The organism is Eubacterium ruminantium (assembly GCF_900167085.1).
GTDB lineage: Bacteria > Bacillota > Clostridia > Lachnospirales > Lachnospiraceae > Eubacterium_Q > Eubacterium_Q ruminantium.
Genome location: NZ_FUXA01000005.1, coordinates 173,015 through 230,685, shown reverse-complemented (window position 1 = coordinate 230,685; position 57,671 = coordinate 173,015). Strand labels below are relative to the sequence as shown.

Genomic DNA, 57,671 nt, shown 5'->3' with positions numbered 1-57,671 from the left:
ATCTTTCCAACACCATCAGTATATTCTGCTATACCTTCATAAAGCTTATCTACGCCACCCTTATACTCATTAAGCAGACTTCCCACATTTTTCTCAAGACCGGCAAGATCGATACCTTCCGCATCATCATATAAAAGTCCTGTAGCTGCGATTGTAAGTGTCATATCAAGCTTAAAGTCTGTTGTATCTGCAGTAACCTCAAAATAATTGCCTATTGATACCCCATATTTAGATATATCCGTATTAAGGCTCTTATCAAGCCCCGGCATACCATATCCTATAACAACGCTCTTATTTCCGTCAGATACGTACTTACCGTTCGTCACAGACACATTGCTGAATCTGGTATTATCAAGATAAAATCCCGTACCCATGATAAATGGTGTATATACATCTCCCTGCTTAGAGTTATTAATATAATCAAATCTGATCTTAACAGAGCCTTTCTTACCTGCTATCTCTTCAGGACTTACTTCTTTTCCGTCAAGATAGTATGTAATCTTCACGCCTAAAGGAAGCTCTTTATCTGTCTTTCCACGGTAATATATAGGATTGCCTTTTGCATTCCAGGTAATACTGTTTCCGTCCTTTGTAAATGTTTCATCACCCTTGACATTCTCTATATCTTCAAGATCACTGACATCTTCGAGAACATCCTTTTTCTCATTATTCTTAAGCCACTCGCTTACTATAACTTCCTGCTTATTTCCTGCAGCATCAGCTACTACATAAACAGTTTCATCTTTATCTATAACCTTCTCTGTTCCGATAACCTTTGACTTATCTGTATTTTTCAAAGCCTTTTCGAGGGCACCTTCAGTTTCTGTATTTTTCCCTGCAGCTTCAGTTGTTGCTTCAGTACCGTCATCATCTGCTTCAATATCATTTACAGCTTCTGTCTCTTCAACATTTACTGCATTAGGATTATTAACATCTACTTTTTTACTGTCTTTATATCCGCAGCTTGTCATGCTGAATGCCATTGCAACACATAAAGTCATAGCTATGAATCTTTTCTTTCTCATAATTATTTCGCTCCCTTCACAAAATCTTACTGATAACTGTATCTATCTTTATTCTCATCATAATCGCTTGTTTCGTATTTATTTTCAGCTACATTTCCTTCCTTAAAACTAAGGGAAGTTGCTGTAATTACCTTACTGAAAAGTCTGAGGAATGCAGGAAGGATAAATATTACAACGATCATACTTATAACAGCGCCTCGTGCCATAAGAACACATAATGAACTGATCATGTCGATATCCGAATAAATTCCTACACCGAATGTTGCAGCAAAGAATGTAAGAGCACTGACGATAACCGAATTGATCGATCCGGAAAGCGCCTCAGCTGCGGCATCGCTGCCTGAAAGTCCTTTTAACTTTGCCTCTTTAAATTTGTTAGTCATAAGGATTCCATAATCAACAGTTGAACCCAGCTGAATAGTTCCTATAACTATCGATGCAACGAACGGAAGTACCGTGTCTGTGTAATAAGGAATACCAAGATTTATAAATATCGCAAATTCAATAACACATACTAAAACCATAGGTACCGACAAAGACTTAAATACCAAAAGTACGATGATGGCAACAAGGAATATGGAAGCTCCGTTAACTCTGTTAAAATCTTTATCCGTAATCTCTATAAGATCCTTAGTACATGGTGCCTCTCCTATAAGCATTGCCTTATTATCATATTTTTTGATGATAGTATTAATCTCATCACACTGCCTATTTACTTCATCTGAAGCAAGCTTATATTCAGACATAACAAGGAGCATTTCATACTCACCATTGTTAAATACGCTCTTTATATTCTCAGGAATCATTTCTCTAGGCACCATCGGACCTATGACGGATTCCATACCGAGAACTTTTTTTACTCCGGCAACCTGATCCAGCTCTAATATCATTTCGTTGATATCTTTTGTATCCATCTCTCCATTTACAAGAAGAAGATGAGTCGAGTTCATATCAAATTTTTCTTTGAGCTTTTTGTTGGCTACTATACTATCCAGCTTCTGCGGAAGTGAAGTATCCAGATCATAATAAACCTTTGTATTCTTGTAACCGATATATGCAGGCGCAAGCACTATGATAAATATCAAAATGAAAAGCCAGCTTCTCTTAACAACAAACTTTGATAATTTATCAAAATTCGGAATAAGCGGTTTGTGCGATGTTTTTTCTATAGCTTTGTCAAATACAAGAATAAGTGCCGGAAGGATTGTTACACAACTTATAACTCCGATGATAACGCCCTTAGCCATTACGATACCAAGGTCAAGACCAAGTGTGAAACTCATAAAACATAAAGCCACAAATCCGGCTACGGTTGTTATCGAACTTCCGACAACCGATGATAAAGTCTTTTCAATAGCATCAGCCATTGCTTCATTTTTATCACTGTTTATCTGTCTCTCATCTGAATAGCTGTGCCACAGGAAGATCGAATAGTCCATGGTTACAGCAAGCTGAAGTACCGCCGCAAGAGCCTGAGTGATATATGATATCTCACCCTTAAATACATTGGTTCCGAGATTATAGATAATAGCCATTCCTATACTTATCATGAAGAATACAGGAACAAGAAATGAATCCATGGTAAATCCCAGAACTATAAGGGATAAGATAACAGCAATAACAACATATTTCGGAACCTGCTCATCAGAGAGAAGCTTTGTGTCGGTTACCAATGCCGACATTCCGCTTATATATGCATCACCGTGTGTGACATCTCTTATCTCTTCAATCGCTCCCATGGTTTCATCCGATGACATTGTCGTATTAAAAAGCACTGCCATGAGAGTTGCATCACCATTTCTGAAAGCCTTATATACTTCGTCCGGAACCATTTCCTCCGGAATTGATATATCCATAAACGAGTCGTACCATAATACTGCCTTTACGTGATCGACATTCTCGATCTTTTTCTTCATTTCAACAACTTCTTTGTCTTTCTTCCCTTCGATAACAACCAGGGAAAAGGCTCCGGTACCAAAATCATTTGCAAGGATTTTCTGCCCTTTCATTGTCTCGATATTCTTCGGAAGATAAGTCAGAACATCGTAATTGATCCTGGTCTTGAAGTATCCTATAGTTGCCGGAACAAGAAGAAGCACTGCCATGATTAAGATAGTCACTCTTAATCTGACCACGGTTTTTCCAAACCTGTTCATATCTTTTACCTCCAATTTAAAATATGTTAACTGTAATTTCATATGCTAGAATAAAGCCGAAGGTAAAATTTGTAATCATACATTTTTAGACATTTGTCTAATTTTTTGACACGCAATAAAAAATGTACCGACCACTTGTTGATATAAATCAACAAATGTCGATACATTCAAAAAATTCTTTATTAAATATTAGTATGGACTTGTATATCCAAGCGGATCTACTCGCTCATCACCGATTATTACTTCATAATGAAGATGTGCGCCTGAACAATATCCCGTCTCACCGGAATATGCTATAACCTGTCCTCTGGAAACCGTCTCGCCTGAACCAACTGCAAAACTTGAAAGATGCTGATATAAAGTACTGAGGTTATTTCCATGATATACAATAATATAGTAACCTCTGGCAACATTATATCCTGTCTCTACTACTGTTCCTGCTTCAGATGAAACTACTGACGATCCAACATCACAACCGATATCGATTGCCTGATGATATGTAGATGCCCCGGCTGTAGGTGCCGAACGTCCGCCAAAATATGATGAAATATAATCACTCGATGGACACGGCCACTGAAGAGTTCCACCTGTATAATATGAAGGCGCTGATGAAACATCTTCACTTGAGGAAGCATATCTTTGTAATTCTTCCTGTCTTCTTGCTTCCTCAGCTGCGGCTGCGGCCTGAGTAAGTTCAAGAATCTGTGCGTCGAAAGCATCCGTCTGAGCCTGAAGCTCTGAGATCTCACCTTCGGTAACATTGATTGACTCCTCATATTCTCCAAGGAGTTCCTTCTTACCGTCAAGCATTACTTCAAGTGCTTGTTCTTCGCTTTCTGTCTCTGTCTTAATTCTCTCTATCTCTTTCTTCTTGTCTTGAAGAAGATCCTGATATTTATTGATACTTTCTCTGATCTGTCCAAGTTTGTTTAACTGTTCCTGGTCATATGATGAAACCTGTGAAGAATATTCTGAGTTATTAAGCATATTCTTGTAGTTATCAATATTCATGATGGCATCCAAGTAAGCTTTGTCATCATTTTCATAAGCATACTGAATACGACTCATCATTCCATCATACTGAACCTGCTCATCATATAAAGCATTCTGTATCTTAATCTCTGTTAATGAAATCTCTGTTTCGAGAGTGTTTTTCTCAGTATTAAGTTCGTCTATCTTTCCTCTGTAATCTGATATCTCAGAATCAAGATCACTAATAAGTGCTGTAACGTCTTCCTTCTCTTTCTCAAGAGATCCGAGCTTTGTTTTAGCTTCTTCAATCTTCTCTTCAGCTTCTTTTTTCTGCTGCTCAACTTCTTCTATTGTAGGTTCATCCGCATATACCTTATCACCACTGACAAGTACTCCGGAAAAGGTCATAACACCCGCAATAGTCAACGCAAGAAATCTGTTTAAACCTCTTTTAAACATAACTCCTCCAAATAATAGTACAAATTATGTTAATCACATTATGTAATCACACAATTGTCAGTATATATCAATGTGTTACAACTGTCAATATTCCTTTAATATTTTATTACATTTTGTTACATAAATGTTACATACCGTTTTTGTGCACTTATTCCAAAAGAAAATAAAAACTGCCGCATACATGATTTTACTCACAAATATGCGACAGCAGTTATTCATTATTAAATATTCAGTATATTATCTAAGATATAAAAGAGGATCAACTCTTTCATCTCCTACTATTACCTCAAAATGAAGATGTGGGCCTGAACAATATCCCGTCTCACCGGAATATGCTATAACCTGACCTCTTGAAACATATTCACCATTTCCTACAGCATAACCTGAAAGGTGCTGATATAGAGTACTGAGATTATTTCCGTGATAAACAACAATATAATATCCTCTGGCTTCATTATAACCTACTGAAGTAACGGTTCCGGCCTCAGCAGATACAACTGCCGATCCTGAATCACATCCTATATCAATTGCCTGATGATATGTAGATGCTCCGGCTGTAGGTGCCGAACGTCCACCGAAATATGATGAAATATAATCACTTGATGGCATAGGCCACTGAAGAGCTCCACCTGTATAATATGTAGGTTCAGGTTCATCATAATAACTATCATCCGAATCTGAATCCGCATCACCCGGTGACGCATCCTCAACTTCTCTTCTTGCTTCTTCTTCTCGACGCTGTCTCTCTTCTTCACGCCTCTGAGCCTCAGCCTGACGTCTTGCTTCTTCTGCAGCTGCAGCAGCTTGTGTCATCTCAAGTATCTGCGCATCAAATGCTTCTGTCTGAGCTTCAAGTTCAGCTATCTCATCTGCAGTAAGATTTATATGCGCGTCGTATTCTCCAAGCAATTCTCTTTTGCCATCAAGCATTACCTGAAGAGCATCCTGCTCATTTGTTGCTTCCTGCTTAATGGATTCAACCTCTTTAAGTTTTCCCTCAAGAAAAACCTGATGAGTATTGACTGTATCTCTTATCTGACTAAGCCTGTTAAGCTGAATCTGATCATATGTGGAAATCTGAGAAGTATACTCAGCATTATTAAGCATATTCTTGTAATCTTCAATATGCATAAGAGCATCTATATATGCCACATCATCATTTTCATATGCATACTGGATACGTGTCTTCATGTTATCATACTGAAGCTGCTCTTCATATAAAGCATTTTGAATTTTGATCTCTGCAAGAGAAATCTCTGTCTGAAGTTCATTCTTCCTTATATTCAGATCGGATATCTTTTCCTGGTATCCTGTGATTTCCGTATCAAGATCTTTGATCAGAGAAGAAACATTATCCTTCTCTTTCTCGAGATCCTTAAGCTTTCCCTTGGCTTCATTTATCTTGGCTTCATTTTCTTTTTTCTTCTGTTCAACATCTTCTATACTTTCGCCGTCGTCTGCATGTACATTACTTGTATTCAATACAACAGGTGTAAACGCTAGGATTCCGGCCATAGAAAATGTGAAAATCCTCATTTTACTTTTCTTAAACATTCTACATCTCCAATCCTCACTCAAAACGACTCCATTACTTATCACATACATAACTGTATATAATATAAATATATCCCATATAGAATATTATGTAAAGCAAACGATCAACTAAAAATGTGATTTTTCCTTGAATTTTCTACTCTTGATTCTGTCTTTCAACATAAGTAAATAAATTCTTTGGCAACTTATGTCTCCTATGAGCAACTATAGTCATAGGGAATTTTGAAATAGTGTTGTTATAAAAACTTACGCTCTTATTATGAGCAACCGATTCAGCGATCACATCTATCTTAAGCTGATCCAGTTCCTTCTGATACTGAGCAATGGAAGCTTTATCGTCCTCATCTGTAATTGATCTTTTGCTGATTTCTTCTAACTTCTTGATCTTTTCAGAATACTGTGAAAATTTCAGAACCTGAAAACTTGTCGGCATTCCGAGTCCGAGAGAATCTCCGTCACGGATTTCCGATGCATCAATTTCATATTTTTCTAAAATATCCCCTGACTTCTTAAGTCTATGCTGTATATCCCAAAGAAATGTATCAATAGTCGACGATTCTTTTCTGAAATCATTTTCTGCACGGTCAACCTTACTGACCGCTCTTATATATACTACCATCGCAACGATCATCACCACGATAACAATAAGTACAATTGTTGCCATTCTAAACCTCCCACTAATCAACAATAACTACCCCAACATTTTATCACGAAGACACTATATTTTAAATACCTTTTTTACCATATTACGTAATTTGTGGATTATATTAATATTTTCTTTATGATACGATAAAACATGTAAATCTTTCACAATAAAGGAGCATGTAAATGGCCGAATCAATCCTTACAAAGCAGGCAATAGCCGGAAGTCTAAAAGAATTATGTTCAGTTAAAGCATTCGACAAGATCTCCATCGGAGAATTAACAAAAAAATGCGGTATAAACAGACAGACATTTTATTATCATTTTACTGATAAATATGCCCTTCTCAACTGGATATACGCCAGTGATCTGCTTGAACCGCACATGAAAGATCTGAATTTTAATAACTGGGATGAACGCCTTAGAAGTCTAATGGAAGTAATGTATAAAGATAAACTTTTCTACATAAATACCATTAAACATGCAGGTTCCTATATCATACAATACATGCTGAATGATACCGAAATGATCATCACAAAAGCCATCGACACAATAGATCAAAACAGTATTGTATGCAACACGGAACGCCATTTTCTATCACGATTTTTATCATATGGAATATGTGGAATACTCACAGAGTGGGTTACAGAAGGTATGCAGACCGACCCGAAGGAAATGTCCGCATACATGCTGAAAATGCTTAAACACTGTGAAAATGCCGCATATGATTTTAAAACCGGTAAGCTGGATATTTAGAAATATTTCTTCATATCCTTCACATAGTCCTTAAGCTTATCCGGAGCATTTGTGCCTTCTGCAGCAACTATCTTTACAAGAGCAGAACCTACGATAACGCCGTCAGCTATCTCTGACATCTTCTTAGCCTGTTCAGGAGTGCTGATTCCGAATCCGATAGCTGCAGGAACATCTGTTACTTCCTTGATGGCTGCAAGCATTGTTGAAAGATCTGTCTTGATCTCACTTCTTACACCTGTAACACCGAGAGAAGAAACAACATAGATAAATCCCTTTGCTTCAGAGGCAATAGTTTTTATTCTCTCTTCAGATGTTGGTGCTATCATTGAAATAAAATCCATTCCGTACTTTTCAGCTGTATCAGAGAATTCTTTTCTCTCTTCGAATGGGCAGTCAGGAATGATTATACCGTCTGCACCTGCTTCAGAAGCATTCTTAAAGAATCTGTCGCTTCCATAATGGAATACAGGATTTGCATATGTCATGAAAACGATCGGAATATCAACTTCTTTTCTAAGTTCTTTAACAAGATCGAATACCTTGTCAGTTGTCATTCCGGAAGCAAGCGCTCTTATGTCAGCTTCCTGAATAACAGGGCCCTCTGCTATAGGATCTGAAAATGGAATACCGATCTCGATAAGGTCAGCTCCACCTTCTATAATAGCCTTATAATTCTTGATGCTTGAAGCAAAATCAGGATCTCCGGCTGTAAGGAAAGCTATGAATGCCTTCTTATTCTCAAATGCTTTACAAATTCTACTCATGTTATTCCTTCTTTCTACTATCAGATATAGTCTTTAATATTATCCATCAGATCATTTATCTTCTTTTGTGACTTAATGCCAAATGATTCTTCAACCCCCGTCATTATATCTATAAGTTCAGGACTGAGTCTGTCTATAATATCTTTCACATTTGAAGGATTTATCCCTCCGGCTGCCATGACCGGAATATCAACAGATGCCCTTACATTTTTATAAAATTCTTCATTCAGACTGCATCCGGATGATGCTGCATTTTCAGCGTTTCTTGCATCCACAAGAAGAATATCCGCCCCGGCTTTTTCAAATGCCTTCGCGTCATCACAGCCTTCCGGAACAGTTTTTATTATCTTTATGCTGTGCAGCTTCTTCAGCCCGATTATCGTATCCTCGTCCTCTTTATAATGCAGCTGAATATAATCAGGTTTAAGGACACTTATAAGATTTGATAACTTTTCTATGTTGCCGCCCGAAACTATACAGCATTCACATTTTATGCCTGTTTCTTCAATCTTTTTTCTGAAGTGATCTATAAGTTCGCCGGCTCTTTTTATATCTAAATTCCACGGAACCGCCACAGGATAATCAACCACAAATCCCACTATATCAGCTCCTGAATTTATGCAGTGATCCACATCTTCCTCGCGCATCAGACCACAGATCTTAACAAGTAACTTCTTCATATATTTGTAAGCTCTCTATAAAATTCTATAGGATATGACGCTTTCCAGATAGCCGTTCCGATAAGCACCGCGTCAGCCCCGCATGATACAGCTTTCTTTGCATCATCAGCACTGAGTATTCCACTCTCACTTACAAGGAAAACATCTTTTCCGAATAAATCTTCCTTACGATTGTCTCCATTTCCGGAATCAAGCAAACTCGCTGTTGTATCGACTGTTCCGCCATCTTTTTCAAGCTTCAGTATATTTCTGTTATTGATCCCAACAAGTTTTGCACCGAGATTTTTTGCAAGAGCAATCTCTTCTAAGTTATGAGTTTCCACAAAAGGTTCTATACCTTTTTCAACAGCATACTCATAACAGATTTTCATCTCTTCTTCACTCATAACCGAACACATGAGAAGCACCGAATCCGCTCCCGCATCTATTGATCTATCAATCTCCTTTGTATCTCTTATGAAATCTTTCCTGAGAATCGGAATATCCACAAGTCTTCTGATATCCTTCAGAAGCCTGATAGAACCGCCAAAATCATTTGGCTCGGTAACAACCGAAATAGCCGGAGCACCTGCATCTTCGATCATCTGTGCAAGATAATGCGCATCATGCTCATCTATAAGCCTTCCTACTCCCGGCGAAACACATTTAAAATCAACTATAATCGGAAGTCTTCCCTCATTTTTTCTGTTTTTCAAGCTTTCACTGAATTTATTCATATCTTTTACCCATTTCCTACAATCCGACTCTGTGAAACCATAGATACAAATTATACGCAGATATTATTCAGCTCATTTTATTCAGCAAATATTATTCAGCGTATTTATTTGATTCTGTAATAAGCTCCTGAAGTTTCTTCTCTGCTGAACCATTTTCTATAAGTTCTTTTGCAAGTTCAACGCCTTCAGCAAAATCCTTAGCCTTTCCGCCAACCACAAGCGCACCTGCAGCATTTAAGACTATAGCATCTTTTCTAGGTCCGCTTATCTTTCCTGAAAATACTCCTCTTATTGTATCTGCATTTTCAGTAGGAGTACCTGTCTTAATATCATCAAGAGAGCATCTCTTAAGTCCGAAATCTTCAGGTTCGATAGTATACTTAATGATCTTTCCGTCTTTAAGTTCATTGATCCTTGTCTTGCCAAGAAGTGAAATCTCATCGAGACCATCTTCTCCATATACAAACATAGCCTTTGTATAACCAATATTCTTTGCAACTTCCGAAACTGTATCAAGGAGTTCAGCCTTGTAAACACCCAGAAGATGTCTTGGTGCAAATGAAGGATTGATGAGCGGTCCGATTATTGTATAGAAAATAGTCTTGATTCCCAGCTCACTTTCCGGAGGAAGAACCTTTCCCATAACAGGATGGAAAAGAGGTGCATAGATAAATGCGATTCCTATATCCTCGATAAGTTTTGCTGCCTGTTCATTATTGAGATTTATATTTACTCCCAAAGCTTCAAGAACATCCGCACTTCCCGAAAGTGATGAAATAGATCTGCTTCCGTGTTTTGCAATCGGAATTCCCGCTGCTGCCGCAACAAGTGCTGTAGCTGTGGAAATATTGAATGTACTGAGTCCTCCGCCTGTTCCGCAGGTATCCATCATTTCATCCTTAACATTTGCTCTTATAGGTACACAGTTAGCTCTCATTGCATTTGCAAATGCTGCAAGCTCATCTGTATTGGTTCCCTTCATCAATAAACCAACCTGAAATCCTGCTATCTGAACATCTGTTACTTCATCAGCTGCAACTGCATTTATAAATTCCGAGATTTCCTCAGGTGTAAGCGTCTCTTTATTTGTTACCTTAGCCAAAATATCCTTATACATAGCTTAACCTCTCCTTTTGTTCAAATATCTTTTCCCCGCCGGTTTCTATTCGTAAATCTCAACGCCTCTGTATCTCGCGATAGCAGCTACGTCCTTATCTCCTCTTCCTGAGATAGTACAAACAATAATGCTGTCCTTTGGCATATTCGGAGCGATTTTTAATACCTGTGCTACAGCATGACTGCTTTCGATTGCAGGTATGATACCTTCTGTTCTTGAAAGATATTCAAAAGCTCTTACTGCCTCTTCGTCTGTGATCGGAACATATTCAGCTCTGTTAATAGAAGCAAGATAAGCATGTTCCGGTCCGATTCCCGGATAATCAAGTCCTGCTGAAATAGAATAAACAGGAGCGATCTGTCCATATTCATCCTGGCAGAAAAGTGATTTCATACCATGGAAGATTCCTACCGATCCATTTGCCATAGTCGCTGCATTCTTTGGATTATCAACTCCAAGACCCGCTGCCTCACATCCGATAAGTTTAACGCCTTCATCTTTTATATATTCATAAAATGAACCGATAGCATTGCTTCCGCCGCCAACACATGCGATAACAACATCAGGAAGCTTTCCTTCAGCTTCAAGGATCTGCGCTCTGCTTTCCTTACTTATAACTGACTGAAAATCTCTTACTATAGTAGGGAATGGATGAGGTCCCATAACCGAACCCAAAACATAAAGTGTATCATCCACTCTGCTTGTCCACTCTCTCATCGCCTCATTTACGGCATCCTTAAGAACTCTTGTACCTGTCTTAACTGCATGAACCTTAGCTCCCAAAAGTTCCATTCTGTAAACGTTAAGTGCCTGTCTCTTTGTATCTTCCTCTCCCATGAATATCTCACATTCCATATCCATAAGAGCTGCCGCTGTAGCTGTTGCAACACCGTGCTGACCTGCACCTGTCTCAGCTATAACTCTTGTCTTGCCCATTTTCTTGGCAAGTAAGCACTGTCCGAGAACATTATTTATCTTATGTGATCCTGTATGATTAAGATCTTCTCTCTTAAGATAAATCTTTGCTCCTCCAAGATCTTTGGTCATCTTCTCTGCATAATAAAGAAGTGACGGTCTACCTGCATATTCACGATTAAGCTTATCAAGCTCAGCTATGAATTCAGGATCATTTTTATAATGCTCATATGCTGCTTCAAGCTTATGAATTTCATTCATCAATGTTTCCGGAATGTACTGTCCTCCAAAATCTCCAAATCTTCCTGTCTTATCCATTTCCAAACTCCTTTCAGTACAAGAACATAAAGTAATTTCCTGTAAAGTAAAAAAATCCTTAGTCAGACAAACTCTTGTCAGACTAAGGACGAATTATCTTTCGCGGTGCCACCTTACTTCAGCATTATAACCCTTTAAGTATCCAGCAAATCTAAGGATCAAATGCCACACTCTGTCGGAATACCATCATATTCCCAGCGATTAACGCTCGCACACGTAACATGATACTAACCAAATCTTATCAAAATGGCTTTCACTGTTCCCTCGGTGGTCCATTTGATGAACTGTTACAACGAACCTTACAGCCTCGCGATAAATCCTACGATCATCGCACCGGGTCCGATCTCTGGATGCACATCTTTCACCGTTATCTCCACGTCATCGGTTTAATGTTATTATGATTTGAAAAATATCATATTTCATCAAACATGTCAACTGTTTGTTGCGAATCAGCTAAATATGCTGATAAACAATTGTGTCTCCTTCTTCGATCACAACATTATCTTCAGGAAGTACAAGAATATCATTACGTATTATAACTGCAACCGATATTTTATAATCATCCTCAACTTTTCTTATGGTGTCGCCGATATATGGCGAATCACTCTCTACGATAACATTTTCGGTACTTCTTCGCCTTCCCTCAATCTTCTTTTTCTTAGCCTGGTTCTGCGCCTTTGTATACTGCTCAACGAAACCTGCGGAAATGATACCTGTTGGAATAGCCACAACGCCTACACCAAGAAATGTTATCACAACTGCAAGAAATCTTCCCAGTCCCGTTATCGGCGTTATATCTCCGTAACCAACAGTAAATATAGTCGACATACTCCAGTACAGTCCTGAAAGCGCATTTTTAAATGCCTCTGGCTGAACAGCAGATTCTACACTGTACATACATAATGACGATGCCAGCATGAGAACAAGGATTATGAATACAGACGAAAATATCTGATTCTTCTTATCCAGAAGTACTCTCGTAATGATACTGAATGAATCATCTTTTGCATTAATTCTGAAAAGGTGGAATATTCTCACAACTCTTAACAATCTGAATGCCGCAAATCCTGACAGGAAAAAGAATGGAAGAATTGTAAGAAAATCAACTATACCATCATATGAAACCAAAAACCTGAGCCTCGCCCTTGCCTTGGTCTTTTTAGTATAAAGATATTCCGCGGTCCAAATACGAAGAATATATTCTATGCAGAATATGATCATTGTAACCATTTCAACAGCTTTAAAAATATGCTGATATTTCTCAAGTTCTGTAAATGTCTCAAGAATAAGAGTCATGATATTGAGTATGATGACTATAACTATAAAAATATCAAAACTCCGGCTTGGAAGGTCTCCTCTTTTACCAATCTGGATAATATCAAAGATTCTTTTCTTGTAGAATGATTTATCTTTATCCTCTTTATTTTCTATATCGGTCTTTATCTCGTCCTTATCCATCCTACTCCTCATAATCCGGTATACAACTCCGAAAATACAAATACAAGGAGAAGTGGTTTTATCCACTCTCCCTGTAAAAACTTCTTATATCATGTTAGACTAGCAGCCAAACTTTTCCATTACTTCTTTGTTTGCTTTATCAGCTGCCTCTTCCATTTCTTTTCTATCATTCCATAATCTGTCTCTGAGTTCCTTGTTGCTTACAGCCATTATCTGTAATGCAAGATGAGCTGCATTCTTGCCGCCATTTATTGCAACTGTTGCAACAGGTATTCCAGGTGGCATCTGAACGATTGAAAGAAGTGCATCCATACCCTCAAGATTTGATCCTGAAAGAGGAACACCAATAACCGGCAGAACTGTCTGTGATGCAACTACGCCCGGAAGAGCCGCTGCCATTCCTGCTGCTGCGATAACAACTTCTGTACCGTCATTATTAATCTCATTCATGAATTCAGAGAGAGCCGCATGCGCTCTATGTGCTGAAAGACATCTGACTTTAACATCAACACCGTACTTTTTCAAAATTTCCACTGCAGGTTCAACCTTTGCAAGATCGCTTGTAGAACCCATTATTATAGCTGCTTTCATTTTTTGTTCCTTCCTAAAATGGTCTTATATTTCACAACCGAAGCACTCTTTATGTTTTGCTTAAGGCTGTTATTCGCATTTTATTAGAATGTATCGTCGTCGAAATCAACATCAACATCGCCATCACCATCAGTATCAAATGGGCTGTCGACCATCTCGTTGACACGCATTCTCTTCTTATTCTTCATTTCCTCAACCTTTTTATGAAGAAGCTCCTTAACTTCCATAGTGTTCTTGATATTCTTGAGCTCAAGATATGGATTAGACTTATCAGAAGATGTAACTACAATACTTCCGACACCAAATATCTTCTGCCAAAGAGTTCTTCTAAGAGACAGATCCCTAACTCTGTAGAGAAGTGTTTCTTCATATCTTGTTGTAAAGAAACCTCTCTGTAAAAAAAGTCTGTCATCCTTAAGTTTATAAATTGTAAATGAGATAGGGAGTCCAAGATGTCTCATCCTATCTTTCCAAAGAACCCCTTCTTCCTGTTTCTTATCGGCCATACTTAACCTCCTTCAATTTAAATGAATCCTTAAAGGCAGACTCTTCAACCTACCAAACCTTTATATCATTCATTTCAATATAGTAAATGTACCATAAATCACTGATAATTACTATATTTTTATTATAGTTTCGTACTATGAAATATGTGCTTTATTTCATTTCAACAATTTTCAATATCAAAATGAAAACCACCGATTCGTATTCTGTCTCAAAATAAAAACTGCCGCTTCATATTTTCATACAAAACGGCAGCATATAAAAAATTATATTTTTAATTAGTTGTTGATGAGCTTATCTTCATCACTCCAGCTGTAAAGCTTTCTGATCTCAGCACCGATCTTCTCTGCCGGATGCTCAGCTGCCTTCTGACGAAGTGCCTTGAAGTGAGCCTGTCCACCTGCTGATGACATATCAAGAAGGAAGTCTTTAGCAAATGTACCATCCTGGATATCTGAAAGAACCTTCTTCATAGCCTTCTTTGTATCTTCTGTGATAACCTTAGGACCTGTGATGTAATCACCATACTCAGCTGTGTTAGATACTGAATATCTCATTCCTGCGAAACCACTCTGGTAAATAAGATCAACGATGAGCTTCATCTCATGGATACACTCAAAGTATGCATTTCTTGGATCATATCCTGCTTCTGTAAGAGTTTCGAAACCAGCCTGCATAAGTGCAACTACACCACCGCAAAGAACTGCCTGCTCACCGAAGAGGTCTGTCTCTGTCTCTGTTCTGAATGTTGTCTCAAGGATACCTGCTCTTGATCCACCGATACCAGCACCATAAGCAAGTGCCATATCAAGTGCCTTACCTGTTGCATCCTGATATACAGCAACAAGACAAGGTGTACCCTTTCCTGCCTGATACTCTGAACGTACTGTATGTCCAGGAGCCTTTGGAGCGATCATTGTTACATCTACGTCTGCAGGTGGAACGATCTGTCCGAAATGAATATTGAAACCATGAGCGAACATAAGCATGTTACCTGCTTCAAGGTTTGGTTCGATATCTGCTTTATACATAGCAGCCTGCTTCTCATCATTGATAAGGATCATGATGATATCAGCCTTCTTAGCTGCTTCAGCTGTTGTGAATACTTCGAAGCCCTGCTCCTCAGCTCTCTTCCAGCTCTTTGATCCTTCATAAAGACCGATGATTACCTTTGCTCCTGACTCCTTAAGGTTAAGTGCATGAGCATGTCCCTGGCTACCATAACCGATGATAGCGATTGTCTTTCCTTCAAGAAGTGATAAATTACAATCATCACTGTAGAAAATTCTTGCCTGATCTGCCATTTTAAATTTTCCTCCTAAATAATTAAAAATATATTTTTGTGTTTAGGCTGTATGTTGCGTTGTCTGACAACCTAAATCATATGTCTGACATATATGATACCCAATATAGTTTTTATTGTCAATACTTATTTGTCTTACGCGCCTTTTTCCAGTCTCTTTGCTTCCTTGGCGTAGAAAAATCCGAAACATGCTCCGCAAACACCGCCTACAATATGTGTAAGATGTGAAATATTATCATGCGTTGCAAACTGCGCCCAAACTTCTTTACCCAGATAAATGATAATAACAAGTATCATGGTAAGCGGAATTCCGCCGTCTTTAAGATTAACCGCAGAAGCAAGTATTATCATCATAAATACAACTCCGCTGGCACCGAGAAGTGCTGTATGACTGAAAAATGTCATCTGTACAATGCTTTCAACAAATGAACAGATAAGTATCATTTCCAGAAGATTCTTCGAGCCGTATTTCTCTTCAAGTATAGGTCCAAGCAGAAGAAATACAGTCATATTTCCAAAAAGATGATCAAAATTAATATGTCCCAACGAATGTCCGAAAAGTCGTATAAACCACGTGAAACTCATCTTTGATCTATATACTTCAAAGAAAGTTCTTGTGATATTATTGCCCGAAAGATTTCCAAGCCCCAAAACCAAAAGACATATAAATGCAAATGTCAGTGTAACCGGAGCATTGTATTTGATTCTGAATTTCGCTTTCTCCATACCAACCTCACTTCTTAACTTACCAACCTTTATACATCTACAGTTTCATCATTCACATTACTGTTTTATGTTTTTTCACACCATTCATTTTACTGTTTTACAAAAGCTGCATTTCACAACTAACATTACTGCTTTACAACAGTTTCTCTTAACCCGGATTTATATATCAAGTTTCAGATTTTCATTTATGGCTGCATGATGCAGATGAATCGTCACTGCACTTTTTAATGCAGCAGCATCGCGAACTTTAAGAAAATGCATGATCATTATATGGTCCTTATAAGCATCTTCTGCGATTATCTCGAGATTTTCATCAAGAGCAAATGTCTTCTCGATTGTTTCGGTAAGAACAGGAATAAATTGTGCAAGGAAATCATTATGAGCCGCCTTCATGATGGCTCCGTGGAATTCCTTTTCCGAATTAACTCTTGCCGCACCTCTTGGATTCTTCTTTATATTCTTTTGAACAATTTCTCCGAGGTTAAGTATCTCTTCAATCTCTTCTTCCGTCGCCCTCATTGCAGCAAGAGATGCTGCCTCCGGCTCAATAATAAGTCTTGCTTCATAAAGATCACGAAGTCTTACCTTCATGTCGATATTGTCGATATTTCCTATGACAGATGCTTCCGCAAACTGATCAACCTTACTGCTTACGAAAGTTCCCTTTCCTCTATACACAGTAAGTACACCGTCATTCACAAGTATTCTTATAGCTTCTCGAAGAGTTGCTCTCGATACTCCAAGTTCCGATGAAAGTTCATTTTCATTAGGAAGTTTATCTCCCGGCACAAGAGTCTTCTCATCAAATATTCTCTTTTTTAAAATCTCTGCAGTTTTCTGAGATAAATTAATATTCTGTGTCATTTTTTAAAAAATTACCTAATTGATATCCGTTGTCTTTCTGAGATTTGAGTCAAACAGTTTATTAAAGCCCATCCACTCTTCTTTTTCCTTTGCTCTTGAATCAAGAAGTTCTGTAAATGTCTGAAGCTTTGCATCCATATTATCTGCAAGAGAAAGAGCCTGAGCTTCGATGATCGCCGGCTTCTTTGGTGAACCATACTCAAGTTCTCCATGATGCGCAAGAATACAATGGATCACTTCATCCGAAAGAACCTTAGGAAATCCTTCAATCTTATCGATTTTTCCTCTTACCATCATCGCACCCTCAACTATATGTCCGATAAGCTGTCCTTCATCCGTATAATCATTTAAAGGAAATGAAGAAAGCTCTATAGTCTTTCCTATATCATGTAAAAGTGCACTTGTAATAAGCAGATCTCTGTTTACTGCATAATAATTCCCTGCTATATAATCACATAATTTTGCAACCGAAAGTGAATGCTGAAGAAGTCCTCCGATAAATCCGTGATGAACCGACTTCGCGGCACTGTGTTTTCTGAAGACCTCGATAAATGCCTTATCTTCCACAAAGAAACTTTTAAGAAGTTCTTTGAGATATTTATTGGAAATGCTGTCAATCATACCGAGCAGCTCATCATACATTTTGTCACTGTCATTCTTTGTAACAGGCATATAATCGGATACATCATATTCTCTTTCATCAGCTCTCCTTACTCTCTTGATATTAAGCTGAAGCGAACCGTTAAATGATGTGACAACTCCATCAATCTTGATATAATCATTTGTCTCAAAATGCTCTATTCCATTATTGAGATCCCATATCTTTCCATCGATGACTCCTGTCTTATCCTGTAAGTACACCGAATAGTATGATTTTCCTGCCTTAGTCTTGGCATCTACTTTGTTCTTGCAGAAATATACCTCCGAAATTGTGTCGCCTTCGATTATGTTTTCAATATATTTCATATTATCTGTTAGTCCTTCCTAGGCTTATTTTGACAAGCCAAGCTGATTATATCACATATATATCCTCTGTGTCATTTAAACATTATCCAAAAATTGCTTGATATTATTCAAATATAAGTGTATAAATGTTGTGTTGCACTCCTTGGAAGAACCACTTCTTACCCGGTAGTGCATTTTAATGTTTATAAAAGGAGAATTCACTGATCATGAAAAAAGATAAGCTGAAACCAATGCTTTTCAGTACGATGAAAAATTATGACGGAAAGAAATTCGTAACTGACGTTGTAGCCGGAATAATAGTAGCAATTATCGCTCTTCCACTTTCCATCGCTCTTGCCCTTGCATCGGGTGTTGGTCCTGAACAGGGTATTTATACCGCGATAATCGCCGGTTTTATCATCTCATTCCTGGGCGGAAGCCGTGTACAGATTGCCGGTCCAACTGCCGCATTTGCAACCATAGTTGCGGGAATAGTAGCAAAGAATGGTATGTCAGGTCTTGCTCTTGCAACCATACTTGCCGGAATCATCCTTATATTAATGGGCCTTCTCAGACTTGGTTCACTTATCAGATTTATTCCTTATACAATAACAACCGGTTTCACAGCCGGAATCGCTGTTACTATTTTTATAGGACAGATCAAAGATTTCCTCGGACTTTCATATCCTGCAGGAACAATGACAATTGAAACAACAGATAAGATCAAGGCCACTGTAAAAAATATCGATACATTCAACTACCAGGCACTCATCGTTGGTGGTGTATGTCTTTTGATCCTCATTGTATGGCCTCTTATAACAGAGAAAATACCCGGTTCACTTATAGCAGTACTTGTTGGTATCGCAATGGTTAAATTCTTTAAGATGGATGTAAATACCATCGGAAATCTTTACAAGATCAAAAGTGACCTTCCTCCTTTCACTGCACCATCATTCAGTATGAGTGCAATAAGAAATATTCTGCCTGATGCATTTACAATAGCAATCCTCGCAGCCATCGAATCACTTCTTTCATGCGTTGTTGCAGACGGAATGATCAATTCGCATCACCGTTCAAATATGGAACTTATCGCACAGGGTGCCGGAAATATCGGTTCCGCTTTATTCGGTGGAATCCCGGCTACAGGAGCTATCGCACGTACAGCAGCCAATATCAAAAATGGCGGTCGTTCACCAATAGCCGGTATAACACACTCAATAGTTCTTGTTCTCGTACTTGTGGTACTTATGCCATCTGCAGCACTTATACCAATGCCTACTATAGCAGCCATACTCTTTATGGTAGCTTACAATATGTGTCAGTGGAGAACCTTCGTTCATCTCTGCAAGACTGCTCCTAAGAGTGATATTTTAGTACTTGTTGTAACATTTATTCTTACTGTAGTATTCGACCTTGTAATTGCGATCGAAGTTGGTATGATCATGGCATGTGTTCTCTTCATGAAGAGAATGAGTGACGAATCTGTAGTATCAGGATGGAAATATTACGATCCTGATGAAGATCCGGACGGACCTGAATTAAAGCAGATTCCTAAATATGTTCGTGTATATGAAATATCAGGACCTATGTTCTTCGGTGATGCAGATCACCTTGCAAATATCAGTTTCAAGGACTTCACAAAGGTTATCATCATACGAATGAGAGGAGTTCCTGCACTTGATGCAACTGCTATGCATGCTATGGAACAGCTTTATGAAAGATGTAATAAGCAGAATATTCAGCTTGTATTCTCTCATGTAAATGAACAGCCATATAACACAATGAAGAAGAGCGGATTCATCGAAAAGATCGGTGCAGATAACTTCAGACCACATATTGATGATGCTCTTGAATGGGCTGAAAAGATCAACTAATATATTTAATTCAAATATAATTAAATAACTGATCTGATCAGTCAGATCAAGCGATCATAATAATCCAAATAGATTTGGTTTTCAGAACATATAAAGACGGAGACCGGTTAAATATTTAACCGGCCTCCGCTTTTTTCTTCAAGTTTTCAGTTAATAAGAATATTCACTTAATTATGATTCTCCGAAAGAGCCTCAACACGTATTTCATCAAGGCGTTTACCAAGATATTTATTGATCTTATAATTCAAGAATAAAAATGCTGCAGCAACAAATATAACACCGCCAACGAAGAACAACATATTATCTGTAAAATATCCTAAGAAATCGGTAATAACATAAATTATACCTACGATAATATAAAATATCTTATTCTTTCTAAGCCATTCACTTCTGCATTCTTCTATTTTTTCTTCAACAGACATTTTCCCCTCCGTATAAATACTTTAACCTTTCAGATTTTACCAGTTCTTACCGGTATCTTCCGTATTTGTTTCACCATCACCGTTTCCAAAATCAGGAAAACCATCACCGTTTTTGTCCATTTCTTTATAAGCTCTTTCCTCTTCGGCCTTCTGTCTTTCCTTTGCACTCTGAGTTTTCTGTGAATCCAGCTTATTCTTCAGTTCCTGCTCACGCTTGCTTTGCTGATTATTCTGCTGATCCTGATCTTTTTTATTCTGATCATCTTTATCATCCTGATTATTATCTGTCTTCTGCTGAGGTGGTGGATTCTGAAGCTGCTGTATCATATCATCAATATCTTTCTTAAGCTGTTCAGCATCCTCATCATGTCCATTTGGATCATCCGGATTAGCACAACCTTCTTCGGTAAGAACATTTCTTGCAGCCTGAAGCATTCTGATTGTCTTTTCAACATCCTTTTCTGATGAAATATTATCCCAATCAATCTTCTCAAGCATTGAGAGTGAAAGGTTTACTCGAATGTCGCATTCCTTATGAGCCTTATGCGGTGGATTTTCTTCAAGAGCCTTTTTATAATAAATAATAGCCTCGTCATATTCACCATTTTTATAACATACATTTCCTAAGTTATAATTAGCTACATAACTTTCCGGATAATTTAAATTAAGAAGTATTTTCTCATACTTGTCACTATAATTTCCGTCATTATAATTCTTTATGAATTTCTCATTTAAGAAATGTCTTACTGCAAAGAAAAGAGCAAAAAGGATCATCAATCCACAGACTATGTCAATTATGAGCATAAACTTTTTAGGTTTTCTGATATAATCAAACTTGCTTTTCTTCACTTGACCTTTTTTGTTATCAAGTTCTTCCATACTCAGATCCTTCCTCTCCTAATAATTAAAACCAACTCTAAAACAAGAAGCGCGATTAAAGGATAAACATATATAAAATACTGATCCTCATAACTTATGTTATCGCTATTCTCAATATGTTTTGTACTACCGCTTTTTATTGCATCTATAAGATAAGAAACATTTTCCGGCTTTTCCATATGTATATAATCTATATTCAGCTCTTCGGAAAGTTTCTTCAGATTCGCCTCATCATATTTTGACACGGCATCCTGACCTGTTGTGCTGTCCTGAATAAATCTGTGGGTATCATCGTCATACATTTTGCCACCCTTTTCGGTACCATATCCAAGTACAGCGCCTCCATCCACATATTGTTCGAGCCCTGCGAAAGAAACAACTTCCTCATTGGATGTTTTCTCACCATCACTTATGAAGAATACTATTGTAAGTCTTCCTTCTTTCTTTGATGATGAAATGAGCATCTCTTCCATTTCCTTATATGCAACATTAAAACTTGTTCCCTTAGCATAAATTGAACTTGGTCTGGTAATAGTTGCAAAAGCATCAGTTACATTCTTACTGTCCTGTGTAAATGGAGCAAGTATCTGTGAGCGGTTATCAAATCTTATAAGTGAGAAATTACTTCCGGCCAGTTCTCCCATGATATATGCACAGTCATTAACCGCCGCTGTCATTCTCGGCTCATTATTATAATCATTTGCCCACATACTCATTGTTGTATCAACAACAAAAAGCACATCAATATTTTTTAGCTCGACGTCTGTATTATATTTTTTTGTTCTCGGACGCATATTAATAATAAAGAGAAGCGTAAGTATTGCGACTATCCTTGCTATCTTCATTACCTTTGAAAATGCGCTTATCTTTTTCCTAATGACACATACAGCAAACAGTATTAAAGGTATTGCCATTAAAGGTATTATGACCACTAAAGGTATTATCGGTTTTGTTATCATATCAGGATCACTGCTCCTACAATTATTATGATGATTATGGAAATAATAAGGATAACTGCCGGGATAACCGGTTTATCAACCAACTTCTTAATAGTTATCTCATTTACTTCCATTACTTTCTGCTGCTGAATATCTTTAACTATATCTTTAACCGACATAGTCTTACTCTGTTTATAAAAACGTCCTCCGGTGCTCTCAACGGCTTTCTTCATCTGGTTGGCAAGCTTATCATAATCATAATCATAATAATAATCATTACTTGCCTGAGTGAAGTCATCTTCATTTGGGAATATTCCAAATACAGTAACCTTATTCTTACCGCAGAGTTTGCAGGCTTCATCGAGTTCAACAATCGGTTTTGCTCTTTCTTCCTGAGCATTATCTGTTGACATTATGATTATTCTTGTTCTGTTCTCATCTTCAATATGAGGGAAACTATATAAACAAGATGCAAGACCTTCACCGATAAGAGAACTACCCTTACGCATATTATCGATCAGAGTACCTGCTCCAAGATAATCAAGTTCTTCCGATACTTCATAGAAATGTTCCAATTCATCTTTAGGAACATTGAACTCAGGATAATATGCCATATATTCCTTCTGTAACTGGAAATATCTTTTAAGCTCTTCCAGTTTTCTGATGATGAAATCATAATCATCAGTCATAGGAACATATAATACTGTAGAAGTATTATAGATAGATATACCAAATCTATCACCATCAAGACTTCTTACCACGTCTTCAAGATTATCAACAAGATCATAATTTAAGTAACAAATCGAATATGATACATCCAAGTTAAGATAGATATCTCTCTTCTTTGTTCCGTTACTAACCGTCTCTGTCTTTACAGGTCTGGCTATCAATATCAAAGAAGCAATGATCGACGTAAATATTGCCACTTCAAGTATGCATCTGAGTGCAATCTGCTTTATATGATAGCTTCTGTATTCCGGAAGTTCTCTTACAAATTCCGTATTGGCAGCTCGTATACCGCCTCTAAAAGCTACTTTTCTTTTTATCAAATGAAACAGGACTCCCGCTATAACTAAAGCAGGAATACCTATTTTCAAAATAATCGGATACTTTAACTCCATGACTCAAGAACCTTTCTGGTTTTAAGAATTGATTGATTTACGTCTGCATAAGTTGCCATTGCAAATTCCGGCTCGTAATATTCTGAAACAAGCTGTGTTAAAACAGGTATTCCAACTTCTTTTATCTCGGTAAGTGTATATTTTTCTACCGGTATTCCTGTAGTTTCATACACGAAACCTCTTATGCATAAACTCATTTTTTGATAAGCTTCCTTTGTACTTATGGAACTGCTTCTGAGATTATATTCAATCTGTGCAAGTTTTCCTAAATAAGCTGTCTTTATCTCTATAAGAGTTTTCGGCTTTGGTTTCTTAATCTTGATCTTCTTACTCTTTCCCAGTCTGCCTCTAAGCTTGATCCTGAAAAATACCTGCATAAAGATCACAAGAGCCACTAAAACCGCAGCTATTATAAGCCATAATGTCATATATGAAATTGGTTCCTGTAACTTAACCGATGTTTTCATGTTTATGCCTTTCAAATAATTCCACAACTTTATCTATGATTTCAGATTCCTTTTGAAGAGAAACAAGAGACACTCCATATCTGGTATAAAGCTTCTCAAGCTTCTTATATCTTTTGTCTCTCTCTGCCTTCTCAGCCTTATAAAGCTTCTCTCTGTGAGAAACGTAATCATCTTCGTATTTTTTTCGTGTTACATCATATACATCTTCACCATATAAATATGCATCATCGATATTTAAAACCAGAAGATCGTTATTTACAGTTATATGTCTGAGAATCTCCTCATTCACATCATGCATTCCAACCATATCTGTGATAAGGATGATGATCATTTTTCTCTTTATCTTATCCGCTATATAATCCAGCATTCCTGTGATTTTCTTTTTGCCGTCTTTTCCTATATTTCTTCGGCACCTTGCCATGAGATCTTCAAAATGCGCAGGTCCGGATTTAAAATAGCTGAAATCGATACCTCCGTCAGTATCCTGCATAAGTGCAAAATCATCTCCATGCTTTTCTACAAGGTAAGCAATAGTCCCGAAGGTATCTATTGCGATTTCAGCCTTTTCTTCATTGGCCGAAGTATCCGCAAGCATTTTAACTCCTGTATCTACAACGAATAAAATACTATGTTTCTTCTCGGCAATGAATCGACGTACAAGGGTTTTTCCTGTTTTGGAAGATGATTTCCAATCAATATCTCTGATATTATCACCATAAGCATATTCTCTTAAATCATCGAAATCCATACTTCGACCCCTGAACACCGAAGTAAAATCACCATCAAGAATATTAGTTGTTTTCTTGTTGGTATAAAGAGCTACCTGAGCTCTTATTTTGGATAGACTATCATAATCCACTTTTAATTTCTCCTATACTTTTATGGTGTCTGAACAGTATTGATAATATGATCTATCACCGATTCAACTGCTACATTGTCTGCAACTGCAGAGTAGTTTAGTTCGATTCTGTGGCGTAAAACCTGATATCTGAGCAACTTAACATCATCAGGAATTACATAAGTTCTTCCGTAAAGAAGAGCTACTGCTTTAGCTATCTTCATAAATGCAATTGATGCTCTAGGGCTCGCGCCAAGCCTTACGTATCTGCTGAATTCTTTAGAAAGAACTTTGTCAATGTTACGTGTCGCATCAACAATATTTGCAATATATTTCTTAATGACAGGATCCATATATACTTTTTCATCTATAGCCTGAAGGTTATCTATATCTTTTATAGTAAGCACTGCAGGTGTTCTCTGAATGGCATCAGCCTCAATACGATTCAAAATTTCCACTTCTTCGTCAGGAGTAGGATATGTAATCTTCTCCTTTATTATAAAACGATCTGTCTGTGCTTCTGAAAGAAGATATGTACCTTCCTGTTCGATAGGGTTCTGTGTAGCTATAACTATGAACACATCTCCCGGCATCTTATATGTTTCTCCGCCTATTGTAACCTGTCTCTCCTGCATGGCTTCGAGCATGGCACTCTGTGTCTTTGCACTTGAACGGTTTATCTCATCAAGAAGAACAAAATTGGCAAATACAGGTCCGAGAGTTGTACTGAATTTTCCGGTAGACTGATTATAGATCTGTGTACCGATGATATCACTCGGAAGAAGGTCCGGTGTACACTGGATACGTGAAAATTTACCATCAACCGCATCAGAAATAACCTTTGCTGCAGTTGTCTTAGCAAGTCCCGGAACTGATTCGACAAGTACATGGCCATCAGCAATAATTGCTGCAATAAGGGCGAATTTAAGGCCCTGCTGTCCAACCACTTTTCCGTCATAATACTTTGATAATTTTCTTATTGTATCCTGAGCATATTCAAACTCTTCACTTGTAATACCTGAATTATTTGCTCCTTTTTTGTTTACATTAGCTTCGTTCATCACAATACCTCGTTATTATAATTATTTTCCGACGTGTGAATCGTATATCGAACCGTCCAATGCATTAATCTGCATAAAACTTCCCGAGTAATATTCCTCTCCGTCATCAGTGTAAGCAGTTCCGCTGAAATCCCAAACAGGAAGCAGCATTCCTTCTTCTTCATTATTTACATATCTTGTATATTTCAAAGAAATATCATTAATTTTAATGGTATATTTATCTGTCGTACCGGAACTTATAATTCCGTCAAACACATCACTGTTATCCAGTACATCAAACTGCGCTTCTTCATATATTGTCATGATCTTTTCAAAATCAAGAAGCGAATCTGTCGAATCATCAGAACCACCCTCCGGTGATGCAACGCTGTTATAAGCATCGCTTACTTCGGTTGGATTGCTGTAAAGAAATCCGACTATACCATTATCATTAACAAGTACTTCTATGCATTCATTAAACCAAACTTCTTTTTTGGTTCCATCCGCTCCGTATTCATACATTTCTCCATAATCAGCGGTTGGAATTCCATTTATACTTTTTTGAAAAGTAACACACCATGCTCCGGCTGTCATTACATCAATATCATAAGTACCATCATCATGTTTATCAATACTTAAGCCTTCTGTTCCCTCAAGATCAGGATAACCTTTTGCATCATAATCACTTTCTTCTATAGAAAATCCCATCGGAATTTCCGGAGAGACATAGCCTTTGGCTACATCTGAAACTGCATATCTGTCACCAAGTTCAATACTTGTAAGAAAATCACATGCTAATTTCTTTGCTTCTTCTTCAGAGATATTATTGGTATCTCTTGAACTTTCAACTTTTTTGATCGTTCCGAATCGGCTATCTGTTCCCTTATTACTACCAACCAATTCGGTTTCACCATTATCAAGAACGGTTTCTTCGGTTTTCATTATCTCTACTTCAGTAGAACCACCGATATCACCAAACTCTTTTTCAGAAGTAAAAACTAAATTGCCGGCTGGAATAACAAGTCCGCCTTTTGGAATAAAATCCGAGAATTTATTGTACATCAGATAACTTCCGTATACATCGGAATTTACTGCAGTTATTGCTGTATTACCTGATTCATTTCTCGATACTCCGTAGAACAGTTCTCCGTATTCCATAAGATTTGAATAATATTCATAATCTATTTTTCCGGTCTCACAATCCGAATCAGATATACCGGAATATTCGTCTTTAAGATCGGCAACATTTCTGAACTTAATATCTATATCTTTTTCGGAATTACCATCAACAAATCTGTCACTTGGATTCAGCACTGAAGCAACCTTTTCCAAAATTGCATCATCTAACTTCTCTCTTCTGACTTTTACAACCGGATAATTATCCATTTCAACTTTTTTAACCGGTGCATCAATATTGATCTTCACATTACCGTTTGAGCTGTTTAACTCTTTTGTATAATGATCCACTTCCTGTAGATCAGATACTATTGTTGTATCAAGAATGACATCCGCCTTCTCATCAACAACTTCATTCACAGAAACTTCATCCTGTTTAATCGGTAATTTGTGTTCTTTCTTCTTACCACATCCAACCATCGAGCCTGTCATCATGCATATTGCAAGTAACATTCCGAGGAACCTGCGTCCTTTTAAATTTAATCTTTTTACAAATTCTTTTCTTATCATTTTCAGCCTCTCCCTTTCACCTTTGAAATGAAATATATATATCATGGCTTAATGATAATATTCTTTTATAAATCAAGTATTCATCTACTTGTAAACAAGTTGTAAATTAGTTAATTCCTGTAATCCTGACTTCTGTTCCTTCGCCGGGACTACTTTCCATTTCCATTTTTGCACCTAACTTATCAAGTATCAGCTTTATGATTGAAAGGCCAAGTCCTGCTCCGCCTTCCTTACGGGATCTTGATTTATCGACACGGTAAAATGCTTCCGTAACCGAATCTAAATCTTTCTTTGGGATTCCGATTCCTTCGTCTTTCACCGAAAGAACTTTATCCTTAAATGTCAAATAAATCCTGCTTCCTGTGTCGGAAGCTTTAATACTGTTATCCAAAAGATTTATTATTACATCTTTTATAAGATCTTCATCTGAAGTAATTGCATCCACGTCCGTCTCAGTAATAAGATCTATATTCTTTTCTTTCAATCTGACAGACATTGTCTCTTTGATACTTTCAAAAAGTTCATCTATATAAATCTTTTTCTTTTCAACCGCTTCGCCTTCTGAAAGATCCAGCAGTCTCATCATTTTCTTTGAAAGTCTTCCAAGTCTGTTTGTTTCTGTATATATATAATAAAGCGCTTCATTTTGCTGTTCTTCCGTAAGTTTTGAAGAAAGAAGCGTTTCCGCATATCCTGCTATTGCTGTCATCGGAGTTTTAAGTTCATGAGAAAGATTACCCATCATAAGGGTCTTCTTTCGTTCAGACTCCAGGATTTTTTTATTCTCTGTTTCCACCGCTTCAGCCATTACATTGAAGTGCTCCGCAAGAATTCCAATCTCATCCTTCGTCTTAACTTCAACTCTTTTAGAGTAGTCACCGCCGGCCATATCGGTTGCTGCTTCCGATAAACTCTTAAGCGGAAGCAGTACTTTTCTCATTATGATGATCAGTACAAGTATTATTACACTCAGTAACCCAAGTCCGATAAATACATACATCTGTACATGTTTTTCAAATCTTTCAAATACATCAGTCACTTCATATAATCTGAACAATTCATAATCGCCTATGATTTCATAGCTGACAAAATATAATCCTCCATCATATTCAAGCTTCGGCCTGTCTATGGATATTTTATCATACGAATAACTCGAGATTCTGACTGCCGCTTTACTCAGTTGATCATAATCAAATATCGTTTGATTATAAACAGCTGTCCTTTCGGAACTTCCCTGCTTATTTATATATACTACATTTCTCCAATTATTATCTGTCTTTAACAAATAATTCATAGAATATTCGGAAATTCCGGAATCTATTCTTTTCTCAAATACATTAAAAATCTCTCTTGCTCTTATTGAAGCCTGGGCATTGGCCTCGCTGATCATACTGTTTTTCATGATCATCATATTAATTATGCCGCTAACTATACCAAATACAGTTGCGGCAAAACATGTTATCACGATGAGCTTCTTCTTGAGTTTCACTTTTTTACCTCTAACCTGTAACCGAATCTGTGTATAGTCTTTATATCATCTTCAAGCCCCAACTTCTTACGCAATTGTCCTACATGAACATCAACTGTTCTTGTCTCTCCGAAATAATCATCACCCCATACCATGCTCAAAAGCTTTTCTCTTGAAATGGCCTTATTCTTATTACGAACCAACACTTCAAGGAGCTTAAATTCCATCGCTTTAAGATGAATCTCCTCACCATTACGTTTAACTGTCATGGCATTCAAATCTATTTCCAGGCCACAGATATTTATGACATCATTGAAAGCCCCTGTTCTTTCAAGAACCTTTTCTATCCTGACCATTAGTTCCAAAACCTCAAAAGGTTTTACAATATAATCTTCCGCACCTTCTTTAAGCCCTGTTACTTTTGATGCGATATCATCCTTTGCTGTAAGAAATATAGCCGGAATGCCTCTTGATTTAACTACTTCAAATAATTTAAATCCGTCCATTCCCGGAAGCATCACATCCAAAAGTGCGAGATCGTAATCATGATCTATCATAAGTGAGTCAGCTGCTTCTTTTCCATCTCCGAATACGACAGGCGTATAACCTGAATATTCAAGATTAACAGCTATCATTCTGGAAATAGCTTCCTCATCTTCAACAACCAATATTCTACTCATTAGGATATCCTCTATAATTTCATAACTGTTTTGGCAACAGTTTCATTCAGCGACTTAAATATAACATAGAGTATTTTTTTTTACAATATAGGGTTCTTTGCATATTCCGCTACCCTTAGTAGCAAAAGTATACTTACTGTTTCTTTTTATAAAAATACCCCCGGGATCTTAGATTATAAATGCTAAAGTTTCCATTTCGCGCATCTCTAATCCGCATATTCCCGGGGGGGTATATTCGCATCTTTATTTATCTGTGTCTGTTATTATTCTTCGAATACAACTGTACCGAATACTTCAGGACTCATATATCCTGTTCCTGTATCATCAGCCCAGCTTATAGTACCACATCTGACACCTTCTGCTGTTGCATCATTTACCTGGAGTTCAACACCGGCCTTTCCGCCAACCTCAGGTGTGATATCTGTCCACTTAATAGCAGCTTCAACAACATATCCGTCATCTGTCTTCTTTGTAGCTGAAGTAATATTCTCTGCTACGCACTTCTCACCGTTAAAGCTCTGCTTATTTGAGAAGCTTATTCTGTACTGCTTATCATCAGCTTCATAACCGCCGCTCTTTCCGTTATTCTCATCTACAAAGATTTCAACGGAATCCTGCTGATAATCATCTTCGCTATCCTCATTGAGAACGCTATCCTTTACATCAACAAGAACATAGAGATTCTCTTCATCCCAAAGAAGCTTTCCGTCAGCACTGATATCTGAACCAAGCTTTATAGAAAGAGACACTGCCTCTGCTGCATCCCATGCTTCTTCGATGTCTCCATCAACTGTTGCGCTTCCCTTCTTGATATTAATCTCAGGACGAACAACAACCGGTTCTTCACCAAGCTTAGAAGGATCTACAAATGCCCAATATGCAGGCTTAGCCTGATAGTTATCATCAAAGAGAAGTGGACACTGAAGTGAAGTTCCGTCTGATGAACCACCTACATTATTCTGAGACTGAAGCCATGAATATTTATCAACAACACCCCACATAGTGATTCCGCTGAAATGAACACCTTCTGCATTTAATGCCTTAGCTGCTTCATAAATCTTTCTGAAATAATGTGCCTGCTTTGTATATTCCTTATCCTTTGTTTCGTCTGTTCCGTCATAACCAAGTCCGGCCTTAACATCGAACTCTGTGATCATAACTTCATCAACAACCTGAGAATAATCCTGGATTGCTTCTTTAATTCTGTCAACTGTAGGAGCATTTACCGAATAATGTCCCTGCATACCGAAACCGTCAATACGTGTTCCGTCTGCTTCTTTAACAGCATTGATAAGTTCAATAATACCTGCTTCTTTTGTTGCATCACACTCATTGTAATCATTGTAATAAAGTTTGAGTGTTGCAGGTGCATATCTGTTTGCATACTTAAATGCATTTATAATGAATTCATTGCTGCCGTACACTTTCCACCAGCTTGACTTTGAACCATGTGTTGAATCAGAAAGCTGATCTGCACCCGGCTCTTCATCTGTTCTGTATGTACCTGTTCCGTCGCTGATTGCTTCATTTACGACATCCCATCCGTAGAAAAGATCTCTATACTTACTGTCAGGACCTGTGTAGTAATTAAGAAGTTCTCTGATGTACCACTCAAGTCTGAGGTTCATAGTATCTTTATCAACATATGGCTTTGTCTTATCATAATCTTCGTGGAAGAACCATTCAGGAGCCTGTGAATGCCATACAAGTACATGACCTCTGACTTTGATATTTGCTCCGTTCTTCTCATTGATCTCGAGAATCTTATCAAGAATCTTATCTGCTCTGGAATGATCCATAACAGGAACCTTGATCTTCTCTCCGTTTATATCTGCTTCTTCATCTTCTATAGCAGGAACTGTGTCATTGCTATAACCGAAGACAGCATCCATTTTAAGTTCATTTCCAAGTGTTACTGCATTGAAATGCTTTGAAATAAGTTCCTGGATAAATTCATCATCTATCTCAGAACCTGTAACAGCTGTGCCGCAAATAGAATCCGCACCGAGTCCATCTTCTGATGAAACAACTGATGCAAGCGAAGGAATATCCTTCTCAACACTATATACTACCGGCTCAGCCTTCTCACCAAGAAGCTTGAATCCTGCGATATAGTAATCACCCTTTACGCAATCACCGTTACCGTAATCTGTACCCTGCTCAATAACTCTTATAACTGCCTGATCAAGATTTCCACTCCACTGTGGAGTAAATGTTCCGGCAAATCTTGTCCACTTTCCAGGTTCAAGGGGCTGACTTGAAACACCTGTAATCTCTGCTGAATATGAACCAAGATATGTTGTTGAACCATTTGCTGTAATATATGGTGCAAATTCAACGGTTCTCTGCTCAGCAGGTGCTCCTTCATAATCCGAAGAAAGCATAGCATAAAATTCAAACTGATATTCTGTTCCCTTGGAAATACTTGATGTAATATCCTGTGCAAAACAGTCATATGGTGAAGATGATTCCGGATCTCTGTCAATTACCGCGCATCTTCTGTAACCATCCGGAAGAGGGACTGATTCATCAGCTATACCAACTTTTGAAGATCCCTGTCCTGCCTGCCATGCTGTAACATCGTCATCTAAAAAGTAAGGATTTACAAGGATATTATCCTCATCAATCTCAACCTCCGCAACAGTTGATGTAGCAGCCTCTGTTGTTACCGCTGCTGTATCATTACTTGTTGCCTCATCCTTTTTCTTGCCGCACGCTGTGGCAGATAACATCATAGCAGCAGCCATTCCAACTGCCAAAACTCCTTTTATCTTTCTCACCTCATACCCTCCTGTAACAATTAATATTGCATCTTTAAATATACCTTATTCAAATAAAAAAATTACCCGATAACTTCGCAAAATTATCGGGTAAAATTAAAGCAACTTTTCTATCTCATTCTTAATTACAGGATCAAAAATATCATCCTTCATTTTTTCATCTTCACCTAATTCATCATACGGTACAAGAAGCGGATGCGTTCCCTTCTCTCTGTCCTTTTCTTTTCCGTACTTCCATCCATTTATCAGGTGATATCTGCACCATCTGTTATGCTCGATTATACAGATTTCTTCATTGTCGGCCTTACCTTCATCAGCGAGTTTTTTCTCGATCCAGTAATGATCCGCTCTGGCAATATTTGAGCCTTTAAGGAAACCGTTAAGTTCCTTCCATGCATCTCTTATATCCTTTTCGATCTTCTTGTCTATACCTTCTGTCGGAGCACTCAGATTTTTACGATTAGCACTGTCCAGTCTGTCTGTATCTTCATTATAATGTTCATGCTCTTTATCTATTCCACTATTCTTTATACGAAGAAGATAATCATAATTGAAGAGCATTCCCTGAAGTGAAAGTCTGTCCTTTTTAACATTTTGCGTAGTCAGTATCCTGGTCAGTTCACCAAAAGGAATAACCTTTTTCCCGTAAATATTTCCGAGTTTAACACCTCTATCACTGAAATAATAAATATTCTTATCATATCTTTCATGAAGAAGTTCCTGAAGCATTCTTGTATCATCAATATCGGTAATGATGATTCTGGACATCTCTTTAAGTATATCCATATCTTCGATAGGATCGTTATCGTGGAATACCACACTGTCACAATTCTCTATCCTTCTATCTTCTTCAAAGAGTTTTGTTATGGAAAGAGCCCTGCTCTTATCCGCTCCCCAGATATGATATTCTATCTTCTGACTGGATGTATACACATTATTTATAAATCCATATCTGAATATAGCTCGTCCTGTCTCTTCAAATGAAGTGATGGCTATCTTATAAGTATCATTATTTCCAACAACCTCATCGAAAATATCATTTTCCATCCAATATTTTCTGGCCATCATTTCATATATATTGAAATAATGCAAATAAGGATCATCAAACTTTCCCATCAAAAACGGATCGGTATGATTAAGCATGATATAAGTGTGCTTCTTCTTAAGGTTATCTCTGCAATGTTCATATATCTCAAGATTCTTCATATCATCATCAAACATTATGATATGGCTTCTTGTATTTTCAAGTTTTCCAACATGCTTTTCAGGTACAGCGAGATAACTGTGTTTCCAGTAATCCGTTATAACTCTGGCCCAGCCTTCATTATCTGTATAAACGGCGGTGGAATCATTATACATACTTACAATGATATGTTTAAGTGAGTCATGAAGCGACTCAAAAACCGCAAACATAACGTCCGCAACAACAAGGAACGATGAATATTTCGCTATAAGAACGTAAATATTACTAATGTCGCTGTCCGGATTCATAAAATAAAGAGCGATGGTTGCATATAAAGATTCATAAAGCCCCATCGTTCCGTGCTCGATGTCACCTATGAAATGATACCCGACAACACCAAAGACAAGCGGTATCCAGGCAAGACGTATTATCCATTTTCTTATTTTAGCAATTATTCCACCGTTCATGATATCTGTATCTGTTTCCTATTTTAGAATTCTTTTCCTAAAAAATCCTCAAGCGTTATAGGCTTTGAAAAATAATATCCCTGAAGCGAATTAACTTTTAATGTTCTCAACTGTTCGATCATCGCCTCAGTTTCAACACCTTCAACACAAACCTCGGCGCCATATGCATCCGCAATCTCGGAAATGCATTTAACAGTCGCCCGGTCTCTTTCGCTTTTTTCTATATTCATTACAAATGTTCTGTCGATCTTAACAGTATCAACTTCTATCTCTCTCAAAATCCCCAAAGTCGAATAACCTGTACCGAAATCATCAAGAGCTATTTTAATACCGTGATTTCTTAAAAGCATGATCAGATTTTTCAGAAGTTCAGTATCGATCAATCTGCATCTTTCGGTAATCTCAAGACAGAGATTCTTAGCCGGAAATCCGGTTTCTTCAAGAATACTCATCACTTCTTCAATAAAACCTTCTTTCTCCAGCTGAGCATATGAAAGATTGATACTTACTATAATATCCGGATACTTCTTAATAAGTTCCATGCCATCTTTCATGGCAGTATAAAGTATCCATCTGCCAAGTGTCGGGAAAAGCGCATCCTGTTCAAGCACAGGAATGAAATCATTCGGCGGAACCAAACCATATTTGTCATCCTTCCACCTTATTAATGCCTCGACACCTTTTAATTTACAATCATCCGTAAAAACTATCGGCTGATAACAAAGGAAAAATCCTTTGCAGCCTTCATTAACGGAATTTCTTATATAATTCAGTCTCTCCATACGGAGCCTGTTTATATCATTAAGTTCATCATTAAAGAAGCTCAGGGCTCCCATATGAGAATTCTTAGATTCATAATATGCATACTTCATGCAGGAATAAATCGTCTTATCACTTATCTCAAAATCATCAACCTGAATACATCCACAGTTAATACTGAGTGTAACAGTATGTTCATCAACCATAATTCCTGCGGTCAGTTGATCTCGCAATTCAGTATACCGTCTCGTTATATCGGCTCTATCCATATTGTCGGAAATGATTGCAAATTTAGTACCATCAAGCCTGTAAACAAGTCCGATTTCAGAATATCTGTCTTTCAGTATTCTTGCTAAAGTCTGCAAAACTCTGTTGCCGAAAGAATATCCATATACTTCATTAAATGCAGAAAAATTGCTGAGACCGACCTGAATGATCGTTCCCGGTTTTTTCTTCAAAAGAAAAATTCTCAGATCTTCAAAAAATCCGTACAGACTTCTGAGTCCTGTTACAGTATCGATAAAGCTCGTATTACCATGATTTTTGATGGCTCCGCCAAAATATAAAGGGACACCATCCTGGTCTCTGATAACTATACCTCTGCAAGTGCAGACACAGTAATTTCCATCTCGTGCTTTGGCTCTATACTGCAGATCATGGCCGGAACCTTTTCCGGAGAAAATATCATTTATACTCTTACGATAATCTTCTCTATCATCGGGATGAATATGTTCTTCCCATATTTCACCGGCCTTATGCATATATTCACCCGGCAGATCAAAATAATCAACTGCAGATTTAGCCCAGCGCGAATAATCTTCCTTCATATTACAAATAAAGATATACGCATCGTCAGCCACAGTTGAGAATGCCGTAAAAAATTCATCAAGTCTTCTTTTCTTTTCCGGATCCATATTGTCACCCCACAATCTGCTAACTATCGGCCTCCCCAAGCCACAGCAAAAAAAGCATTATTGAACCCACCATACTGCCTCAAAATACATATAATCCCTGTATACATATCTATTTAAATTTTACTATTATTTCGAATTATAAGCAAGTTATTATTATGTATAAAAGTGCATATCGGCATATAAAAAACCTCCTTACCGCATCTCACGATAAGGAGGAAAATATTATCTTGATTTATTTGAATATTTAACTTTTATGGAACCTGTATCTGTTTGTAAATTACATAAGCCACCCTCATCACTGTCAGGAACATTTACAGATCCTATATCTGTCTTAGCCTTAAAGATCATAGGTCCATAAACAGTTCCTTTGATACTTCCTGTGTCTGTTTTAATATCAATTGTATCTGCTTCAATATCATTAATCTTTACTGAACCAGTATCTGTTGATGCCTTGAAGTGTCCTTTAACTATAGTGTCTTTCGCACCGATCGAACCTGTATCAGTTGAAAGAGTAACAGCATCACTGTTAATATCATCAATATCTATATGTCCTGTATCAACATCACATATAAGTTCTTCACAAGTAAGATTTTCAACATCCACACTGCCTGTATCAGCTTCAAGCTTGATCTTTTCTTTTACAGAAATAGAATCAACCCTGATACTTCCTGTATCTGTTCTGACCTTTAAAGATTCATACTGATCTTCAGGAAGATAAATATTGATTTTATAATTGTAAGAAGTTAAAAATGAAAATCTTACAAAATCATACCATTTTCTCTTATCTTTTTCTTTAATCTCCAGAGTACCGTTTTCAAGAGTTACATTAATCCTTGTTTTATTTGATTCAACATATTCAACTCTGCATGTATCTCCGGCTGTCTTCTTAATGTTAACCTTGCTTACCTCCGAACTAACTATAATACTATCAATATTTTCGCTCGTTGTATAATCTTTCTTCTCTGTATGTTCTTCATTTAATCTCTCGAAATCGAAACCTACCATAATGAGAGCTATAAGTGCTATCAGTATACCTGTTGAAATAAGTGCAAATGCAACAAATATATTATTTTTCTTCTTATCCATCATTATGCCCTCCTTTTAAATATTCCTGTGATCATTCCAAGCATTCCCTTAAGAAGTTTCATGCTTAATTCGAATAATCTTCTTACGAAAGGAAGGAGTAATACACCGATTCCCGACATCAGGAGTCCGCATCCCAGCACAAAAAGCCCCATCGGAACATTTCCTGTGATAACATTAACTACAAGATAAAGTATTGCCGCAAGTCCTGATACAACCAGAGCAAAAATTGTTGCTCCGAAACCTACAAGAAGTCCGAATATAAGTCCGCATGCTCCGACGAAGAGTCCAAAGAAAACTCCTGCCGCCGCAAGGATAAATGGTGAAAAAAGTATAAGTAAAAATACTTTTAATCCACTCATATGTTTCTTTTTTTGTCTTACATCTTCGATATAATCATCTGCATACAGATCATCGCCATATGCTTCTCTGTATTCTCTTATTCTTTCCTCAGAAAATTTTGGATCGGCATAATATTGTTCAGTTGAGTTATCCGGTCCGCCTTCATACTCAGTTTTTTCTCTATATTCTCTGTTTCTGCTTTCGACTCTGTCATCATCGTCATCATATCTATCTTCATCTCTAAAGCCTTTTCCTGTACCGCCCGGAATTGAAGCTTCATGATCAAGTAAAATGCTTAATGCTATATCGCCTGAATTTCCAATGGATTTAACTGCCTCTTCTTCTGTCATACCATCTTCGATACGATCATCAATCATTTCATCATAATAATCGATGGTTTTTCTAATTTCATCCTTAGGGAGTTCTTTAAGCTTTTCTTCAAGAGAATTCAAAAATTCACTCTTATTCATTTCCCTGTTCCTCCTTGGTCACAAACTTGTAAATGGATACTATCTCATTCCACTCATACTTGAAATCTTCCAAACGTTCTCTACCATAGTCCGTTATCTTATAATACTTTCTAAGCCTTCCGTTATGTTCCGCCGTATAGACAACCAGTTGCTCAGAAGCAACCAGTCTTTTAAGTATCGGATAAAGTGTTGATTCCGATATCTCAACATATGGTTTGATATCCTTGATTATCTTGTAACCATAAGAATCTTCGTCTTTAATAGCTGCCAGAACACAGACATCCAGGAGTCCTCTTTTTATCTGAATATCCATATCATACCTCCGTTTGCACAATACTATACATTGCGTAGTATCTCTCTGTCAATACGTATATTAAATCACAAAGATTAAAAATAAATTAAAACGAAATTAGAGTTTGGATTTTTTTAGATTAATTATTGTCCCTCTTTCGGAACTCTTAGATCATCGAATGCACCTTCTTCTACCAGCTGAAGAAATACATTTACCACATCCGGATTAAGCTGTGTTCCGGAAACTTCCGTGATAATGCTTATTGCCTTTTCGAGAGGCATACCTTTACGGTATGGTCTGGTAGATGTCATTGCATCAAGACAGTCTGCTACCGCTATGATCTGGGCGATCATCGGAATCTCATCACTTTTAAGCCCTTTCGGATATCCTTTACCATCATATCTTTCATGATGATAACCTGCTCCGAGGGCGAGATTCGGCATAACTGTAATATCTTTTAATATTTCATAACCCTTTGCTGCATGAGACTTCATAACAGCAAATTCTTCATCGGTTAATTTACCCGGTTTATTTAAAATATCAATAGGAATACTTATCTTACCAATATCATGAAGAAGCGCAATCCTATGAATATCCACGAGTTCTTTCTCACTATATCCCATTCTTTCAGCGAACATGGTCGTATACTGCGCCACACGGAAAGAATGACCATTTGTATATTTATCTTTAACATCGACACATCTGGCAAGAGCCTCAACCATTTCATCAATGAATTTCTGGTTCTTCTTCTGCTCTTTCATTAAACGCTTAGTCTTTCGTCTGATATAAAGTCCGACTATCAGCCCAAGAACAACGGCGCATGACAAAACAACCAGAACCTTGAACCAGCTTTTCTCAGTAATGGTCTTTTCTTTTCTGATCTTAACAATAAGCTCTTTGCCTGCTGTATTTCCGTTTCCGATTATAGATATCTTAAATGTATATTCGCCGCCCTGAAGGTTTGTATAACTTGGCGGAACAAGATCTTTCTTATAAAGTGTTATTCCACCCGGCTGATCGATTCCCATCATCTCATAATTAATCTTCGGATTTTTAAGCGTATAAGTAAATGCAAATCCATGGATGAGAAGTCTCTTGGTATTTGAAGGGATTACAAATATGCCGTCGTTTTCCGGATAGATAACTTTACCATCCGCTTCAACAAAAGGAACAGAAAGTCTTATATCAGAAAAATCATCACTATGCTCTTTGATATTAACCTTACAAATACCTTTATTTCCGGCGATATAAAGTGTACCGTCATCCTGAATGCAGCTATATGAATTGGCTGTTGCAATAAAAGGAAGACCGCAATTCGAATCATAGAAAATATAATCGATATCACCATTTGCAATCATCTGTTCAGCTTTCACTACATATATACCGCTGCTTCCGAGTATCCATAAATTGTCACTGTCATCAGCAAAAATATCAAAGTTGTTGGAATAAGGAAACTTATCGATTGTTGTTACAACATCATCTTTAAGATAAGCGATGGAATTACTTGTAATGATCCAGTAAAGTCCTCTTTTCTCATCCTTCTTGATCTTAAGAATAACATCCGACTTTAATCCGTCTTTTCTACTTATCCTAAATGTATTGGTTGCATTAACTTTATAGATGCCGTCTCCGTCACTTCCGAAATAAATACTTCCGTCATCCCCCTGACAAACACTGAGGATTTCTGTATTGTTCAGTCCTCTCTCGGTACCGTATGAATTTCTTACTTCACCGTTAAGAATTGTACATACTCCGCCTGTAGTTGCAACATAAATCCTTCCATCATCTGATTCTATAGTTGATCTTACCTTCATTGAAGGAAGACCATCTTTCTCTGTATAACTGACTATATTTTCGGATTTATCATATGCTACAAGTCCGAAATCACTGTAAGTAGAGATCCACATGGTTTCCTTACTATCAACCATAATGCATCTTATTCTAACGGAATCAAGTTTCTTGGTAAGATCATTTTCTATTCTCTTATTATCTTTATCAATGATAACAAGGCCTCTGTCGGTTCCCGCATAAAGAAGGTCATCCTTAACGCATGTAGTATTAACAACCATGTCTTCCAGTCCGGCTCTCTCATTTATATCAACAAAAATATTCGGAACTATTTTCATGACACCCTGTCTGGAAGAAACAAACCACAAATTTCCTTCATAGTCAGATATCATATCATCAATGGAACTTGTCATCGGAAGATTATTTATGGTTATATATTTTCCGTTTGACAGGATAAGTCCTACGCCGTTATCGGCACAGACCCAGATATGATCATTATTTTCATCTATTTTATTGACTTTAATATGTGGATCAACCGAATATTCTTTGACGATCTTCATGTTATCATTCAGATCAACAAGCACGATTTCAGACTTCTCTGTACCGAGATATAAATAGCCGGATTTAGCGTCATGAGGACAGATACAATAAAGATTATTATATTTAAAATTATCATCATTGAAATAATATACAAGCTGCGAACCCTTTACGCCAAAGACATCCCCATCATTTGTGATACCGTAAATGATACCGTCTTTACCGCAAACGATTTCAACAATATATTCACTATTAAGTTCTTCAAAACTAAGCGCCTTTAATTCCAGAGACTGATTGATCATAGCCAGTCCCGATGTTGTTGCTATATAGATATTTCCGTCATTATCTTCAGCAATGGATCTGACAGATAATGAACGAAGCTCATCCCCAGAATCAAAAAATGATACCTCGCCTCTTTCCATCAGTGCAACACCATTTTCATTTGTACCGATCCAGAGTCTTTCCTTACTGTCAACATAAAGGCTTACAACACTGTCAATACCTGTTGATGAATCTATTCTACTGAAGTTATTTCCGTCATATCTTGTAAGACCGCTGTATCCACCGATCCAGATAAATCCATCCGGAGTCTCTGCTATAGCATTTGCTTCCGATGTAGGAAGTCCGTTGGAATTATTATATAGAATCGCAGCAAATCCATCCCCGTTACCTGTAGGATCGATATTATTCTTACTCTCAGAACCTTCTTTAGTCGCACTTTCATCGCCGTCTTTATTCTTCGAATCATCATCTGCATCAAAATTAAATCCGGCGAATGTACTTTCATTTACATCATCCGAATCATTATATGTGATATTTTCTTCGATATATGGTACAGAATAAGAAGCCTCAGTTTCCTTTTTTGCTGAAACCTGCGGCCAAAATGAGAACATTAAAAAAAATAAAGTAACTAAATACCCTGTCTTATTATTCATACTGCCACTACCCCTCGGTCCCCTATCTCCTGATAGCAGAAGCATACATCATTATATAGTAAAAAAATAACCCCTATAGATGAATCAATCATCTACAGGGATTATTATACTATAATTATCTAAAATAATAAATTATTATCTTTAAAAAATTATTAATTTAGAACTTTCCTGCTTTTGCTGCTTCTTCGATAGAAACTGCTGTTGAAACTGTCATACCAACCATTGGGTTGTTACCTGCACCGATAAGACCCATCATTTCAACGTGAGCCGGAACTGATGAAGAACCAGCGAACTGTGCATCACTATGCATACGTCCCATAGTATCTGTCATACCATATGAAGCAGGACCTGCAGCCATGTTATCCGGGTGAAGTGTACGTCCTGTACCACCACCTGAAGCTACTGAGAAGTACTTCTTACCAGCTTCGATTCTTTCCTTCTTGTATGTACCTGCAACCGGATGCTGGAATCTTGTAGGGTTTGTTGAGTTACCTGTGATAGATACATCAACATTTTCCTTCCACATGATTGCTACACCTTCCTGTACATCATTTGCACCGTAGCAGTTAACCTTAGCACGTGGAGACTCAGGATCCTTAGAGTAGCACTTTCTGAATACTTCCTCTACTTCACCTGTGAAGTAGTTATACTTTGTCTCAACATATGTAAATCCGTTGATACGTGAAATGATCTGAGCAGCGTCCTTACCAAGACCGTTAAGAATAACACGAAGTGGCTTCTTACGAACCTTGTTAGCCTTCTCAGCGATACCGATAGCACCCTCTGCTGCAGCGAATGACTCGTGACCTGCAAGGAATGCGAAACATTCTGTATCCTCTTCAAGAAGCATCTTTCCAAGGTTACCATGTCCAAGACCTACTTTACGTCTGTCTGCAACTGAACCAGGAATACAAAATGCCTGAAGTCCGATACCGATAGCTGCTGCTGCATCTGCAGCCTTTCTGCAGCCCTTCTTAATAGCTATAGCAGCACCTACTGTGTAAGCCCACTTAGCGTTTTCGAAACAGATTGGCTGAATACCTTCGATGAGATTGTAAACATCAAGTCCAGCTGCTTCTGTAATTTCTTTACATTCTTCAATTGATGAGATGCCATACTCCTTGAGTGTAGCAAGGATCTGAGGCTCTCTTCTTTCATATGATTCAAATAATGCCATATTAATAATCCTCCTTATCCTTACTCTTTTCTTGGGTCGATGAGTCTAACTGCATCTGCAACACGACCATACTGACCTGAAGCCTTCTCGAAAGCTGTATTTACATCATCACCAGCCTTGATGAAGTCCATCATCTTACCAAAGTTGATGTACTGATATCCGATGATCTCATCATCCTCATCAAGAGCGATTTTTGTGATATAACCATCTGTAAGTTCAAGGTAACGTGGTCCCTTATCAAGTGTACCGTATGTTGTACCAACCATTGAACGAGCACCCTTACCAAGATCTTCAAGACCTGCACCGATCTGAAGTCCGTCTTCAGAGAATGCACTCTGTGTTCTACCATATACTATCTGAAGGAAAAGCTCTCTCATAGCTGTATTGATAGCATCACAAACGAGGTCTGTATTAAGAGCCTCAAGAATTGTAAGTCCCGGAAGAATTTCTGAAGCCATAGCTGCAGAATGTGTCATTCCTGAACAACCAACAGTCTCAACAAGAGCTTCCTGAATGATACCGTCTTTAACATTGAGGGAAAGCTTACAGCATCCCTGCTGAGGAGCACACCATCCGATACCGTGTGTGTATCCGGAAATATCCTCAACCTTCTTTGCCTGCACCCATTTTGCTTCTTCTGGTATAGGTGCTGCACCATGATGTACTCCCTGATGAACAGGGCACATGTTCTTTACTTCTGTAGAGTAGATCATATAATCCTCCTTCTAAAAATAATTTTAGAAATTTTAATTGCTTTTACGCACTTCCTTTATGTTACCAAAAAATCAACAAATAAAAAAGTACTATTGATAAAAAATTTTCGATAATTATAAAAATATTATGACCAAAGTATAAATTATATTGCCATTTTTCCGGTTTCTTCAGCGTTTTTCATGGCATTTTTCACTACTTTTTCCGGGAATCCCATTGCCTTCATAATGTTGATGGCATTAGTAATGTCATTTTTACCTTTATGTAATTTGTAGCTGAATTTAACATCATTTTCTTCAACGCTGCATTCGAAATAATATGCATCATATCTTCCATCCATCTGCTCAACAAGCTCAAGGTCATGCGTTGCAGTAAGGACTATGGCCGGCTTTTCAGAAAGATAATCAAGCACAGCCTTTGAAGCAGCAACTCTTTCTTTGGTATTGGTTCCCTTAAGTATCTCGTCAATAACGATAAGCGTTTTATCTCCCGACTCGACTTTTTCAAGCATACGCTTCAGATATTTAACTTCTTTTACATAGTAACTTTCACCCATAAGTACATCATCTCGGAGTGCCATGGATGTCATGACATACATTTCCGGGAAATAAAATTCATCAGCAGCACATGTATAGATACTTTCACCTAAGATAACATTTATAGCAACAGCCTTCATAAATGTTGATTTTCCCGAAGCATTTGCGCCTGTAAAAAATGAATTCTTTTCCATATCAAAATCATTTGTCACAGGATTTTCAAGAAGCGGATGATATAATGCAGTGCATTTAATTTTACTGTTACCTTCTATCACCGGCTTACACCATGCAATTCCATTTCTGAATGAAGCAACCGAAATCGCAGTATCTATATCTCCGGCAAATCTGTAGCACTGCCAAAGTTCACTCTTAGCCTTTTTAAGTTTATCCGCAACAATCATATAAAGAAGAGCATCTATAAGAGTTATACCGACTACATAGCCAAGGATAACACTCATTGTATCTCCGCTGTCTTCAGCAAATTTCCTTGCGATAAATCCGTCTATCTTTTTGGTTGCTTTATCTATATTATCAAGAGAATTTTCGAATTCCTGATTGGAATACATCTCCTTAACGCCTTTTATCTTCATGAGATTTTTACAACAAACGACAAGCATTCTAAAACTCCCCATGGAGAAAAGGTGCTGCTCATACCTCATTTTTATATAAATGGAAACCATCAGATTGACTATTCCCATAATAACAGAAAAACCTGCCAGATCCGGTTTTACTATACCCAATATAAGACTCGCAAAGAAAAGAACCGATAAGATCGGGCAGATAAATTTATGTCTGAAATTTATCTTTTCAACATTATCAATAGCCTCCGGAATATGATAATTTATATAACCTTTCCCAAGTTTATATAACTGAGCTTCCGCATTAATTCTTGCATCTTCATTTTCATCAAAAAATGCTGCTTCTCTGTCAATCTCCTCTCTCGATCCTGCATCGCCAAGTATATGAAGTTTATGATAAAGCATCTGCTCTCCGGCATAACTCCTGGTATGATTAACCCTGAAAAACACCTCATCCATTTCAATATCATCCCAGGTTATTTTATCGAGCCCGTAATACTTATCAGCATTTTCTTTCTGCATCTCATGATAAATGCTCACTTTCGGAATCATATCCTTTGATTCGTCACGATAACTGAATTCCCTCGGATCTTTTCCGTATTCTTTTTTAAATTTATATTTCAGATAATCCTTCTTCATGTCTGCCCTCTGTGATAATAAATTATTTTATCTGTAAAACTTATGGGTCATTATATCATATATTTTTCTATCGTAACATTTATATATCAGGAATAATTGTCCCGAAATATACTCCGTGTTCTGCCATATCTTCGCATTACATTTTACAAAAGAATTTACAAAAGGAAAGACCCGAAATACCTTTATAAGTATCTCGGGTCTTATCTATTTGGAAGGTTTTCTGTGATTCTTATTTCTTCCTGTTTCTTACATCGAATGCAACTGCGATAACGAATATAAGTCCTTTAACGATATACTGATATGCTATATCAATACCCATAAGGTTCATACCGTTTGTAAGAGACATGATTACAAGTGTACCAATGATTGTATTGGTTACTCGTCCTACACCACCGCTTACTGCTACACCACCGATATAACAAGAAGCAACGGCATCAAGTTCAAAGCCGGCACCGGCAGTAGGAGTCGCCGATTGGAGTCGTGAGGTATATAGAATTCCGCCGAGTGCCGCCATTAAACTTACAGAACAGAAGGCGAACAATGTGACACGCTTTACATTGATACCTGAGAGTTCTGCCGCTTGTGCGTTACCACCAATACCATAGATGGCACGTCCAAGTCTTGTCTTATTAAGCATATAGTTATATATAATGAGTACGACACTAACAATAACTGCAGTCCAAGGAATTCCCTGGTAGCTTGCAAGTGTCCATATAACTACCATAATGATTACGGAAAGTGCGATAAGTTTGAAGATAAAAATTGGCATTGAAGGTACTTCAAAATCGTACTTTACCTTGTTTTTTCTGGTTTTGATCTCTGTATATATCATAGCGAGAACCAGTAAACCGCCTATGATAAGAGTTAAGTAATGAAGATCACCCTTTGTTGTGATATCAGGGATGAATCCATTTGAAAGCTCATTGAATCCCTTATTTGGAATAATGATTGTTCCTGTTTTCTGAAGTGAGAGGTTCAGTAAACCTCTGAAAATGAACATACCGGCAAGTGTTGTTACGAATGCAGGTACACCTACATTAGTAACAAGGATACCTTGATAAAGACCTATTAAAAGTCCGAGTCCGAGTACGATAAGAATCGCAAGCCACTCGTTCATGTGATACTTTGTCATAAGGATGGCTGCAACCGATCCTGAGAAACCTGCAACATATCCTACAGAAAGGTCAATGTGACTAAGTATAAGGATAAGTGTCATACCGATAGACATAACAGCTACATATCCTGCCTGATTTATAAGGTTAGCGATATTTCTTGCCTGAAGGAAACCTCCGTTAGTTTTTATCGCAAAGAATACCATGATAACGACCAGGGCAATATACATCATGTAATCACGAATATTTGTTTTTACAAGAGAAGCAACTTCTTGTCCTAATCCGACTTTTTGTTTATTCTCGTTCATGTAATTAACCTCCTTATTTATGATTTGATAGCCATAGCCATAACTTTTTCTTCTGTAGCTTCTTCTACTGATAATTCACCCGTAATGGAACCTTCTGACATAACATAAAGTCTGTCACTCATTCCAAGTACCTCCGGAAGTTCAGAAGAAATCATTATGATACTCATACCCTGATCAACCAGTTTATTCATGAGAGAATATATCTCAAATTTAGCACCTACATCGATTCCTCGGGTTGGTTCATCAAGAATAAGCACATTTGGTTTAGCAAACATCCATTTTGCTAGCTGAACCTTCTGCTGATTACCACCGCTAAGGTTACCGACTTTCTGCTCAATTGACGGAGCCTTTATATTGATTGACTCCTTATAACTATTTGCTACATTTATTTCTTCATTCTCATTGATTGCAAGTCCTACAACCAATTCTTCAATATTTGCTATCGAAATGTTATATCTTATGTCCTGCATAAGGATAAGCCCGTTACCCTTACGGTCTTCTGTGACATAAGCAAGACCTTTTTTGATTGCTTCTTTAGGATGCTTAAATCTACAACTTTCACCATCCAGAAGAAGTTCTCCCGATGTAATCTTATACCCTGTCGGATTACCAAATAAACTTAAAGCAAGCTCTGTTCGTCCGGCACCCATGAGTCCCTGAATTCCTACTATTTCGCCTTTTCTGACGTTAATATTTATATCGTGAAGTATCTCTCTTCCCTTGACAGGGTCGTAAACTGTCCAACCTCTAAGCTCAAGAGATGTATCACCAAATGATTTCTTTTCTCTCTTTGGATAAATATTATCCATCTCACGGCCAACCATGTGTTTAATGATCTCAGCCTCTTCAATCTTTCTATCTCTTGCATCAAGAGAGCAGATTGTTGCACCATCTCTAAGTACGGTGATAGTGTCTGCAATAGCAGTAATCTCTCTAAGCTTGTGAGAGATCATGATACATGTAACACCCTGTTTCTTTAATTCTCTTATAAGATCCAAAAGATTCTGACTGTCATCTTCGTTGAGTGAAGCAGTAGGCTCATCAAGGATAAGAAGCTTAACGTTCTTACTCAAAGCTTTTGCAATCTCAACCAGCTGCTGCTTACCTACACCAAGCGTCTTAACAGGAAGTGATGGATCCGCATCAAGCTTTACCTTCTCAAGCATTTTACCGGCCTGAATTATCGTTTCATTCCAATCAATTGCTTTACCCTTCATTATTTCGTGACCGAAATAAATATTCTCATAAATACTGAGTTCAGGAATAAGTGCCAGCTCCTGATAAATGATAACTATACCTTTTTCTTCACTGTCAGAAATCTTCCTGAATTTTTGAACCTCTCCGTTATAAACTATATCTCCGGAATACGATCCGTGTGGATACACTCCGGACAATACCTTCATTAGTGTTGATTTTCCGGCTCCGTTCTCTCCTACAAGACAATGGATTTCACCACGTTTAACTTGAAAATTAACATTATTTAATGCCTTAACGCCTGGAAATTCTTTAACGATTCCTTGCATTTCCAGTATGTAATCGCTCATAGGCTTCCTCCCTTCATAGACACACCGGCTTTTCTTCTTATTTTTCGAAAGCCGGTGCACCTAAGGTCATTTATTTTTTACTCGATTCCCGAAAAATCAGCTGCCTCATAATAACCTGAATCAATGAGTGCCTGCTTAACTTTATCCTTTGTAACAACTACGATTGAAGTCTGCTTTGCAGGTACATCAATCTTTCCATTATTGTATGTTGTATCTGTTGTCGGATCCTTACCTTCAAGGATGCTAACTGCCATAGCAACTGAGTCAGCTGCAAGTGTTCTTGTATCCTTAAATACAGTCATTGACTGCTTTCCGTCGATGATATACTGAACTGATGCCTTCTCAGAATCCTGTCCTGTAATAACATAGCTCTTGATATCTTTATCTGTTGCAAATACGTCTGCGATTGAACGAGCAGTACCATCGTTTGGTGCAAGTACAACTACATCACCCTTCATGTCAGCCTTAACTGATGTAAGGTTAGCTTCTGCCTTGGACTTATCTACGTTGAAGTCCCAATCAGTTGTAATCTGACCGATGATCTTACCGACTTCAGCTCTTTCAAATGAAGCCTTATCCTTTAAAGCTTCTGCTTCTGAAGAGTTAGCGATTACGAATGTTCCGTCAGCAATCTTTGGCTGAAGTACACTCCATGCTCCTTCAAAGAAGATAAATGCGTTATTATCTGTTGCTGCACCTGCATAAAGGTAAAGGGGAATACCTTTTTTTCCGGCAGGTGCATTATCTATAAGATACTGACCCTGTGCAGCTCCTACTGCAAAGCTGTCAAAGGTTACATAATAATCAACTGCATCTGTACCTGTTATAAGACGGTCATATGCGATAACCTTAACTCCTGACTTCTTAGCCTGCTCAACTGCTGCTGATGCTGCTGCACCATCCTGCGCGCAGATGATAAGTACTTTGATACCTTTTGAAATAAGTGTTTCTACGTTTGTTTTCTCAGTAGCTGATGAACCCTGGCTGAATAATACCTGATTTGTGAATCCGGCATCGCCGAGGATTGTTTCGAACTGCTTCTGATCCTGTAACCATCTTGGCTCGTCCTTTGTTGGTAAAACGATACCAACCTGAACATCAGAACTTGCAGGTGTATTTCCGCCTGAAGGAGTTTCTGAATTGTTCTTCTCCTTCTTACCGCAGGCTGCAACACCTAAAACCATAGAAGCCGCAAGAAGCAGGCCCACAATTTTTTTACCCATCTTTCTCATTTTGTCTACCTCCGTAAATACATTTGTTTTTTCGGTTGTGCTTAATATATCATCTTTATTACATGAATAACTTGCCACTTTCTGTTAATTTTTGTTCTAAAATAAATACAATTTAGTACTGTTAGCACTATCTTGCCTCCAACAAGTACTAAACAAAAAAATGCTAATTCACACTTTCGTGAATCAGCATTTTTCTGAAAAACCGCTATTTTGCATACTTTTCTATATGTTTTTTATATTACTTATTCCTTTCCTTCCTTATATTCAGAAGGAGTAACACCTACATTTTTCTTAAAAGTCCTACTGAAATAGTTAGCATCAGCATATCCCACTTCAATACAGATTTCTTTCATACTCTTAGAAGTATTTCTTAGGAGTTCCTTTGATTTCTCGATTCTCACCGCTGTTACGTATTCAATAAATGTGCTTCCTGTCCTCTTTTTGAAAAGCTTACTGAAATAATAAGGACTGATCTTAAGCTCTTTCGAAACATCATCAAGGATAAGATCCTTTGAATAATTCTTCTCTATATAAGTCTGCGCATTCTTAATTATATCTACTGTATTTTCCTCTCTCTTGGTCAGGATATTGTTGCAAACCCCTGTGATCTTAGCAAGAAACCAGTCATAAAGCTGTGTCATGATCTGTATCTTCATGATATCATCAAGATATTCACTTCTCATATTAAATCTGTAGATCATGCTTCCACTGTCGAATCCTATCTTCTCAGCCCTGAGGACAAGTTCAAGAACCTTCAGCTTTATATCCATTACATTCTGGTCATGCTTTTCCATCATCCAGTCAAAAAATGCTTTGGAATAAAACGTTGCTCTATTTACATTTCCCTCTTCAATACTCTTGAAAAGTGCATTTTCCGTATCTACAGGATAATCCGTCTCATAATTGCGTAGTATCGACATATCATTTACATGAACAACCGAATCCGAACTGTTAAATGCAAGGGATCTTACCGCTTCATTATATGACTCAACAAGACTTTCAAGCCGATGGATAGTTCCTATACCTACTCTGAACCATGCATCAAACATTCTTCTCAGCTCTCTTGTCATCTTTCTCGCATTATTGATTATCTCTATACGAATCTCATATTCCTGCGCACTCTCCGGAACATTTTTCGGAACAAATACAAGGATCACGTTACCCATCATAGCTCCGACGCAGCACTTAAAGAAAGTTTTTACAGCATCTTTTATCCTCGAATATTCCTTCTGAAGACGAACCGTGGTTCCGATGGTATTTTCCATATGACCTTTACTGTCCATATCTCCAAACTGAAGAGCCATCATATATCCCGCATCTTCATCTATACTGAGAAGCGTTCTGAAATTACTGAGCTCCTCTTCCGAATGATTCTGATATATGAGGGAATAGATAAATCCATTTTCGATAATAGGTGTGACGATCTCAAGCTTTTCCTTATTGGAAAGTTCCTCACTTCTCTTGGTCTTGGTGAGATCCACCTTTTTCATTGCCTTATCAAGTATACTGATTATCTCATCTTTATCGATCGGTTTATTGATATAATCAAGAACCCCTATATCAATCGCATCTTTTGCATAATCGAACTTAACAAAAGCACTGACAACTATAAATATTATGCTGTCATTTGTTTTACGAATCTCTCTCATGGCTTCGATACCATTTATACCCGGCATCTGTATGTCCATAAATACTATGTCAGGTCTGAAATATTCCGCCTGTTCGATAACCTTCCTTCCTGTATTTGCACATTCTATCATGCATTTATCAGGAAAATTGTTCTCGATGATATATTTCAATGCATCTATAACAATGCTTTCATCATCTGCGATCAAAATTTTATACATTACCTTTTCTCCTTAACCTCCTTAGGAATAAAAAGTGCTATCTCGGTTCCCATATTCTTACCAACACTAGTTATCTCCACCACATTATCACGTTCAAAGAAAGTTTTTAGACGAGTGATAACATTATCAAGACCTATTCCGTCTCTCTTAGGAGCATTTTTATCTTCACTAATTGTATTATTCATTATCTTTTCTATTATATGTTCAGGGATACCAATACCGTTATCTCTTACCGAAATAACAATATTTCTGTCTTCTCCCGTGATTGAAATATCAATCTTCTTCTCCCAGTCTATCTCATGGAATCCATGTTTGATACAGTTCTCAACAATAGGCTGAAGTATCATACTCGGAACACTGACACCCAGATATTTTTCATCAACCACTTTGTTGAAATGTATCTCGCCTGCATATCTAACATTTAGGATGTAAATATAATCATCAACCGCCTGAAGTTCTTCCTGTATGGTTGAAATATTATCATTTTTAATCTTATATCTGAAGAAATCCGCAACCTTATGGATATATCTGTATGTTTTGTCAGCATCTTCCATCATTGCAAGCTGGGCACCCGCATTAAGTGTATTGAAAAGGAAATGTGGATTGATCTGAGCCTGAAGATACTTGAGCTGAGCATCTTTAACCGCAGCCTCCATCCTTATGGCATTTTCCCTCATCTCACTTTCCGCTTCCACACTCTTACGGAACATGGCTATATAATCTCTAAGACTTATTACCATCTGATTAAATGCGTCATTTACGATACCGATTTCATTATATTCATGCGGTTCAACCAGCTGGACATCAAGATTACCTTTACCAACTTCGCTTGCTCTATCCACAAGAGTCTTAAGAGGTTTACTCAGTCTTCTCACGATAAGGAGCAGAATACATATATCCACGCCACCCGTAAGCAGCAAAATAACTCCATAAAGAACCTCTGAAAGCTTTGTCATTTCATTCATCTTACTGTTGTTGGATGAATTATTAAAGAAAAGCTTATTGTTAAGATTCAGCATATATGTTGTCAGATATTCATATTCCCTCTCAGCCTGAGCCTGATACGCTTTATATTCTTTTATATCTCCGCTTTTTTTCGAGATAACAGCCTTACTGACAGACTGTATATAATTACTGGATATATTATAAACACCATTCTCTCTGGCCTCGATCTCGGTCATCGGTCCTTCGTGCTTAAATCTAGTAAGAAATGCTTTGTACTTCTCTTCATTTATATAGAAAAGATTAAGTACTCTTTCATCCTTATTATCAAGATACTCCCTCATTTCCGAGTGAATGGTATCAAGCCACTCTCTCATTTCCGTAAGGTTCCTGTTACCGTCATAAGCACTGTCAACGCTGTATATAACATATCTCATATTCCTGAATACCAGAATATTTACAATGATCAACGACAAAAATGTCATAAGAAAAATGTAGATTATCTGGGTACGAAACTTTTTGGTCTTCCTACTTCTCATCCAGATACCTCTCAACATTATCCTTCGTCACAACCATATCTTCTGCAATTATATGCTCACTTGTATATCCTCTCTCCTTGTAATTAAGAAGAGCATCGATGCAGATAGAACCCATCTGTTTCGAATCAACATCGATAAGTGCTGTTATATCTCCGTCTTTGATTGCCCTAAGAAGAGCAACCGATATTCCGTTTCCGAGCATTTGGCTTCGTCCCGAAAGATCATAATCCTTGATAGTCTGATAAGTAATCTTAGTATCATGTTCATTCAGACATATAAGGAAATCCGGAGCATCTTCCTTAACCGAAAGTAAATCTTTAACCTTTTCCGATAATCTGAAATTCGGCATGTCACTAATATTCTCTATGGTTATACTTACATTCAGATGGTTTCCTTCATTTGCCAGAGTTTCTCTTATTCCGTTCAGTATGGTTCTGTCACCGCTACCAAAACTGTCGTCCATAAGAATAGTTACTCTTAATCGTCTTCTATGGGTAGTATTAATTATGATACGTGCATATTCTCTTCCGAGATTATAATTTCCGATTTCGACAAATGACTTTCTTCCGCTTCCCGGACAATCCGAAAGAAGGGTAATAGTAGGTATACCCTTTCCATTAGCATTTTCAATCATCTTGCGGAGTTCCACATCATTATTTCCTTCAAGTATGATTCCGTCTGCCTTCATGGATGCAGCCATTTCAACATAATCAGCTACCGAATAATCTCCGTTTGATCCTGCATTCAGCTTTTCAACATAAGCATCATGCTGCCTACCGTAATTAAATGCTTCTTCATAAATATGTTCAGTTATATATGAATCTTCGGATTTGCTTATAAATGCGAAATGATAATCATATCGCGCTTCGTTTTTTTTAACACTTCTCAATTTGGAATGAATATATAAAGAAATTACAACAATGGACGCCAGAAGGAATACCAGCGTTATGACTATTCCGACAGAATACATATCGTGTTTTTTTCTTTTATTTGACTTTTTTTCAACACTTTTTTCCGTATTCATCGTGGTTCCCTTTATCTTTCTGCGAGTTTCTTCCGGCTAAGACAACATTTTACTACTTCACTTCTTTTATATCAATCCGAAAATAACTATATAGTCTTCCAAAAACACTTCTTAAAGTTAATGAATAGAGTCCCTCTTTACAGGAAAATCAAAATAAATATCGCTGTATGGTTCATCTGCCAAAGTAAAATGCCACCATTCACCGTTAATTCCTTCAAACCCATGAGCTGTCATGGCGTCTCTTAATATCTTTCTGTTCTCAGCCTGTTCCTCTGTAATATCTTCACAAAATGACTGTGAGACTTCTCCGAAATAATCAAATGTTCCGCCCATGTCAACATCTTTACTTTTCTTCATATCAAATAATGTAACATCCACCGTGCTGCCTCTGCTGTGCCCTGAATGTCTTGCAATATAGCCTCTTTCAAAAAGCTCGTCCTTATCAATATCCGGATAAAAATATTCTTTCATCTTTTCATCTTTTGGATCTTCTGCCCACTTTACAAAATTTTCCACCGCAGACTCCGGACGATAGGCATCATAAATCTTGAGCCTGTATCCCTTTTTCTCAAGATCTTTACTTACTTCTTTAAGTGCCGCTGCAGCTTCTTTGGTTATAAGCGCTGTGGCTTCTTCATATCCGTCTATCCTGTCACCAACAAAATTATAAGTTGAATAATATCTTATCTCCAGGATAACTCCCGGAACTTCATCACTTAAAACCACAAAATCCGAAGAATCATTTGAATATTTAATTCCCTCTTCATCTGTTGTTACAGTCAGCTCTTCACCATTTCCAACGTCCTCGGACTGTGAATATTCAGTAGAATTTTCGACTATGCCATTTGCATTCTCTGAGTTTTTCCCGTTCACACCGGTACCATTTACATCCTCGGTAGAATCTCCTGTCACATCCGCTGCATCTCCGGAAATTTTTTCAGTCGACACTTCTGTCACCTCACCGGCATTATTTTTCTTAGACTTTTTCCGGAACTTATCTCCTGAAATAAGAATAACAAATAATACAGTTACACAAACAAGTAATATAAAACTAATGATGACTGATATTAAAAAATACTTTTCCAGGCCTTTACTGTTCTTCCCTTTGTTTCCCCTGTTTTCCATAATTAAACTCTTTCCGGCATAGCATTTTTCAAACCGAAAAATATTATGCATAATACTTTTTAAAACCTATTATATATAAATTCGGACATTAGTGTCAAAAGTCAAAATGGTTTTATGGACGGCCGCCCATTCCGTCGGGTTCTCTCATTCCACCGTGACCGCCTCCCATAAACTGATTCGATATTTCATTTGTTTCCTGACCATTTTCGATTATGGTTCCGCCGCTGTAAACCGCCTCACCATCATAATCGAATGTTGACTGGCCATTTATGGATATTACTCCTCCATTAATATATATATTTCTGTTTGAATCAACCCCATCTGTATCTCCCTGTCCCATTTCTATAGTTACATTTCCTCCGTTTAGTATAAATGTCGGTGTATATTTATCTGATTTTGCAGCCGCATTGATTCCGTCATCACTTGCTTCTATTTTTATGTTTCCATCATCGATCTCTATATATGTTCCCTCCATGCATTCTCTTCCTACAAGATCAAATGTGCCGCCTTCAATCTTTATAATAGTTGTAGCATGAATAGCATCATCATTTGCCACTATATTAAATTCACCATTGCAAATGTTTATACTGCCAAGACTGTCATCATCACTATCCTCTGCATGGAGACCATCATTGCAATTTGCTATATTGATCTTGCCATCGTAAACATCTATAGAATCATGCGCACGAAGAGCATTCCCGTCACAATCTATATTTATAGTACCTCCTGTTATCTTCAGAGTATCTTTACTTGATACAGCATTATCTGTTGACTTTATATTTACTGTTCCAAGTCCGTTTATAACAATATCTTCTTTTGAGAAAATAACCGCATCAAGATCATTTTCACCATCATTTGTAAATGTGCCTGATACTTCAAGATTATTCTCGGAATTTGTTGTGGTCACAAATACTTTATCTGCTTTTTTTACATATATACATGGCACTGTCTCATTACTGATATTTACACCATCTAAAACAAGCTGAACTTTACTCTCCTTATCAGCATCTATAACCAAAGAAGAATTCTTGGCCGTACCCTTGATAACATACACTCCTTCCTTATCTATCGTCACATCTTTACCGTCACTAAGCTCTATTGTTTCTGCATTTGAAAGATCCGCCTCCATAGTAAGATCTCTATCTGTAAATAATTCCTCCGCCCCGGATGTTGTTGAGTTCTCTCTATTCTGCTTTTCTGATTTTTCAATTTCTGTTCCTTGTTCTTCTGTTTCTGAATTTTGTTTTTCTGATTCCTGTTTTTTATTTACTCTTTTTTCATTTTCTGTATCGGCACTTTTTTCAGATAAATTTATCTCTGTATCGTTTCCTAAGGTTGCTGATTTATTCACTGCACTACTGCTATTTTCTTTTGAACCACATGCCGCAAGGCTTCCCATTATCATTAATGATACAAGTACCATACTTACTTTCTTTCTCATAATCTTATCCTCCTCATTTATAAATTATCCTGATTATCTGATATCTTTCCGATACATACATCAAGATTTCCATTCATATTTTTCAGTTCATCTATCATATTCTTGATCGAAGCATTCTTTCTGAGCGATATATTGATACATATTTTATATACTCCTGTTGAAATATCCTGTTTTTCCTCACTGCGATTCTTTTCTCCTCCGGTTTTGATCTCATCATATGAAAACCTAACAGCATACTTTTTAAAAATATCATCAAAAATCTTTTCGTAATCAACATTATAAGGAACTGTTACTTTAAGCTTTCTATAGCTTTCCCTTTTTCCGCCAAATCCGGAAATATTAAGCACGACATTCAATAGAGAAATTATCAGCGTGAAAAAGAATGCTACACCTATATGTCCCATCCCTGACGCAAGTCCCACTGCCATAGCAAGAAAAATACTTGTGATCTCCTGGCCTTTTCCCGGAGCAGATCTGAATTTAACAAGACTGAAAGCTCCTGCTACAGCTATTCCTGTTCCTATATTTCCGTTTACAAGTATAATGACCACTTCTACTATCGCCGGAAGCAGCACAAGCGTTATCGCAAAACTTTTCGAGCACTTATTCTTTATCACATAGGCTCCGGAAATAATCATACCGCACACCAGCGCTGTAAATGTTGTATATATAAAGTCACTTCCGCTGAATGCACCATTTTCAATTATTGATGAAAAAAAATCATTCAACATATGAACACATCCTTCCTTTTAAACTTTTAAACATACGCATATTTAATCTATATGTTGATAATACCCCCCTAACCTTAAATGAATATTAAAAAAGAAGGACAATTTATGTCCTTCTTAAAAATTTAAAAGAGTCTGTGTAAAAGTCTGTAAAAATAGGAGCTTCAGTCCTATGACTGAAGCTCCTTTGTGCGATTATCTTCCGGTTTAATGCTATATCACGTACTTCCTCATGGTCTGTGACAGTAGCTCATCGTCTCCCATGGCAAGTATTTCTTCCTTATCAGCCCACTTATAGTCACAGGTCTCCCCTTCCTGGAGAATAACGCTTTCCTTGTCACAACTCGTGATGCATACAAATGCATAATATGCGCTATGTGTTTCATCTTCGACAAAACGTTCCTTTTCTTCGAGGGTATCAGCGATTATTCCCGTTTCTTCTCTCAGTTCGCGTAATGCACCCTCAATTGCGGATTCCCCTTGCAATACCGAGCCACCCGCAGTTGCTTCCCAGTACAAAGGATAAGCCTTACCGGGGGAACGTCTCATCAGCAGGTATTGGCCATCGACATGACGCACAAGTATAAAGACCACCATGTGATAAATCCCCTTGGGTATGCTGCTCTCCTCTCCACGGATAAGTGTAATGCCTTCTATCTTCTTAAAATTTCTGTCATATGCATCCCAAAGTTCCATTATTTTCTTCCTCTCAAAGTCAAAGTATAATTTCTGATTAAGCAGAACGATTCCTATATGTACT

50 protein-coding genes (2 of these 50 running past the window's edge) are annotated in these 57,671 nt (G+C 37.5%); 2 read left to right on the top strand and 48 right to left on the bottom strand.

All coding sequences use genetic code 11. The annotated features are described in order from the left end of the window. The 5 genes from B5D25_RS03835 to B5D25_RS03815 form a co-directional block, all read right to left on the bottom strand. Positions 1 to 1,025, bottom strand: partial view of a hypothetical protein gene (locus B5D25_RS03835; protein ID WP_078786560.1) — the 5' end (the start) only. The gene continues 1,507 nt to the left of window position 1, outside the view; only the first 1,025 of its 2,532 coding nucleotides appear in the window; it begins with the start codon at positions 1,023 to 1,025; its stop codon lies beyond the left edge, outside the window. A gap of 26 nt (positions 1,026 to 1,051) precedes the next feature. Beyond that, on the bottom strand, positions 1,052 to 3,181 hold the full coding sequence (locus tag B5D25_RS03830; protein ID WP_078786558.1) for an efflux RND transporter permease subunit: 2,130 nt from the start codon (positions 3,179 to 3,181) through the stop codon (positions 1,052 to 1,054). Between the two features lie 189 nt (positions 3,182 to 3,370). Further along, entirely contained in the window at positions 3,371 to 4,612 is a 1,242-nt protein-coding gene (locus tag B5D25_RS03825; protein ID WP_078786556.1) for a murein hydrolase activator EnvC family protein, read from the bottom strand. 237 nt (positions 4,613 to 4,849) lie between these two features. After that, the gene (locus B5D25_RS03820; protein ID WP_159444074.1) at positions 4,850 to 6,166 is read right to left on the bottom strand and encodes a murein hydrolase activator EnvC family protein; all 1,317 of its coding nucleotides are present in this window, start codon (positions 6,164 to 6,166) and stop codon (positions 4,850 to 4,852) included. A 136-nt stretch (positions 6,167 to 6,302) separates the two neighbouring features. After that, a complete protein-coding gene (locus B5D25_RS03815; RefSeq protein ID WP_078786552.1) occupies positions 6,303 to 6,830 on the bottom strand; it encodes a hypothetical protein in 528 nt (175 codons plus the stop codon). 164 nt (positions 6,831 to 6,994) lie between these two features. Between B5D25_RS03815 and dhaS the strand changes: the two genes are divergently transcribed. Continuing rightward, the gene (gene dhaS / locus B5D25_RS03810) at positions 6,995 to 7,564 is read left to right on the top strand and encodes a dihydroxyacetone kinase transcriptional activator DhaS (protein WP_078786550.1); all 570 of its coding nucleotides are present in this window, start codon (positions 6,995 to 6,997) and stop codon (positions 7,562 to 7,564) included. Here the strand turns inward: dhaS and trpA are convergent. The 12 genes from trpA to B5D25_RS03750 form a co-directional block, all read right to left on the bottom strand. Further along, the gene (trpA, locus tag B5D25_RS03805; RefSeq protein WP_078786548.1) at positions 7,561 to 8,328 is read right to left on the bottom strand and encodes a tryptophan synthase subunit alpha; all 768 of its coding nucleotides are present in this window, start codon (positions 8,326 to 8,328) and stop codon (positions 7,561 to 7,563) included. The genes dhaS and trpA overlap by 4 nt on opposite strands. Positions 8,329 to 8,348: 20 nt before the next feature. After that, a complete protein-coding gene (locus B5D25_RS03800) occupies positions 8,349 to 9,008 on the bottom strand; it encodes a phosphoribosylanthranilate isomerase (RefSeq protein WP_078786547.1) in 660 nt (219 codons plus the stop codon). After that, complete coding sequence (locus B5D25_RS03795; protein WP_078786545.1) at positions 9,005 to 9,724, bottom strand: indole-3-glycerol-phosphate synthase; 720 nt, start codon at positions 9,722 to 9,724, stop codon at positions 9,005 to 9,007. The genes B5D25_RS03800 and B5D25_RS03795 overlap by 4 nt, the downstream gene beginning before the upstream one ends. Before the next feature lie 91 nt (positions 9,725 to 9,815). Further along, a complete protein-coding gene (gene trpD / locus B5D25_RS03790; RefSeq protein WP_078786542.1) occupies positions 9,816 to 10,841 on the bottom strand; it encodes an anthranilate phosphoribosyltransferase in 1,026 nt (341 codons plus the stop codon). Positions 10,842 to 10,886: 45 nt separating this feature from the next. Continuing rightward, positions 10,887 to 12,074 carry a tryptophan synthase subunit beta gene (trpB, locus tag B5D25_RS03785; RefSeq protein WP_078786540.1) on the bottom strand — a complete coding sequence of 396 codons (1,188 nt, stop codon included), beginning with the start codon at positions 12,072 to 12,074 and terminating at the stop codon, positions 10,887 to 10,889. 453 nt (positions 12,075 to 12,527) lie between these two features. Beyond that, complete coding sequence (locus tag B5D25_RS03780) at positions 12,528 to 13,532, bottom strand: ion transporter (protein ID WP_078786537.1); 1,005 nt, start codon at positions 13,530 to 13,532, stop codon at positions 12,528 to 12,530. Between the two features lie 99 nt (positions 13,533 to 13,631). Beyond that, a complete protein-coding gene (purE, locus tag B5D25_RS03775; RefSeq protein ID WP_078786535.1) occupies positions 13,632 to 14,123 on the bottom strand; it encodes a 5-(carboxyamino)imidazole ribonucleotide mutase in 492 nt (163 codons plus the stop codon). Between the two features lie 83 nt (positions 14,124 to 14,206). Further along, positions 14,207 to 14,629 carry a PH domain-containing protein gene (locus B5D25_RS03770; protein WP_078786533.1) on the bottom strand — a complete coding sequence of 141 codons (423 nt, stop codon included), beginning with the start codon at positions 14,627 to 14,629 and terminating at the stop codon, positions 14,207 to 14,209. Positions 14,630 to 14,905: 276 nt separating this feature from the next. After that, positions 14,906 to 15,931, bottom strand: a complete 1,026-nt coding sequence (gene ilvC, locus B5D25_RS03765; RefSeq protein WP_078786531.1) for a ketol-acid reductoisomerase — start codon at positions 15,929 to 15,931, stop codon at positions 14,906 to 14,908. Between the two features lie 134 nt (positions 15,932 to 16,065). Next, positions 16,066 to 16,656, bottom strand: coding sequence for a rhomboid family intramembrane serine protease (locus B5D25_RS03760; RefSeq protein ID WP_078786529.1), 591 nt, complete (start codon positions 16,654 to 16,656; stop codon positions 16,066 to 16,068). Between the two features lie 159 nt (positions 16,657 to 16,815). Beyond that, a complete protein-coding gene (locus B5D25_RS03755; protein WP_078786527.1) occupies positions 16,816 to 17,520 on the bottom strand; it encodes a FadR/GntR family transcriptional regulator in 705 nt (234 codons plus the stop codon). 15 nt (positions 17,521 to 17,535) lie between these two features. Further along, positions 17,536 to 18,486 (bottom strand): 3'-5' exoribonuclease YhaM family protein, encoded by a 951-nt coding sequence (locus tag B5D25_RS03750; protein ID WP_078786526.1) that lies wholly within the window; start codon positions 18,484 to 18,486, stop codon positions 17,536 to 17,538. A gap of 206 nt (positions 18,487 to 18,692) precedes the next feature. On the opposite strand from B5D25_RS03750, the gene B5D25_RS03745 reads away from it, so the two are divergent. After that, on the top strand, positions 18,693 to 20,339 hold the full coding sequence (locus B5D25_RS03745) for a SulP family inorganic anion transporter (protein ID WP_078786525.1): 1,647 nt from the start codon (positions 18,693 to 18,695) through the stop codon (positions 20,337 to 20,339). Positions 20,340 to 20,506: 167 nt separating this feature from the next. On the opposite strand, the gene B5D25_RS03740 is transcribed toward B5D25_RS03745, so the two are convergent. The 31 genes from B5D25_RS03740 to B5D25_RS03590 all read right to left on the bottom strand — a co-directional run. Beyond that, positions 20,507 to 20,761, bottom strand: coding sequence for a hypothetical protein (locus tag B5D25_RS03740; protein ID WP_078786524.1), 255 nt, complete (start codon positions 20,759 to 20,761; stop codon positions 20,507 to 20,509). 36 nt (positions 20,762 to 20,797) lie between these two features. After that, positions 20,798 to 21,640 carry a tetratricopeptide repeat protein gene (locus tag B5D25_RS03735; protein WP_078786523.1) on the bottom strand — a complete coding sequence of 281 codons (843 nt, stop codon included), beginning with the start codon at positions 21,638 to 21,640 and terminating at the stop codon, positions 20,798 to 20,800. Positions 21,641 to 21,642: 2 nt separating this feature from the next. Further along, complete coding sequence (locus B5D25_RS03730) at positions 21,643 to 22,554, bottom strand: vWA domain-containing protein (protein ID WP_159444073.1); 912 nt, start codon at positions 22,552 to 22,554, stop codon at positions 21,643 to 21,645. Between the two features lie 41 nt (positions 22,555 to 22,595). Further along, complete coding sequence (locus tag B5D25_RS03725) at positions 22,596 to 23,627, bottom strand: vWA domain-containing protein (protein WP_143000646.1); 1,032 nt, start codon at positions 23,625 to 23,627, stop codon at positions 22,596 to 22,598. Between the two features lie 62 nt (positions 23,628 to 23,689). After that, positions 23,690 to 24,166, bottom strand: a complete 477-nt coding sequence (locus B5D25_RS03720; RefSeq protein WP_078786517.1) for a hypothetical protein — start codon at positions 24,164 to 24,166, stop codon at positions 23,690 to 23,692. After that, positions 24,150 to 25,025 carry a DUF58 domain-containing protein gene (locus B5D25_RS03715; protein ID WP_078786515.1) on the bottom strand — a complete coding sequence of 292 codons (876 nt, stop codon included), beginning with the start codon at positions 25,023 to 25,025 and terminating at the stop codon, positions 24,150 to 24,152. Before B5D25_RS03715 ends, B5D25_RS03720 begins: the two co-directional genes overlap by 17 nt. Positions 25,026 to 25,045: 20 nt before the next feature. Then, positions 25,046 to 26,065, bottom strand: coding sequence for an AAA family ATPase (locus B5D25_RS03710; RefSeq protein ID WP_078786513.1), 1,020 nt, complete (start codon positions 26,063 to 26,065; stop codon positions 25,046 to 25,048). A 21-nt stretch (positions 26,066 to 26,086) separates the two neighbouring features. Beyond that, positions 26,087 to 27,730: a DUF6034 family protein gene (locus B5D25_RS03705; RefSeq protein WP_078786511.1), complete on the bottom strand. Its 1,644-nt coding sequence runs from the start codon at positions 27,728 to 27,730 to the stop codon at positions 26,087 to 26,089. 106 nt (positions 27,731 to 27,836) lie between these two features. Further along, on the bottom strand, positions 27,837 to 29,219 hold the full coding sequence (locus B5D25_RS03700; RefSeq protein WP_078786509.1) for a HAMP domain-containing sensor histidine kinase: 1,383 nt from the start codon (positions 29,217 to 29,219) through the stop codon (positions 27,837 to 27,839). Continuing rightward, positions 29,216 to 29,878 carry a response regulator transcription factor gene (locus tag B5D25_RS03695; protein WP_078786507.1) on the bottom strand — a complete coding sequence of 221 codons (663 nt, stop codon included), beginning with the start codon at positions 29,876 to 29,878 and terminating at the stop codon, positions 29,216 to 29,218. Before B5D25_RS03695 ends, B5D25_RS03700 begins: the two co-directional genes overlap by 4 nt. 263 nt (positions 29,879 to 30,141) lie before the next feature. Beyond that, entirely contained in the window at positions 30,142 to 32,658 is a 2,517-nt protein-coding gene (locus tag B5D25_RS03690) for an endo-1,4-beta-xylanase (protein WP_078786505.1), read from the bottom strand. Positions 32,659 to 32,754: 96 nt separating this feature from the next. After that, the gene (locus B5D25_RS03685; RefSeq protein ID WP_078786503.1) at positions 32,755 to 34,308 is read right to left on the bottom strand and encodes a RyR domain-containing protein; all 1,554 of its coding nucleotides are present in this window, start codon (positions 34,306 to 34,308) and stop codon (positions 32,755 to 32,757) included. A gap of 23 nt (positions 34,309 to 34,331) precedes the next feature. Next, positions 34,332 to 35,981, bottom strand: coding sequence for a bifunctional diguanylate cyclase/phosphodiesterase (locus B5D25_RS03680; RefSeq protein WP_078786501.1), 1,650 nt, complete (start codon positions 35,979 to 35,981; stop codon positions 34,332 to 34,334). Between the two features lie 222 nt (positions 35,982 to 36,203). Continuing rightward, positions 36,204 to 37,067 carry a DUF4097 family beta strand repeat-containing protein gene (locus B5D25_RS03675; RefSeq protein ID WP_159444072.1) on the bottom strand — a complete coding sequence of 288 codons (864 nt, stop codon included), beginning with the start codon at positions 37,065 to 37,067 and terminating at the stop codon, positions 36,204 to 36,206. Between the two features lie 2 nt (positions 37,068 to 37,069). Next, the gene (locus B5D25_RS03670; protein ID WP_078786498.1) at positions 37,070 to 37,876 is read right to left on the bottom strand and encodes a DUF1700 domain-containing protein; all 807 of its coding nucleotides are present in this window, start codon (positions 37,874 to 37,876) and stop codon (positions 37,070 to 37,072) included. Next, positions 37,869 to 38,189 (bottom strand): PadR family transcriptional regulator, encoded by a 321-nt coding sequence (locus B5D25_RS03665; protein WP_078786496.1) that lies wholly within the window; start codon positions 38,187 to 38,189, stop codon positions 37,869 to 37,871. The genes B5D25_RS03670 and B5D25_RS03665 overlap by 8 nt, the downstream gene beginning before the upstream one ends. A gap of 122 nt (positions 38,190 to 38,311) precedes the next feature. Continuing rightward, positions 38,312 to 41,428 carry an HD domain-containing phosphohydrolase gene (locus B5D25_RS03660; protein ID WP_159444071.1) on the bottom strand — a complete coding sequence of 1,039 codons (3,117 nt, stop codon included), beginning with the start codon at positions 41,426 to 41,428 and terminating at the stop codon, positions 38,312 to 38,314. Positions 41,429 to 41,585: 157 nt separating this feature from the next. Continuing rightward, positions 41,586 to 42,605, bottom strand: a complete 1,020-nt coding sequence (locus B5D25_RS03655) for a GGGtGRT protein (protein ID WP_078786492.1) — start codon at positions 42,603 to 42,605, stop codon at positions 41,586 to 41,588. Positions 42,606 to 42,625: 20 nt separating this feature from the next. Then, positions 42,626 to 43,318: an iron-sulfur cluster assembly scaffold protein gene (locus tag B5D25_RS03650; RefSeq protein WP_078786490.1), complete on the bottom strand. Its 693-nt coding sequence runs from the start codon at positions 43,316 to 43,318 to the stop codon at positions 42,626 to 42,628. Between the two features lie 143 nt (positions 43,319 to 43,461). Beyond that, positions 43,462 to 45,069, bottom strand: a complete 1,608-nt coding sequence (locus B5D25_RS03645) for a MutS-related protein (protein WP_078786488.1) — start codon at positions 45,067 to 45,069, stop codon at positions 43,462 to 43,464. 229 nt (positions 45,070 to 45,298) lie between these two features. Next, positions 45,299 to 46,489: a sugar ABC transporter permease gene (locus tag B5D25_RS03640; protein WP_078786486.1), complete on the bottom strand. Its 1,191-nt coding sequence runs from the start codon at positions 46,487 to 46,489 to the stop codon at positions 45,299 to 45,301. Between the two features lie 17 nt (positions 46,490 to 46,506). Next, positions 46,507 to 48,033, bottom strand: a complete 1,527-nt coding sequence (locus B5D25_RS03635; RefSeq protein WP_078786485.1) for an ATP-binding cassette domain-containing protein — start codon at positions 48,031 to 48,033, stop codon at positions 46,507 to 46,509. A 77-nt stretch (positions 48,034 to 48,110) separates the two neighbouring features. After that, a complete protein-coding gene (locus tag B5D25_RS03630; RefSeq protein WP_242943581.1) occupies positions 48,111 to 49,265 on the bottom strand; it encodes a sugar ABC transporter substrate-binding protein in 1,155 nt (384 codons plus the stop codon). Positions 49,266 to 49,507: 242 nt separating this feature from the next. Next, a complete protein-coding gene (locus tag B5D25_RS03625; RefSeq protein WP_078786483.1) occupies positions 49,508 to 51,112 on the bottom strand; it encodes a response regulator in 1,605 nt (534 codons plus the stop codon). Beyond that, on the bottom strand, positions 51,112 to 52,593 hold the full coding sequence (locus B5D25_RS03620; protein WP_159444070.1) for a sensor histidine kinase: 1,482 nt from the start codon (positions 52,591 to 52,593) through the stop codon (positions 51,112 to 51,114). Before B5D25_RS03620 ends, B5D25_RS03625 begins: the two co-directional genes overlap by 1 nt. Beyond that, positions 52,583 to 53,617 (bottom strand): sugar ABC transporter substrate-binding protein, encoded by a 1,035-nt coding sequence (locus tag B5D25_RS03615; RefSeq protein ID WP_078786479.1) that lies wholly within the window; start codon positions 53,615 to 53,617, stop codon positions 52,583 to 52,585. The genes B5D25_RS03620 and B5D25_RS03615 overlap by 11 nt, the downstream gene beginning before the upstream one ends. A 117-nt stretch (positions 53,618 to 53,734) precedes the next feature. Further along, positions 53,735 to 54,742 carry a M15 family metallopeptidase gene (locus tag B5D25_RS03610; protein ID WP_078786477.1) on the bottom strand — a complete coding sequence of 336 codons (1,008 nt, stop codon included), beginning with the start codon at positions 54,740 to 54,742 and terminating at the stop codon, positions 53,735 to 53,737. 112 nt (positions 54,743 to 54,854) lie between these two features. Next, entirely contained in the window at positions 54,855 to 56,183 is a 1,329-nt protein-coding gene (locus tag B5D25_RS03605) for a carbohydrate-binding domain-containing protein (protein WP_078786476.1), read from the bottom strand. Between the two features lie 17 nt (positions 56,184 to 56,200). Next, positions 56,201 to 56,914, bottom strand: a complete 714-nt coding sequence (locus B5D25_RS03600; RefSeq protein ID WP_078786474.1) for a DUF4956 domain-containing protein — start codon at positions 56,912 to 56,914, stop codon at positions 56,201 to 56,203. A gap of 210 nt (positions 56,915 to 57,124) precedes the next feature. Further along, positions 57,125 to 57,607, bottom strand: a complete 483-nt coding sequence (locus tag B5D25_RS03595) for an NUDIX hydrolase (protein ID WP_242870195.1) — start codon at positions 57,605 to 57,607, stop codon at positions 57,125 to 57,127. Between the two features lie 53 nt (positions 57,608 to 57,660). Continuing rightward, positions 57,661 to 57,671 carry the final stretch of a flavodoxin family protein gene (locus tag B5D25_RS03590; protein ID WP_078786470.1) on the bottom strand. It continues 535 nt past the right edge of the window, so the window shows 11 of its 546 coding nt (coding positions 536–546); its start codon lies off the right edge, out of view — the gene reads right to left on this strand; its stop codon occupies positions 57,661 to 57,663.

Coding starts and splice junctions, on each gene's coding strand:
- trpA (WP_078786548.1), bottom strand. CDS start 8,328: ATGAGTAGAATTTGTAAAGCATTTGAGAATAAGAAGGCATTCATAGCT.
- B5D25_RS03800 (WP_078786547.1), bottom strand. CDS start 9,008: ATGAAGAAGTTACTTGTTAAGATCTGTGGTCTGATGCGCGAGGAAGAT.
- B5D25_RS03620 (WP_159444070.1), bottom strand. CDS start 52,593: ATGAGAAGTAGGAAGACCAAAAAGTTTCGTACCCAGATAATCTACATT.
- B5D25_RS03635 (WP_078786485.1), bottom strand. CDS start 48,033: ATGAGCGATTACATACTGGAAATGCAAGGAATCGTTAAAGAATTTCCA.
- B5D25_RS03675 (WP_159444072.1), bottom strand. CDS start 37,067: ATGGATAAGAAGAAAAATAATATATTTGTTGCATTTGCACTTATTTCA.
- purE (WP_078786535.1), bottom strand. CDS start 14,123: ATGAAAGCAGCTATAATAATGGGTTCTACAAGCGATCTTGCAAAGGTT.
- B5D25_RS03830 (WP_078786558.1), bottom strand. CDS start 3,181: ATGAACAGGTTTGGAAAAACCGTGGTCAGATTAAGAGTGACTATCTTA.
- dhaS (WP_078786550.1), top strand. CDS start 6,995: ATGGCCGAATCAATCCTTACAAAGCAGGCAATAGCCGGAAGTCTAAAA.
- B5D25_RS03695 (WP_078786507.1), bottom strand. CDS start 29,878: ATGAGTAGAATATTGGTTGTTGAAGATGAGGAAGCTATTTCCAGAATG.
- B5D25_RS03820 (WP_159444074.1), bottom strand. CDS start 6,166: ATGTTTAAGAAAAGTAAAATGAGGATTTTCACATTTTCTATGGCCGGA.
- B5D25_RS03770 (WP_078786533.1), bottom strand. CDS start 14,629: ATGGCCGATAAGAAACAGGAAGAAGGGGTTCTTTGGAAAGATAGGATG.
- B5D25_RS03665 (WP_078786496.1), bottom strand. CDS start 38,189: ATGGATATTCAGATAAAAAGAGGACTCCTGGATGTCTGTGTTCTGGCA.
- B5D25_RS03650 (WP_078786490.1), bottom strand. CDS start 43,318: ATGATCTACTCTACAGAAGTAAAGAACATGTGCCCTGTTCATCAGGGA.
- B5D25_RS03710 (WP_078786513.1), bottom strand. CDS start 26,065: ATGAACGAAGCTAATGTAAACAAAAAAGGAGCAAATAATTCAGGTATT.
- B5D25_RS03660 (WP_159444071.1), bottom strand. CDS start 41,428: ATGAATAATAAGACAGGGTATTTAGTTACTTTATTTTTTTTAATGTTC.
- B5D25_RS03745 (WP_078786525.1), top strand. CDS start 18,693: ATGAAAAAAGATAAGCTGAAACCAATGCTTTTCAGTACGATGAAAAAT.
- B5D25_RS03705 (WP_078786511.1), bottom strand. CDS start 27,730: ATGATAAGAAAAGAATTTGTAAAAAGATTAAATTTAAAAGGACGCAGG.
- B5D25_RS03795 (WP_078786545.1), bottom strand. CDS start 9,724: ATGAATAAATTCAGTGAAAGCTTGAAAAACAGAAAAAATGAGGGAAGA.
- B5D25_RS03755 (WP_078786527.1), bottom strand. CDS start 17,520: ATGACACAGAATATTAATTTATCTCAGAAAACTGCAGAGATTTTAAAA.
- B5D25_RS03815 (WP_078786552.1), bottom strand. CDS start 6,830: ATGGCAACAATTGTACTTATTGTTATCGTGGTGATGATCGTTGCGATG.
- B5D25_RS03645 (WP_078786488.1), bottom strand. CDS start 45,069: ATGAAGAAGGATTATCTGAAATATAAATTTAAAAAAGAATACGGAAAA.
- B5D25_RS03760 (WP_078786529.1), bottom strand. CDS start 16,656: ATGGAGAAAGCGAAATTCAGAATCAAATACAATGCTCCGGTTACACTG.
- B5D25_RS03630 (WP_242943581.1), bottom strand. CDS start 49,265: ATGAGAAAGATGGGTAAAAAAATTGTGGGCCTGCTTCTTGCGGCTTCT.
- B5D25_RS03680 (WP_078786501.1), bottom strand. CDS start 35,981: ATGGATCCGGAAAAGAAAAGAAGACTTGATGAATTTTTTACGGCATTC.
- B5D25_RS03655 (WP_078786492.1), bottom strand. CDS start 42,605: ATGGCATTATTTGAATCATATGAAAGAAGAGAGCCTCAGATCCTTGCT.
- B5D25_RS03595 (WP_242870195.1), bottom strand. CDS start 57,607: ATGGAACTTTGGGATGCATATGACAGAAATTTTAAGAAGATAGAAGGC.
- B5D25_RS03625 (WP_078786483.1), bottom strand. CDS start 51,112: ATGTATAAAATTTTGATCGCAGATGATGAAAGCATTGTTATAGATGCA.
- B5D25_RS03615 (WP_078786479.1), bottom strand. CDS start 53,617: ATGAATACGGAAAAAAGTGTTGAAAAAAAGTCAAATAAAAGAAAAAAA.
- B5D25_RS03720 (WP_078786517.1), bottom strand. CDS start 24,166: ATGAAAACATCGGTTAAGTTACAGGAACCAATTTCATATATGACATTA.
- B5D25_RS03605 (WP_078786476.1), bottom strand. CDS start 56,183: ATGAGAAAGAAAGTAAGTATGGTACTTGTATCATTAATGATAATGGGA.
- B5D25_RS03825 (WP_078786556.1), bottom strand. CDS start 4,612: ATGTTTAAAAGAGGTTTAAACAGATTTCTTGCGTTGACTATTGCGGGT.
- ilvC (WP_078786531.1), bottom strand. CDS start 15,931: ATGGCAGATCAGGCAAGAATTTTCTACAGTGATGATTGTAATTTATCA.
- B5D25_RS03670 (WP_078786498.1), bottom strand. CDS start 37,876: ATGAATAAGAGTGAATTTTTGAATTCTCTTGAAGAAAAGCTTAAAGAA.
- B5D25_RS03780 (WP_078786537.1), bottom strand. CDS start 13,532: ATGGATAAGGACGAGATAAAGACCGATATAGAAAATAAAGAGGATAAA.
- B5D25_RS03735 (WP_078786523.1), bottom strand. CDS start 21,640: ATGGAAGAACTTGATAACAAAAAAGGTCAAGTGAAGAAAAGCAAGTTT.
- B5D25_RS03640 (WP_078786486.1), bottom strand. CDS start 46,489: ATGAACGAGAATAAACAAAAAGTCGGATTAGGACAAGAAGTTGCTTCT.
- B5D25_RS03610 (WP_078786477.1), bottom strand. CDS start 54,742: ATGGAAAACAGGGGAAACAAAGGGAAGAACAGTAAAGGCCTGGAAAAG.
- B5D25_RS03600 (WP_078786474.1), bottom strand. CDS start 56,914: ATGTTGAATGATTTTTTTTCATCAATAATTGAAAATGGTGCATTCAGC.
- B5D25_RS03730 (WP_159444073.1), bottom strand. CDS start 22,554: ATGGCAATACCTTTAATACTGTTTGCTGTATGTGTCATTAGGAAAAAG.
- B5D25_RS03685 (WP_078786503.1), bottom strand. CDS start 34,308: ATGAACGGTGGAATAATTGCTAAAATAAGAAAATGGATAATACGTCTT.
- B5D25_RS03740 (WP_078786524.1), bottom strand. CDS start 20,761: ATGTCTGTTGAAGAAAAAATAGAAGAATGCAGAAGTGAATGGCTTAGA.
- trpB (WP_078786540.1), bottom strand. CDS start 12,074: ATGGATAAGACAGGAAGATTTGGAGATTTTGGAGGACAGTACATTCCG.
- trpD (WP_078786542.1), bottom strand. CDS start 10,841: ATGTATAAGGATATTTTGGCTAAGGTAACAAATAAAGAGACGCTTACA.
- B5D25_RS03750 (WP_078786526.1), bottom strand. CDS start 18,486: ATGAAATATATTGAAAACATAATCGAAGGCGACACAATTTCGGAGGTA.